This window comes from Pseudomonas sp. RA_15y_Pfl1_P11 (assembly GCF_963970975.1).
In the GTDB taxonomy this organism is placed as follows: Bacteria; Pseudomonadota; Gammaproteobacteria; order Pseudomonadales; family Pseudomonadaceae; genus Aquipseudomonas; species Aquipseudomonas tritici.
Window position 1 is genome coordinate 1 of record NZ_CAXAOY010000019.1, and the last position, 56,985, is coordinate 56,985.

Sequence of the window (56,985 nt, forward strand, 5' to 3'; positions counted from 1 at the left end):
TCGAGCTGGGTTTCAGAGATATCAAAAGCTCGATGCAGCAGAACGCAATGACCTTACGCAGCAAGAAGATCGACTTGGTGTATCAGGAGGTCTGGGGCTTGTTGCTTGCCTACAACGTGATTCGCCGAGAAGCGAGTCAAGCCGCAATGGCTTTTGGTCGAGCGCCGTCGGATATCCGGTTCAAGCCAGCCTGCCAATACATCGCCGTTCAGTTGATCGTGATGGCAGCGGCTAACCCAATTTCAGCAACGGGAAGACGATTGGCGGAGCTAAGGGCGGGTGTTGGAGGGATGTTTCTAAGCCACCGTCCAAGGCCTTCGAGACCCAGGACGGTGAAGATATCAAAGACCCGGTTTCCGGTGAATCGTAAGGCTGCTCCGCTTAAGTGAACAGCATTACCTACGAGAGGCGGCTTTTTCACACCGATCGAATCTTACAACTTAGGACCCGCAGCCTTGATCGCATCGCTCACTTCAAACTTCTTGAAGTTCTCGATGAACAACGCAGCCAGCGCCTTCGCCGCGTCATCATAAGCAGCCTTGTCAGCCCAGGTGTTACGTGGGTTCAACAGGCCAGTCTCAACGCCCGGTACGGCCAATGGCACGTCGAGGTTGATGGTGTCCAGGTGTTCGGTTTCAGCACCGATCAACGCGCCGCTCTGGATCGCTGCGATGACGCCGCGAGTAGTCGGGATGTTGAAGCGGTTGCCGACGCCGTAGCCGCCGCCGGTCCAGCCGGTGTTGACCAGGTAGACCTTGGAGCCGAAGCCGCGGATGCGTTTGATCAGCAACTCAGCATATTCGCCGGCCGGACGCGGGAAGAACGGCGCGCCGAAGCACGTGGAGAAGGTCGACTTGATGCCGCTGCCGGAACCCATTTCGGTCGAGCCCACCAGTGCGGTGTAGCCGGACAGGAAGTGGTAGGCCGCTTGTTCTTCGCTGAGGATCGACACGGGTGGCAGCACGCCAGTCAGGTCGCAGGTCAGGAAGATCACCGCGTTTGGCTCGCCGCCCAGGTTCTTCTCGGAACGCTTGGCAACGTGCTCCAGCGGGTAAGCGGCGCGGCTGTTCTGGGTCAGGCTGACGTTGGTGTAGTCGGCGTGCCTGGCATCGTCGATAACCACGTTTTCCAACACAGCGCCATGCTTGATGGCTTTCCAGATGACTGGCTCGTTCTTCTCGGAGAGGTCGATGCACTTGGCATAGCAACCGCCTTCGATGTTGAACACCACGCCTTCGCCCCAGCCGTGTTCGTCGTCACCGATCAGGTAACGGCTTTCGTCGGCCGACAGGGTGGTTTTACCGGTGCCCGACAGGCCGAAGAACAAGGTCACGTCGCCTGCTTCGCCAATGTTGGCGGCGCAGTGCATCGGCAGTACGTCGCAAGCCGGCAGCAGGAAGTTCTGTACCGAGAACATGGCTTTCTTCATTTCACCGGCGTAACGCATACCGGCGATCAGCACTTTCTTCTGGGCGAAGTTGAGGATCACGCAACCGTCGGAGTTAGTGCCGTCACGCTCAGGCACGCATTCAAAGTTGGCCACGTTGAGCACCTGCCACTCGTCACGACCGGCCGGGTTGTACTGGGCCGGGTTGATGAACAGGCAACGACCGAACAGGTTCTGCCAGGCAGTCTGGGTGGTCATCTTCACGGCCAGGTAGTGGTCTTCGGAAGCACCTACATGGACGTGGGAAACGAAATGTTCTTGCGCGTTGTTGAATGCCTCGACACGAGCCCACAGGGCATCGAACTTGTCGGCCGGGAACTTGCGGTTGATCGGGCCCCAGGCAATGGCGTCCTGGGTGGAAGGCTCTTCAACGATGAAACGGTCGACCGGCGAACGACCGGTACGGTGACCCGTTTCTACGACCAGTGCGCCAGTATCGGCAAGCACGCCTTCACCGCGCTGCAGGGCTTCTTTAACCAGATCATCAACACTCAGATCGGTGTATACGGCGTTGTTGGCTTGCGTCATGAGGTTCCCCGTCGGCCTATGGCCGAGTGCTCCAAACGTTTTGTAGTAGAAAGTTGCGCACTACTACCGCGAAAAAAGTGGGCCGGATTATGCCAGAAAAGCCCAAAAAAAGTAGGGCCCTCCCGTCAGAACAGCGCTAAACCGGCAATTGTCAGGTGATTCACCTGTGCTTAAACGTTTTAGTGGCGGGTGTTGGAAGGGGTATCGATGCCTGCGCCGGCGAACAATTGGGCGACATCGGCCGCATCGAACAGGTAGCGCTGGTTGCAGAACTGGCAGTCGATCTCGATGTTGCCACCGTGCTCGACCACCAGATCCTGGGCATCTTCCAGGCCCAGGCTGACCAAGGCATTGGCTGAGCGTTCACGGGAGCAGCTGCAACGGAAGCGCAGGCCCTGTGCGTCAAACAAGCGCACGGCCTCTTCGTGGTACAGGCGATGCAGGATGGTTTCGTTGTCCAAGCCCAGCAGCTCTTCAGCCGTCAGTGTACCGGCAAGGGCGGTCAGCTTGCGCCAGCTATCGGTGCGCTCATCGTCGTCCTTGATGCGGTCAGCCGGCAACTGTTGCAACAACAGGCCGCGAGCACGCTTGCCGTCGGCGTTGAGCCAGAACTTGGTGCCGACTTGCTGGGACATCACGAAGTAGTTGGTGAAGCAGTCCGACAGGGTTTCGCCGTCGAGGTCGACGATGCCTTGGTAGCGTTGGCCTTCGGTTGGGTCGACGGTGATCGCCAGCACGCCGTTGGCCATCAGGTCGGACAAAGTGGCGTCCGGGGCAATCTGGTCGGCGTCGTAACGGGCCAGGCCACGGATTTCGCGTTCGCTGGAACACTCGATCATCAGCATCGGGACCGGACCTTCAGACCGCGCCTGCAAAATAAGCAGACCGTCGAATTTCATCGTGCCCACCAGCAGCGAGGCGGCCGCCATCAGCTCGCCGAGCAGTTGCGCAACCGGCTCCGGATAAGGGTGCTTGGCAAGGACTTCAGCATAGCTGCGCTCCAGCGAGACCAGTTCGCCGCGGGCATCGTTCTCGTCGAAGATGAAGCGTTGGGTGAAGTCGGTATCCGGTAGATCAGTCATAGGTCTGGGTATCTGAATTGATGACAAATTGATTACAAAGTTTATAGAATTAAACGCTTTAGCACCGTTTTGGTGCTGTTTTCTAGAGCCGTGGGGGACAGTTTATGAACAATCCGAGTTTGTTCCAAGCCAAGTGGAGCCTCGGGGGGTGGGCCTGGTGCAATCTACTCGCGATCGGGCTGCTGTGTTTTTGGCTGTGGCCCACGGGCCAGATGCTGTGTGTGGTTTTCGACGAGTGGCTGTTTCATCTGCTCAATAAACCGCTCGCGAGCAACTCCACATGGCTGCACGTGTGGGCCGTGGCCAGTTTGCGACCGTTCGACGCAGTGGTCGGCGTGATTCTGCTGCTGTTGTTGATTCGCGGTGATTGGGTATTCAAGGCCGTGCAGGTGCGCCAGGCACTGTTCGGTTTTGTCGGAATTCTGCTGCTGTTGCTGTTTATTCGCATGCTGTTTTCCAAGTTCGCGGCACACATGGGCTGGCAACACAGTAGCCCGTCGATGGTCATCAGCGGGGCGATCCGGATGAGCGACTATTTCCCTGGGCTGGAAAAGACGTGGGAACTGAAGGACCGTTCGAGCCAGAGTTTCCCGGGGGATCACGCTTCGGTGCTGTTGATCTGGGGGATGTTCATGACGGTGTTCGCCAAGCGCACCGGCCAGGTGCTGGTGATTTGGGGCCTGGCACTGTTGTTCATGATGCCGCGCCTGGTGGCGGGGGCGCACTGGGGGCAGGACGACTACATCGGTGGTGTGTTGCTGGCACTGTTGGCGCTGGGGTGGGGGTATTACACACCGTTTGCGGCGAAGGTGTCGGGTGGGTTGTTGCGGGTGACGGCACCCGTCTTCCGGCTGTTTCAACGAGTGCCACTGATTAGTCGGCTAAGCGTCATACGCTTGTAGTGAGCAGGCTTGCCCCGCGCAGGGTCAGTCATCATTGCCACTGCCGCGAAACTTGAACAAGTCGCGGCGCTGCTTCTTGCTCGGCTTGCCATCGGTGGTCATGCCGATACCGCCGGCCTTTCGCATCGCCGCCGCATTTTCACGCTTAGCAATACTGGCTTCGGTCTCGGTGTACAGCGCCTGCGCTTCAGGCGCCCCACGGCGCACGATGGAAAGCGCCTGGACCACGACCGTTTTTTCATCAAACCCGGTACGAATCTGAAATTCATCCCCGACGCGCGGTTCCTTGCCTGGCTTGCAGCGCTCGCCACGATGATGCACCTTGCCACTCTCGATGGCAGCCTTCGCCAGGGCACGGGTTTTATAGAAGCGCGCAGCCCACAGCCACTTGTCCAGACGGACTTTTTCTTCCTCTTCCTGCTTTTGAGCCACTTGAATTCCTCGCTCTGAAAAATGTCGCAACTTTAACGTTGAAACCCTTCGACGCATAAACCCTAAGGCTCACCTAAGATACGCCAGGTAGCACTCTGTTTTCGCGAGGATACGCTGTGACCGACTTTCCCACTTCACTCACCTCGCCTGACCAGCGCTGCGTGGGCTGCCAGCAAAGCGAACCCTTGGGGTTCGATTTTGCGTTCGCCTATCAGCCTATCGTAGACCTTCGGGACCATTCGATCTTCGCCCACGAAGCCCTGGTCCGTGGTACGCAAGGCGAAGGGGCGCTGTCTGTGCTGGACCAGGTCGACGAAAGCAACCGCTACCGTTTCGACCAACGCTGCCGAACCCAAGCGATCGCCGGGGCGGCGGCCCTGGGTATGCAAACCCATCTCTCTATCAACTTTATGCCTAACGCCGTGTACCGCCCGGAGTTGTGTATCCGCAGCACCCTGGAGGCAGCCCGCGCGCATGATTTTCCGCTGGACCGGCTGATTTTCGAGACAATCGAAAGCGAGCACGTAGATAACAATCGCCATTTGACGAATATTCTGCGTGAATACCGCGAATTCGGCTTCAAGACCGCCATCGACGATTTCGGTGCGGGTTATTCAGGGCTGAGTTTGCTGGCCGATTTTCAACCTGACTTGATCAAACTCGACATGTCGCTGATTCGCGATGTCGATCAGGATCGTGTCCGACAGATCATCGTCCGGGGGATTGTCACAATCTGTGAGCAGTTAGGGGTTAGTGTCATCGCCGAAGGCATCGAAAGTGCTGGTGAGCGTAACTTCCTTTCCGACTGCGGAATATTCCTGATGCAGGGTTATTGGTTCGCCAAGCCTGCATTCAAAGCCCTGGCTGAGATTTCACCCCAGGCCTGGGCAAATCGATCGGTTACCCATATTGAAGACATTTGACCATTTGACCGTTGTGGGTCTGCGTGAGTGGGTGGCACTTCCCGACCTGGGAGTGGCAGGCCTGCGCGCGAAGATCGACACCGGTGCCAGTACCTCCAGCCTGCACGCCACCGATATCGAGCCTTTTGAGCGCGACGGCGAGAAATGGGTGCGCTTCACCGCGCATCTGGGCAGCATTGTGCAACTGCGCCACCGCCGCTGCGAGGCGCTGCTGGTGACGATGAAAACCATCAAAAGCTCCAACGGCCACGCGCAGGTGCGCTACGTAATCAGCACAACCCTCGCGCTGGGTGATCGGGTATGGCGGGTGGAATTCACCCTCGCGTGCCGCAAGGCCATGCGTTATCGCCTGTTACTGGGTTCCAAGGCGCTGATTGACGGCCAATTGGTGGTCAATCCAGGCGTCAAGTACGTTCAAGACAAGCCGGCGTTCCCGGTCTCTACTATTTCTGCCCCAGGTGCTGCATGAAGATTGCTGTGCTGTCGCGAAACCCGCGTCTGTATTCCACCCGCCGCCTGGTTGAGGCCGGCACTGAACGTGGCCACGAAATGGTGGTGATCGACACGTTGCGTGCCTATATGAACATTGCCAGCCATAAGCCGCAGATCCATTACCGGGGTAAACCGCTGGAGGGGTTTGATGCAGTGATCCCTCGCATCGGAGCTTCGGTGACGTTTTATGGCTGCGCGGTATTGCGCCAGTTTGAAATGATGGGGGTATCGCCCCTCAACGAATCGGTCGCCATTGCCCGCTCTCGGGACAAGTTGCGCTCGCTGCAGCTGCTTTCACGCCGGGGCATCGGCCTGCCAGTGACCGGTTTTGCCCACTCTCCCGACGACATTCCCGACCTGATCGAGATGGTCAATGGCGCGCCGCTGGTGATCAAGGTACTGGAAGGCACCCAGGGCATAGGTGTGGTGCTGTGTGAAACCGCGACGGCAGCGGAATCCGTGATCGAGGCATTCATGGGCCTCAAGCAGAACATCATGGTGCAGGAATACATCAAGGAAGCCGGCGGCGCCGATATCCGCTGCTTCGTGGTGGGCGACAAGGTGATTGCGGCGATGAAGCGTCAGGCCAAGCCGGGAGAGTTCCGCTCCAATTTGCACCGCGGTGGTAGTGCCAGCCTGATCAAGATCACCCCCGAGGAACGCATGACCGCGCTGCGGGCGGCGAAGGTGATGGGTTTGAGCGTGGCGGGTGTAGATATCTTGCGCTCCAACCATGGACCACTGGTGATGGAGGTGAATTCATCGCCGGGGCTGGAAGGGATCGAGACCACCACGGGCAAGGATGTGGCAGGGATCATCATTCAGCATTTGGAGAAGAGTGGCGGGGCGAATATGACTCGGACCAAGGGTAAAGGGTAAGAGCAGCGACAAGCTTCAAGCTAAAAGCTGCAAGAGAAGACAGATGCTTTTGCTCTTTCTTGCAGCTGATAGCTTGAAGCTTGTCGCTGCTCCTATACCGCATCTCTGGGCAACATCAAGCCCAGCGGCAAACGCACTCGCGCCTCTAACCCTCCCTCTTCGCGGTTACGCAACTCAACATTGCCGCCATGCATCGAGGCAATCCGCCGCACAATTGCCAACCCCAGACCAGTACCCTTACCACCCCGAGCACGGTCGCCGCGGGTGAAAGGGTTGAAGATACCCTCCAGCTCGTCCGGGTCGATGCCCGCGCCCCGGTCCATGACGCTCAGCACCACATAAGGCGCAGCACTGTCGCCGGATACATACGCAGCCACTTCCACATCGGAACCGGCGTGATGCAAAGCGTTACCGATCAGGTTGTTCAACAGGCGCTTCATCGAGACCCGCCGTAACGCAAAAGGCTGGATCGGCTCAAGGCGCATGCGCACTTGCTCACCGTTCTGGTTGTAGGGCGCGACCACCTCACGCACCAGGTCAGTCAGGTCGACCTCTTCCACCACCTCATCCCGGCCATCGCGGATGAACGCGAGGAACTGGTCGAGAATAGCGTCCATGTCCTCAATGTCACGGACCATGTCATCGGTCAGATCGCTATGGTTGCCCATCAACTCCAGAGACAGGCGCAGCCGCGTCAAGGGTGTGCGCAAGTCGTGGGAAACTCCCGCCAGCATCAACTCGCGTTCGCGCCCGGCCTGCTCGACGTCTTCCGCCATCTGGTTGAACGCGCCGTACACCTCAGTCATCTCGCTGGGCGTATCGCTGACCGGCAGGCGCACGCTGCGCCCCTGGCCCAATTGACGGGCAGCAAACACCAGACGTTTGAGTGGTTGGTTGAGCTGCCGGACAAAGATCCACGCCGAAGCCGTTGAAAGCAGCCCGATCGCCAGGAACCAGCCCAGCACGTTCCAGATCTTCTGCCCACGCAGCGGATGCGGGTACAGCGGCACTTTCAGCCAATCCTCACCCAGGCTTGGCGCGCGCACCCACAACGCCGGCGATACATGCATGCGCAGCCGCACCTCAGTGTCTTCACCGAGTTCAGCCTGCATCTGGCGCTGGTAAATTTCACTGTAGGGCCAATGTTGCTCACCCTCAGGCACCCCCGCGCCCGCGACACGGACCAGCGTGGCGGCCTTGGCAATTTTCTCGCGGTTCTCGGGGTCAGCCGCCCAATAGGCGCGCAGCGTCAAGGCGACACCGTGGCTGTATTGTCGATCCACCAGCACGTCCTCGTTCATCAACAGATAAACCAGCGTGAGTGCTTTGGAAAACAGAACGACGATCAGCACCAGCCAAAGGGTGCGAGAGAAGAAGCTTTGGGGGAACCACAGCGGGGTTTTCATAGAAGACAGCTAGATACCTTGCAGAAACGAGCGGCGCTCGCAGAATTGCAGACGCCGGACCTCCCGTCGACCCTCATGGAATCAAACGCCGGGAGGCCCGCCCTGCAAATCATCGGTCAACTGGTTTTATTGCCATCCGGCACAAACACATAACCCACACCCCACACCGTCTGGATATACCTAGGCTTGGAGGGGTCCGGCTCGATCATCCGGCGCAGACGGGAAATCTGCACGTCAATGGAGCGCTCCAGGGCGTCCCATTCCCGGCCACGGGCCAGGTTCATCAGTTTGTCGCGGGTCAGCGGCTGGCGAGCGTTCATCACCAGGGCCTTGAGCACGGCGAATTCGCCAGTGGTCAGCATGTGCACTTCATCGCCACGCTTGAGCTCACGGGTCGCCAGCGATAGTTCGTAGTCGCCAAAAGTGACGCTTTCGTCTTCGCTGCCGGGGGCGCCCGGTACCGGGGCTGCCTGGCGACGCAACACGGCCTTGACTCGAGCCATCAGCTCATCCGGGTTGAACGGCTTGGCCAAATAGTCATCCGCGCCCAGCTCCAGGCCCTTGATGCGGCTCAGCTCATCGCCCTTGGCGGTAAGCATGATGATTGGAATCTGGTTGTTCGCGCCGCGCAGGCGTTTGCAGGCGGTGAGGCCATCTTCGCCGGGCAGCATCAGGTCGAGCACGACCAAGTTGAACACTTCACGCCCCAACAGGCGGTCCATCTGCTCAGTGTTCGGCACCGCGCGGGCGCGGTAGCCCTTGGAGTTGAAGAAACGCTCCAGCAGGCTGCTCAGCCCCGGATCGTCGTCAACGATGAGAATTTTCTCGCCTTCAGCAGTTTGTGCAGTGCTGCTCATTAGATGCTCCTCTTATCTCGGCGCGCATTATGGCCTAGCTGCCGTTATACGCACCGTGTGCATTGTTAGCAGATTTTTCCTCTACTGCCAGCGAACCCGCGCCCTACAACCGTTGGCGCAATCCCCCCCAAGGGCAGAACGCTGGTTATAATGCGGCGCCGTCGTGCAGGGCAACGTCAGATAGTTACCGTTTGATGCCGAGGCTTTTTTCACCGCTTGTCGTGATTTTTTCGATTTCGAGGGTCAATAGGCTGCCTCTTGACCCAGGCAGCGGCGCCAGTCGGGCCGCTCAACCAGCCTCCCAACGCCTTGTTTTCCGGGCTTGCGAGCTGCTTTTAAGAATTTCAGGTGGTTTTATGGACAGCATCAACAGCCGCATCGCCGAGGAACTCGGTGTACGCCCACAACAGGTCGAAGCGGCCGTCGCTCTACTGGATGAAGGCTCCACGGTGCCCTTCATCGCCCGTTACCGTAAAGAAGTGACCGGCAGCCTCGACGACATCCAACTGCGTCACCTGGAAGAGCGCCTGCGCTACCTGCGAGAACTCGACGAACGGCGCATCAGCATCCTCGCCAGCATCGAGGAACAAGGCAAGTTGACCCCGCAACTTGAGCGAGACATCAAGCTCGCCGACACCAAGACCCGCCTCGAAGACCTTTACCTGCCCTACAAGCAAAAGCGCCGCACCAAGGGCCAGATCGCCCTGGAAGCGGGCCTGGGCGAGCTGGCCGACGGGTTGTTCAACGACCCGTCGCTGCCCCCGGAAACCGAAGCCGTACGCTTCATCGACGCCGAAAAGGGCGTCGCCGATGTCAAGGCCGCCCTCGAAGGCGCCAAGTACATCCTCATGGAGCGCTTCGCCGAAGACGCCAGCCTGCTGGAAAAACTGCGTACCTACCTTAAGCAGGAAGCCATCCTCAGTGCCCGCGTCATCGCCGGCAAGGAGGAAGAAGGCGCCAAGTTCCGCGATTACTTCGAACACGACGAGCCGCTCAAGAGCATGCCGTCCCACCGTGCACTCGCCATTTTCCGTGGCCGCAACGAAGGCATTCTCAGCTCCGCACTGAAGGTCGGCGACGAGTTGCCGGGCACCATGCACCCGTGCGAAGGCATGATCGGTCAACAATTCGGCATCCAGAATCAGAACCGTCCTGCGGACAAGTGGCTCGGTGAAGTGGTGCGCTGGACCTGGAAGGTCAAGCTCTACACCCACCTGGAAACCGACCTGCTGGGCGAACTGCGCGACGGCGCCGAAACCGAGGCGATCAACGTGTTCGCCCACAACCTGCACGACCTGCTACTGGCTGCCCCGGCCGGGCCACGTGCCACTTTGGGCCTCGACCCAGGCCTGCGCACTGGCTGCAAAGTGGCCGTGGTCGATTCCACCGGCAAGCTGCTGGACCACGCGACTGTGTATCCGCATGTACCGCACAACAAATGGGACCAGACCCTCGCGATCCTGGCCGCCTTGTGCGCCAAACACTCGGTCGACCTGATCGCCATCGGCAACGGCACTGCCAGCCGCGAGACCGACAAGCTGGCCGCCGAACTGATCAAGAAATACCCAGCCATGAAGATGACCAAAGTCATGGTCTCCGAGGCTGGCGCCTCGGTGTATTCGGCGTCGGAGTTGGCATCCAAGGAATTCCCGGACCTCGACGTGTCGATCCGTGGCGCGGTGTCGATTGCTCGTCGCCTGCAGGATCCACTGGCCGAACTGGTGAAAATCGACCCTAAATCCATCGGCGTGGGCCAGTATCAGCATGACGTGTCGCAGCTGAAACTGGCGCGTGGCCTGGATGCAGTGGTGGAAGATTGCGTAAACGCCGTTGGCGTAGACGTGAACACCGCTTCCGTCGCGCTGCTTGCACGTATTTCCGGCCTCAACGCCACGTTGGCGCAAAACATCGTGACTCACCGTGACGAAAACGGCGCGTTCAAAACCCGTGCAGCGCTGAAAAAAGTCGCACGCCTGGGTGAAAAAACCTTCGAACAGGCCGCCGGCTTCCTACGCGTAATGAACGGCGATAACCCGTTGGATTCTTCCGCGGTTCACCCGGAAGCCTACCCGCTGGTGCAACGCATCGCCGCCGAAACCGACCGCGACATCCGTTCGCTGATCGGTGACGCTGCATTCCTCAAGCGTCTGGATCCAAAGAAGTACACCGACGAAACATTCGGTGTGCCGACCATCACCGACATCCTGCAAGAGCTGGAAAAGCCGGGCCGCGACCCCCGCCCCGAGTTCAAGACCGCCGAGTTCCAGGACGGTGTCGAAGACCTCAAGGACCTGCAACTGGGCATGATCCTCGAAGGCGTCGTCACCAACGTGACCAACTTCGGTGCCTTTGTGGATATCGGCGTGCATCAGGACGGTTTGGTACATATCTCTGCGCTTTCGGAGAAATTCATCAAGGATCCACGCGAAGCGGTGAAAGCCGGTGACGTGGTCAAGGTCAAGGTCATGGAAATTGACATCCCGCGCAAACGTGTCGGCCTGTCGATGCGCATGAGCGACACCCCCGGTGAGAAAATCGACGGTGCCCGTGGCGCACGTCCAGGCTCCGCACCGCGCCAGTCGCAAAACAGCGCTCCGCGCAAGGACACCGCCACCGCAGCGCCGAGCAACAACGCCATGGCCTCGCTGTTCGCCAACGCTAAACAGTTGAAGAAGCGTTGATGGAAATTCCGGCCGGCTTGACCCAGAGCGCGTTCAGCGAACTGATCGGCTGCCGTCTGCAACGCCTTGAGGAAGGCGTTGCCGAGGTGGCCCTGACCCTGGAGCCGCACTTGCGCAACCGCGCGGGCAAGCTCCATGGCGGGGCGATTTTCAGCCTGGTGGACATTACGATGGGGCTGGCCTGTTCCAGCTCACATGGTTTCGACCAGCAGAGCGCGACCATCGAGTGCAAAATCAACTATATCCGTGCGGTGGAAGGCGGTGACGTGCTGTGCACCAGCCGGGTGATTCATGCCGGGCGCCGCACGCTGGTGGTCGAGGCGGATGTGTACCAAGACGAAAGACTTATCGCAAAAGCGCAGGGTACCTTCGCTGTCCTATAGCTCCCTACCCCCGATTTGAGTTAATTTCGGCGCTGCAATCACAGCGTCGGAATTTTCTTGCCGTGCTGTAGCCAAATTCATGGAGTGAAGTAGGCTTTTTCACAGCGGGTCAAATCGACTCTGAACCAGGCGATCACGCCAGTTTTAACTTCACCCTTGTAGACCGTCCTGCCCACCCCCATATTGGGGCGACTGACGCGTGAAGGAATCCAACTTGAGCGAACTTCTCAACCGCCGCCTGGCTTTGCTCGGCAAGCGCGAACACCTCTCCCTGCTAGAGCAGTGCTTGCACGGCATCGAGCGCGAATGCCTGCGCGTTACGGGTGATGGCCGCCTGGCACAAACGCCGCACCCCGAAGCCCTGGGCGCCGCGTTGACCAACGAACTGATCACCACTGACTACTCGGAATCGCTGCTTGAGTTCATCACTCCCGCCCTGCCCAACCCGGCCGATACCCTGAGCAGCCTGGACAAGATCCACCGGTTTGCCTACACCAAGCTCGGCAGCGAATACCTGTGGAGCCCCTCGATGCCGTGCCCGTTGCCGGCCGAGGAAGACATTCCGATTGCCTACTACGGCACGTCCAATATCGGACAGCTCAAGTACGTGTACCGCAAGGGGCTGGCCCTGCGTTACGGCAAGACCATGCAATGCATCGCGGGCATCCACTACAACTTTTCCCTGCCGGAACAGCTATGGCCGCTGCTCAAGGAAACTGAAGGATTTGTCGGCACTGACCGCGACTATCAGTCCAACGCCTATATCGCGCTGATCCGCAATTTCCGTCGCTACAGCTGGCTGCTGATGTACCTGTTCGGGGCTTCGCCGGCGCTGGACGCGGGCTTCCTGCGCGGTCGCTCGCACCAGTTGGAAGTGCTCGACGCTGACACCCTGTACCTGCCCTACGCCACCAGCCTGCGCATGAGCGACCTGGGTTACCAGAGCAACGCCCAGGCCGGCCTCACGCCGTGCTACAACGACCTGGTCAGCTACACCGACAGCCTGCGTGAAGCGGTGGCAACGCCCTACGCGCCGTACGTAGAAGTCGGCACGCACAAGGACGGTGAATGGGTACAGCTCAACACCAACATCCTGCAAATCGAAAACGAGTACTACTCCAACATCCGCCCCAAGCGTGTGACCTACACCGGCGAGCGGCCGATCCAGGCGCTGATGGCACGTGGCATCCAATACATCGAAGTGCGCTGCCTGGACATCAACCCGTTCCTGCCGATGGGCATCGACCTGCCGGAGTCGCGTTTCCTCGACGCATTCCTGCTGTATTGCGCGCTGAACGACAGCCCGCTGTTCGCCAACAACGAATGTGGCAACGCAACCTCCAACTTCCTCAGCGTGGTCAAGGAAGGTCGCCGTCCGGGCCTGCAATTACAACGTCAGGGGCAACCGGTGGACATGAAGGAATGGGCTGCCGAGCTGCTGGAGCAGATTGCACCGTTGGCCGCGTTGCTGGATGAGAGCCACGGCATCACCGAGCACAGCCAGGCGCTGGATGCTCAGTTGGCCAAGGTCAAGGACCCGTCCCTGACGCCGTCGGCCCAGGTGCTGGCGGCGATGGCCGAGCGTAAAGAGAGTTTTGCGCAGTTCTCCCTGCACCAGAGCCAGTTGCACGCTGAGCACTTTCGCAAGGAGCCGTTGCCGGCGGACGAGCAGGCGCGCTTTGAACAGCTGGCACGTACATCGCTGGCGCAACAGGCAGAGCTGGAGCAGAACGAAGTGGGCGACTTTGATGTGTTTGTCGGGTCGTACCAGGCGAGCATTCTGGCCATCAGCAACTAAATCCTTACGCGGCCCCCTGTGGAAGCGGGCTTGCTCGCGAAGGCGGAGTGTCAGTCGATACATGTTTGACTGATACACCGCCTTCGCGAGCAAGCCCGCTCCCACAATTTTACCGAGGCGTGTCCGGTTACTCAGCAGTAGATGGCTTTTCCCACAGGTTAATCCCACCTTCCTGCGCAAAACGATCGATCTCCGCCAGCTCCTGCGCACTGAAGCTCAAGTTCTTCAACGCACCGACGTTTTCAATGATCTGCTCCGGCCGGCTCGCACCGATCAGCGCGCTAGTCACCCGTGGATCACGCAACGTCCAAGCCAACGCCAATTGCGCAAGGCTCTGACCACGACGCTGGGCGATTTCATCAAGCGCCCGCACATGAGCGATGTTTTCTTCGGACAGGTGCTTGGCCTGCAACGAACCACCGCCCGGGCGATTGACCCGCGCATCGGCCGGCACGCCGTTGAGGTACTTGTCAGTCAGCAAACCCTGGGCCAACGGCGTGAACGCGATCACCCCGGCGCCGAGTTCTTCGGTGGTGTCCAGCAGGTCTTTTTCGACCCAGCGGTTAAGCAGGTTGTAGGCTGGCTGGTGGATCAGCAGCGGCACTTTCCACTCTTTGAGCAGGGCCGCCATTTCGCGGGTTTTTACCCCGGAGTAGGAGGAAATACCGATGTACAACGCCTTGCCTTGTTGCACGGCGGTGGCGAGGGCGCTGGCGGTTTCTTCCAATGGGGTGTCGGCGTCAAAACGGTGGGAGTAGAAGATATCCACGTAGTCGACGCCCAGACGTTGCAGGCTCTGGTCGAGGCTGGCCAGCACGTATTTGCGCGAACCGCCGCCCTGGCCGTAGGGGCCAGGCCACATGTCCCAGCCGGCTTTGCTGGAAATGATCAGTTCATCACGGTAGTGCTTAAAGTCTTCGCGCAGCAGACGGCCGAAGTTGATCTCGGCGCTGCCGTAGGGCGGGCCATAGTTGTTGGCCAGGTCGAAGTGGTTGATCCCCAGGTCGAACGCGGTGCGCAGCAGGGCGCGCTGGGTGTCGATCGGGGTGCTGTCGCCAAAGTTGTGCCACAGCCCCAGGGACAGTGCAGGCAGCACCAATCCACTGCGGCCTACGCGGCGGTACGGAATAGATTCATAGCGGTTTTCGGCAGCAATGTAAGTCATCGAATCCTCTCTTGGACGTAGGCAAATAAGGCCTGGGAATAACGATATTCCCAGGTCTTTTAACCAGCTGAATCGCTTAAGTCTGCCCTTTCGTTTTACAGCAAAGTCCTGTGAGAGGGGTACGTTCCAATGGCGTAAATGCGCGGTTTGTCGCCTCAGCGCACCAAATGCAGGAACTGCAGGTGCCGCTCGTACTGGTCAAGAATGTCGTTGATGATCTGCTCCTTGGTGTAGCCGACCAGATCGTAGTCCTGGCTGCCCTCGCTCAAGTGCACTTCCGCCCGGTAGTAGCGACGGTTGTTGAGCTGCTTGGAACCCATTCCACCGCGTGCAAATGACGGCGTGAAATAGCCACGCATCTGCACCTGATAAACGAACGGATGCTCATCGCCGTGGCCGATTTCCAGGCTGACGCTGTCGTTGGATGGATCAGGCTGGGTGACGATCCTGAGGCCTTTTTCGACGAACACCGCCGTCACCTCTTCAATCGCCGGGCGCACCGTGGTCTCAAGGAACCGGTACACCTCATCCCTTGACGGGAAATGCACGGCCTGACTCAAGCGCTGGCGCCAGCCGCCTGTGCCCTTGCGTGAACCCGACACCGGCGCCAACGAATGCAATTGGGCGATCTGCTTTTGCGACTCCAGGTAGAACGCCTTGTGCAGCCCCCACATCATCAGCAGCAGAATCATCGAGAACGGTAACGAGGTCAGCACCACCGCGGATTTAAGCGAGTCGATGCTGCCGGCAAACAGCAAGGCACTGGTGACCAGCCCGGTCATCACGCCCCAGAACACCCGCAGCCATTTCGGTCCGTCTTCGTCAGCGTTGCCGCCCTTGGACGACAGTGTGGACAGCACCACAGTGCCGGAGTCGGCCGAGGTGACGAAGAACACAAAGCTGATAAACACCGTGACCGCAATAACCGTTTTGCTCCACGGGTAGGTTTCCAGCAGCAGGTAGAGGCTCATCGACGGATCATCGATGGCCGACTGACCGAGCGCGGCCATGCCGTGGTTGAGCACCTGGTCAATGGCGCTGTTGCCAAAGATCGACATCCACGCCAGGGTGAACCCCAGCGGGATCAGCAGCACGCCGAATACGAACTCACGAATGGTCCGGCCACGGGAAATCCGCGCGATAAACAGGCCCACGAACGGCGACCATGCAATCCACCAAGCCCAGTAGAACACCGTCCAACCGCCCAGCCAGTCGCTGGGTTTGTCGTAGGCATACACGTCGAAACTCTTGCTCGGCAAGGCGCTCAAATAGTCACCGATGTTCTGGATCAAGGTATTGAGCAAATGCTGGGTGGGCCCGGCGAACAACACGAACAGCAGCAGCGCACAGGCCAGCAGCATGTTGATGTCGGACATCACTCGCACGCCCTTGTCGACGCCGGCTACGGCGACCAAGATCGCGGCACCCATCATCAGGGTGATCAAACCAACCTGGATCCACTGGGTATGGGCAAGGCCAAACAAGTAATCGAGCCCGGAATTGAGGTGCAACACCCCAAAGCCCATGTCAGCACCGAGACCAAACACCGTGGCGATGATGCCAAAACCATCCACCGCGTAACCGATAGGGCCGTTGATGCGCTTGCCTATCAGCGGATACAACGCCGAACGCAACGCCAGCGGCAAGTTATGCCGGTAGGCGAAATACGCCAAGGCCATACCAACAAAGGCGAACACGCCCCAGCCGTGCAGGCCCCAGTGCAGAAACAGCACCTGCATGGCCTGGCGCGCGGCATCGGCGCTCATCGGCTCGCCCTGGGGCGGTTGCACCAAGTGCGTCAGCGGCTCGGACACGCAGAAGAAAAACAACGTGATGCTGATCCCGGCGGCGAACAGCATGCCGGCCCAGGACAGGTAACTGAATTCGGGCTCGTCGTGGTCGGCACCGAGTTTTATCTTGCCGTAGCCCGATAATGCGGTGACCACCACGAATAGCAGATACAGGGTCATCGCCAGCATGTAGTACCAGCCGACCGTGTTGGCCGCCCAGTTTTGCGCGGCCAGCAGCCAAGCGCCGGCCTGTTGCGGGATAGCAATGACCGTGATGCCAAACAGCAGGATGAAGCTGGCGGCAAAGTAGAAGACCGGCGCATTCATGCGCACCAGGCCGCTTGCGGGGGTGGACGATGCACTCATGAACGATGCACCCCGACGATGAGCGATGTGGCTGTAAATAACGGACTCAGCAAAGGTAAGCCTCCTGTTGTGAGCGGGCAGCGAACCACCGGGTTTAACTTGAACGAGCATTCAAGTTAAACATGGATAGGCGGTCTGGGACTAATTGCAGGGCCGAGCGGCAGACAACTCCTACACTAGCTCAGGGAAAGGTATGACGGGCTGAGATGACAAAACGTTCAGCACATAGCCCGAGGAAAAAACAGAAAACTCCAAGCAATATGTGCCGCCTGTCAGCGCGCAAGCTCAACACAATCGAATGATTCCTGACGCCCCCGAAAGGTCATTCAACTATGCCTGCAACGCCGACAAGCCGATTACTGGCGATCACCGAACACACGCCGACCCATTTTGACCTCGTCAAACACCAACTGCCTGGTTGCGGTACAGGTGGTGGGCCAGACGATGGTGAATCACCGCCAGGATGCCGGGGTAGCACAGCAGCACTTCATCGACGCTGCGGGCGGCCGGGTAGACGTGGTAGGCGGCGAGCACATTAGTGTCCAACAGGCTGCGCAGGGACGGCAATTCGCCCCGCCATGTTTGCCACTCAAGCGGCCATTGCGGGTTCGCCACTGGTCACGGGCGCCGCGCAGTTGACTGACGATGGTCTGTAATTGCCAATGACTGGCGCGCTCGCTCAACGTCGTCACTCCTGAAAATGGGGAGGCGCAGTAACAAGCTTCAAGCGACAAGCTGCAAGTTGAGCGCGATCAACTTGCGGCTTGTCGCTGATGACTTGCCGCTCAAGGGGCCACCACGCTACGTCATGCGGAGCAGCCGCCTTAATAACCAATTATGCCGAGCAAATAACCAAACCGGTTGCCCGATGAAAAGTGCCTGCCTATAGTCGCCCCATACTCATCAACCGTGCGTAGCCATGATCAAACAACAGCTCGACCGTTTTAACCGCCTGGAATTGCTGGGCGGCGCCACTGCCCTGGAAAAACTCGAGCGGCTGTCGGCCTGGCTGGGCAGGGATGTGTACGTCAAGCGCGACGACACCACGCCGCTGGCCATGGGCGGCAACAAGCTGCGCAAACTTGAATACCTGGCCGCCGATGCCATCGCCCAAGGCGCCGATACCCTGGTGACCGCCGGCGCTATCCAGTCCAACCACGTACGCCAGACCGCTGCGCTGGCCGCCAAGCTGGGCCTGGGCTGCGTGGCCTTGCTGGAAAACCCTACCGGTACCGACGACCCCAACTACCTGGGCAACGGCAACCGCCTGCTGCTGGACCTGTTCGACACCAAAGTAGAGTTGGTGGAAAACCTCGACAACGTCGACGACCAGCTCAATGCCCTCGCCGACCGCCTGCGCAGCAGCGGCAAGAAGCCGTACCTGGTGCCTATCGGCGGCTCCAATGCCCTGGGCGCCCTGGGTTATGTACGCGCCGGGCTTGAGCTGGCCGCGCAGATCGAAGACAGCGGCATCGAATTTGCCGCCGTGGTGCTGGCCTCCGGCAGTGCGGGGACCCACAGCGGCCTCGCCCTGGCCTTGAGCGAAGTGCTGCCAGACCTGCCCGTAATTGGCGTCACCGTGTCGCGTACCGACGAAGCCCAGCGCCCGAAAGTGCAGGGCCTGGCCGAACGTACCGCGCAGTTGCTGGGTGTGGATATCCCGCAAGCGTTCAAGGTGATCCTGTGGGACGAATACTTCGGGCCGCGCTATGGCGAACCGAACGCCGGCACCCTTTCTGCGGTCAAGCTATTGGCGAGTCAGGAAGGCCTGTTGCTGGACCCGGTCTACACTGGCAAGGCCATGGCCGGTTTGCTGGATGGCATCGGGCGTCAGCGCTTTGAGGACGGGCCGATCATTTTCCTGCATACCGGCGGGGCACCGGCATTGTTCGCCTATGGTGGCGCATTTAATTGAATGCACACGGATCAAAATAGGGGAGCGGGCTTGCTCGCGAAAGCGGTGTGTCAGTCACCGGATTGGTGAAAGATAGGCCGCATTCGCGAACAAGCCCGCTCCCACATTGGATCTACGGCGTATTCGAAAAACGCATATAAAATTTAATTAATATTATTTTCAAGTCTTAAAAACCCGCTTTATAGTCGCGCCGTAGGCGAAGACGCGCTACGCGCTTTAAGGCAGGATACGACTACCGCGTCACCTGCTTCGCTCAACATAAAAACACAGGGGCTCTTCATGACTATTTCTGTATTCCGTCGCACGTTGCTGGTCGGCACTTTGGGCCTGGCACTCGGGGCTGGCCTGATGGGCCAGGCAATTGCCGGCGAGCAGTTGGACAACATCAAGAAAGCCGGCGTCATCAACGTCGGTCTGGAAGGCACTTACCCACCCTTCAGCTTTGTCGGGGAAGACGGCAAGCTCGCGGGTTTTGAAGTCGAGTTTTCCGAAGCGCTGGCCAAGGAGCTGGGCGTGAAGGTCAAACTGCAGGCCACCAAGTGGGACGGTATCCTGGCCGCACTGGAATCCAAGCGGCTGGACGCGGTGATCAACCAAGTCACCATTTCCGAAGAGCGCAAAAAGAAGTACGACTTTTCTGAGCCCTACACCGTTTCCGGGATTCAGGCGTTGGTACTGAAGAAGAACGAAGACAAACTCAATATCAAATCTGCTGCCGACCTGGCCGGTAAAAAGGTCGGGGTGGGCCTGGGCACCAACTACGAGGAGTGGGTGAAAGCCAACGTCAAGAACGCTGATATCCGCACCTACGAAGATGACCCAACCAAGTTCCAGGACCTGCGCATCGGCCGTATCGACGCCATCCTGATCGACCGCCTGGCGGCACTGGAATACGCCAAAAAAGCCCCGGACACCGCCGCTGCCGGTGACGCGTTTTCTCGTCAAGAAGCAGGCGTAGCCCTACGTAAAGGCGAGCCTGAGTTGCTGGCTGCGGTCAACAAGGCCATCGAAAAACTGCGCGCAGACGGCACGTTGAAAAAACTCTCCGAGAAGTACTTCAACGCTGACGTTACCCAATAATGGAAGAAAAGTTTCAATTGATCCTGAATTCCACGCCCTTCTTGATGCAGGGCGTGTACTTCACCGTGATCTTGAGCCTGGGCGGTTTGTTTTTCGGCTTTGTGCTGGGCTTCGGCCTGGCCTTGATGCGTTTGTCGCGCTTCAAGACGCTGAGTTGGATCGCCCGCATCTACGTGTCGTTCTTTCGCGGTACGCCGTTGCTGGTGCAGCTGTTCATGATGTATTACGGCTTGCCGCAAGTGGGTATCGAACTCGACCCGATTCCCGCCGCGCTGATCGGCCTCTCATTGAACATGGCAGCGTATATCTGTGAAACCTTGCGCGCCGCCATCAGCTCTATCGAGCGTGGCCAGTGGGAAGCCGCTGCCAGTATCGGCATGACCCGTGTGCAAACCCTGCGTCGGGCGATCCTGCCGCAGGCGATGCGTACGGCATTGCCACCGCTGGGTAACAGCTTTACATCGCTGGTGAAGGACACCTCGCTGGCAGCGACCATCCAAGTGCCCGAGCTGCTGCGCCAGGCGCAGTTGGTGTCCGCGCGCACGTTCGAGATTTTCGCGATGTACCTGTCGGCCGCCCTGATCTACTGGGTGCTGGTCAGCATCCTGGCGTATTTCCAAAATCGTCTGGAAGCCCGGGTCAACCGGCATGACCTGGAGTCCTGAAGCATGATCGTGGTTGAAAAACTGACCAAACAATTCAACAGTCAGGTGGTGCTCAACGGCATCGACCTTGAGGTCAAGGAAGGCGAAGTCATCGCCATTATCGGCCCCAGCGGTTCCGGCAAGACCACCTTCCTGCGCTGCCTGAACTTCCTCGAGCAGCCCACCAGTGGCCGCATCAAGGTAGGCGACATCGAAATCGACACCAGCAGGCCGATCAACCAGCAACAAAGCCTGGTGCGGCGCCTGCGCCAGCACGTGGGGTTTGTATTCCAGAGCTTCAACCTCTTCCCGCACCGCACTGCGCTGGAAAACGTCATCGAAGGCCCCACCGTGGTCAAGAAGATGCCGCGCGAAGCCGCTGACGCCCTGGGACGCAAACTGCTGGCCAAGGTGGGCCTGGCAGGTAAGGAAGATGTCTACCCACGGCGCTTGTCCGGTGGCCAGCAACAGCGCGTGGCGATTGCCCGTGCACTGGCCATGGAGCCGGAGGTGATTCTGTTTGACGAACCCACCTCGGCGCTGGACCCGGAGCTGGTGGGCGAAGTGCTGGCGACCATTCGCAGCCTTGCCGAAGAAAACCGCACCATGGTTATCGTCACCCACGAGATGAGCTTTGCCCGTGACGTGGCCAACCGGGTGATCTTCTTCGACAAGGGCGTGATCGTGGAACAAGGCGAATCCAAGGCACTGTTTGCCAACCCCAAGGAAGAACGCACCCGGCAGTTTTTGAGCAAATTCCTGGCTCACTGACCCACTTATGTGGGTGCTGGCTTGCCAGCTCCCACATAAGCGCGCTCCTACAGGAAATCGCCATTCCACGCCGTAAAACACCCCGCCACACGGGACTATAAATCCCCCTCCCAGTCAGACCCTTCTGAATATCACAAAACCCACCGTTTAGCCTTTTGCCGCCATTGACGCCCCTTGGCCAACCCTCTTATCTAGCGCTCAGAGGATTGGATCCTATCCCGGCTGTTTTCTGAATCGTTCATTTCGGTCATCCCGCGCACCCGCGCCAAAGGTCCGGAACGATTGCTGCTGGCTGTATCAAGGAGATTATTTATGACGCCCCCACTGCTCACTGCACCGACACTGCCCCAGGCCATCGGCAATGGCATCAATGCCCTCGCCGCCACACACCTGCAGGTCGACATTGCGCCGTATCCCGGCATGGATGAAGGCGACCTGATCGAGCTGTTCTGGAACAACTGCTTTGCCGCGTCACGGCGGGTGACCGCGTGCAAGGTCGGCGCATTCACCCACCTGCGGGTGCCGGAAAGTTTCGTGCTGGATGGACCGGCTCAGGTCCATTACCAGGTCATGCAGATCGGCCATGGCCCTGCGCGCTCCGCCGAAACGCGGGTGCGCGTAAAGACCCACTACCCTGGCGGCCAACCCTCGCCCCTGTACCACGACGAAAACCACAACCTCGCCCCCGTGGGCCTGCCCGAGACCATCCGCCGCTGCGGCGTCAACGCCAGCCAGGTGCGGCGCGGTATCCCCCTGACCATCGAGCCGTACCTGAACATGACCACCGGCGATGCCATCACCCTGCGCTGGGGCGATGTCCGCCTGGACCTGCCGAAGATCCAGGCCAGGGAAATCGGCCAGGCGGTGCAGGTGTGGGTGCCTTCGACGGTGATTGTCGAAGCCGGCGACGACTGCCGGCTGGAGGTGACCTATTGCATTCTGGATCGCGTCGGCAACAACTCACGCTGGGCACCCGCCCGCACTTTACGCATTGCCGCCGAGGCGCCAACCCACCCGGTCGGGACTGCGCTGATCTATCGTCCCCGCCCTCTCGGGTCGCCCTGCGAACCAGGGTGACAGACCTTCTATACATATTCCCAAACGTTAGTTTATTTAAATATTTAATGCGCTTAGGGTATATGCACCGGACCACCGGACATCTCTGAATTTTCTGTTTTTATTTCATTGAATGCGAGGTCGGTATGGTCAGGTTTACCCCGGTGCGCAACGTCAGGGCATTACGTGCAGCCAAGGAGCGGCGCTGATGTCTAACTTGGCTCTAACAACTCCCCAGAGTGATCTGGACGTAGCTCCCCTGCTGTTGCCGGCCGCTGTGCTGCGCAACGATGCAGAGGCGTTGAACGCTGCACAGGAGCTGGCTCAGGCTGCGCGCCCGCAAGCCGCCAAGCGCGACAGGCAACGCCAGCTGCCGTGGGCGCAGATTGAGCAGTTCACCCGCAGTGGGCTGGGCAGTATTTCCATTCCCCGTGAATACGGCGGCCCGCAGGTGTCTTTTGTCACCCTGGCCGACGTGTTCGCGATCATCAGCGCGGCAGACCCGGCCCTCGGGCAGATCCCGCAGAACCATTTCGGCATCCTGCACCTGTTACAGGGTGCGGCCACCGAGCGCCAGAAAAAGCAGCTGTTCCAAAGCGTTCTCGACGGTTGGCGCATCGGCAATGGCGGCCCGGAACGCGGGACCAAGAACACCCTGGAGCTCAAGACGCGCATCACCGCCAAGGGTGACGGTTACGTGATCAGCGGCCAGAAGTTCTATTCCACCGGCGCGCTGTTTGCGCATTGGGTTGCGGTCAAAGCGCTGAACGATGACGGCAAGCAGGTCATGGCGTTCGTGCGCCGTGGCACTGAAGGGCTGCGCATTGTCGATGACTGGTCGGGCTTCGGCCAACGCACTACCGCCAGTGGCACGGTGCTGCTGGACCAAGTGCCGGTGGACGCCGAACGGGTCGTGGAAAACTGGCGCATCGGCGAAACCCCGAATATCCAGGGCGCCGTCTCCCAACTGATTCAGGCCGCCATCGACGCCGGCATTGCGCGCGGCGCGCTTGAGGACACCATCGCCTTCGTTCGTGAACGCTCGCGTCCCTGGATCGATGCCAAGGTCGAACGCGCCAGTGATGACCTGTATGTGATCGCCGAGATCGGCAAGCTCAAGATCGAACTGCACGCCGCCGAAGCCCTGCTGCGCAAGGCCGGTCAGGTGCTGGACCAGGTCAGCGCGGCGCCGATCAATGCACAGTCTGCCGCGCGTGCGTCGATTGCCGTGGCCGAGGCGAAAGTGCTGACCACCGAAGTGTCGTTGCTGGTCAGCGAAAAGCTCTTCGAACTGGGCGGCAGCCGCGCCACCCTTGCCGAGTTCAATCTCGACCGCCACTGGCGCAACGCGCGGGTGCACACCCTGCACGACCCGGTGCGCTGGAAGTACCACGCGGTGGGCGCTTATCGACTGAACGGCACGTTGCCGGCTCGACATTCCTGGATCTGACTGACCAGAACACTTTTTTACGAGCGTCTGGAGAAACCCATGACTTTTCCCCCTAACGTCGCGGTCATTACCAGCGACGAACACGCCCTGATTGTCGCCAGCGACCTGGCTGAAGACTTGCGCCGCGACAGCGCCCAGCGCGACCGCGAGCGTCGCCTGCCCCTGCCCGAGCTGGACGTGTTTTCCCGCTCTGGCCTGTGGGGCATCAGCGTGCCGAAGGCATACGGCGGCGCAGGCGTGTCCAACGTCACCCTGGCCAAGGTCATTGCGCTGATCGCCCAGGCTGACGCCTCGCTGGGCCAGATCCCGCAGAACCATTTCTACGCACTGGAAGTGCTGCGCGTAAACGGCAGCCCTGCGCAGCAAAAGCGTCTGTACGCCGAAGTCCTTTCCGGTCAGCGCTTCGGCAACGCCCTGGCGGAACTGGGCACCAAGACCGCCCATGACCGCGTCACGGCCATCACCCGCGACGGCGACGGCTTGCGTATCAGCGGCCGCAAGTTCTATTCCACCGGTGCGATCTACGCCCAGCGCATCCCCACGTCAGTGGTGGATGAACAGGGCGTGCAGCAACTCGCCTTTGTCCCGCACGACAGCGACGGCCTGACGGTCACCGACGACTGGAGCGGCTTCGGCCAACGCACCACCGGCAGCGGTTCGGTGGTGTTCGACAAGGTGTGGGTTGCCGCGCATGACGTGATCCCGTTTCAAAGCGCCTTCGAACGCCCGACCACCGTCGGCCCGCTGGCGCAGATCCTCCATGCGGCCATCGACACCGGCATTGCCCGCGCAGCCTTTGAAGATGCGCTGCACTTCGTGCGCACCAAGACCCGCCCGTGGATCGACTCCGGCAGCGACAAGGCCACTGAAGACCCGCTGACCCTGAAAAGCTTCGGCCACCTGAGCATCCGCCTGCACGCCACCGAGGCGCTGTTGGAACGCGCAGGGGAATTTCTCGACCGCGCCCAGGCCGACGGCAACGCCGAGACCGTTGCTGCCGCCTCGATTGCCATCGCCGAAGTGCGTGCCTTGAGCACCGAAATTGCACTCGCCGCCGGCAGCACCCTGTTTGAACTGGCCGGCAGCCAGGCCACCCTGGCCGAGCACGGCCTTGACCGCCACTGGCGCAACGCCCGCGTGCACACCCTGCACGACCCGGTGCGCTGGAAGTACCACGCGGTGGGCAATTACTACCTCAACAATGAAAACCCGCCACTGCGGGGGACCCTTTGATGGCGAAGAAGAAAATCCTGCTCAATGCCTTCAACATGAACTGCATCGGGCACATCAACCACGGCCTGTGGACCCATCCACGGGACACGTCCACCCAATACAAAACCATCGAGTACTGGACCGACCTGGCGCAAACCCTGGAGCGTGGGCTGTTCGACGGCCTGTTCATTGCCGATATCGTCGGCGTGTACGACGTGTACCAGCACTCGATTGACGTGCCGCTCAAGGAGTCGATCCAACTGCCGGTGAATGACCCGTTGCTGCTGGTCTCGGCCATGGCCGCCGTCACAAAAAACCTCGGCTTCGGCCTCACCGCCAATCTCACCTATGAGCCGCCGTATCTGTTTGCGCGGCGCATGTCCACGCTCGACCACCTGAGCCGTGGCCGGGTCGGTTGGAACATCGTCACCGGCTACCTCGACAGCGCCGCCAAGGCCATGGGGCTTACCGAGCAGGTCGAGCATGACCGCCGTTATGACCAAGCCGATGAATACCTGGAGGTGCTCTACAAACTCTGGGAAGGCAGCTGGGAAGACGACGCAGTGATCAACGATCCACAAGCGCGGGTTTATGCGCAGCCGGGCAAGGTGCACAAGGTCGAGCATCACGGTGAGTTCTATCAGGTGGAGGGTTATCACCTGTGCGAACCGTCGCCGCAACGTACGCCGGTGCTGTTTCAGGCGGGCAGTTCGGAGCAGGGGCTGCTGTTCGCCGGGCGTCATGCCGAATGCGTGTTCATCAGCGGGCAGAACAAGACCGCGACCAAAATCCAGGTGGACAAGGTGCGCGCCAGCGCCGTGGAAGCCGGGCGCAACCCGGATGACATCAAGGTGTTCATGGGCCTCAACGTGATCGTTGGCGCCACTGAAGCGCTGGCCTGGGCCAAGCACGCCGAATACCTGAGCTACGCCAGCGCGGAGGCCGGCGTGGCGCATTTCTCGGCGTCCACCGCGATCGACTTCGCTCAGTACGAACTGGACGAGCCTATCCAGTACGTGAAGAGCAACGCGATCCAATCGGCCACCAAGAACCTGCAGAACAACGACTGGACCCGGCGCAAATTGCTCGAGCAACACGCCCTGGGCGGGCGCTATATCACGTTGGTGGGCTCGTCTGAGCAAGTTGCTGATGAGCTGGAGTCGTGGATCAGCGAGACCGGCCTGGATGGCTTCAACCTGACGCGCATTGTTACGCCGGAAAGCTATGTGGATTTCATTGATCTGGTGGTGCCGCAGTTGCAACGCCGTGGCTCGTACAAGACTGCTTATGACACCGGAACGCTGCGTGAAAAAGTCTTCCATGGCAGCGCCCGGTTACCCGAACAGCACACCGGCTCCACCTACCGACACTGAACCAAAACTGTGGGAGCTGGCTTGCCTGCGATAGCGGTAGGTCAGCGAATACAAATGTGGCTGAAAGACCGCCATCGCAGGCAAGCCAGCTCCCACAGTTGACCGAGTTGTTAATGAATACACCTGATGACTGGAAATCGACCATGAAAAAAATACTGCTCTCCCACCCAGTCAAAGCACTGGCCCTGGCCTTCGGTTTGTTCAGCTCTGCAGTGTTCGCTGCCGATGCGCCGTTGAAAATCGGCACCACCGCCGCCTTCGCCATTCCCCTGGAAGCCGCGGTCGCCGAAGCCGACAAGCAAGGCCTGAAGGTCAAGCTGGTGGAGTTCACCGACTGGATCGCGCCCAACGTCAGCCTGGCCGCCGGTGATATCGACGTGAACTACTTCCAGCACATCCCGTTCCTGGAAAACGCCAAGGCCGCCGCCGGCTTTGACCTCGCGCCGTACGCGCCGGGCATTATCAACAACGTCGGGCTGTATTCGAAAAAATACAAAAGCATCAACGACTTGCCCCAGGGCGCCAGCGTGGCGATTGCCAACGACCCGATCAACAGCGGTCGCGGCCTGCAATTGCTGGCCAAGGCTGGCCTGATCACCCTCAAGCCGGGCGTGGGCTACAAGGCCACCGAAGAAGACATTGTGACCAACCCAAAAAAGATCAAGATCCTGCAAGTCGAGGCCGTACAACTGGTGCGCGCTTATGACGACGCAGACTTGGTGCAGGGCTACCCGGCCTATATCCGCCTGTCCAAAACCTTCGATGCTGAGTCGGCGCTGCTGTTCGACGGCCTCGACCACCCGGAATACGTGATCCAGTTCGTGATCCAGCCGAAAAGCAAAGCCGACCCACGGGTGATCAAGTTCGTCGATATCTACCAGCACTCGCCCGTGGTGCGCGCTGCGTTGGATAAATCCCTCGGCAAGCTCTACCAAGTCGGCTGGGAAGATAAAAAATGACCGCCGCCGATGCGCAACTGCGCGACCTCAGCTCAGCGCCCAGGGACGCCGAACAGACAGAACTGCATCCGGACCTGAACCGCGCTCATGTGCGTTTTATCAACCTGGGCAAGACCTATGACGGCACTGTGCACGCCTTGCAAGGCATCGACCTGGCGATACAGCGTGGTGAAGTGTTCGGCATTATCGGCCGCAGCGGCGCCGGCAAGTCGTCGCTGATCCGCACTATCAACCGCCTGGAGCAACCGAGCAGCGGACGGGTGCTGATCGATCAGGTGGACATTGGCGAATTTGACGAAGACCGCCTGGTGGCGCTGCGTCGGCGTATTGGCATGATCTTCCAGCACTTCAATTTGATGTCGGCCAAGACCGTGTGGCAAAACGTCGAATTGCCACTGAAAGTCGCCGGAGTGCCCAAGCCCCAGCGTGAGCAGAAGGTGTGCGAGCTGTTGGAATTGGTCGGCTTGCAGGACAAGCACAAAGCCTACCCGGCGCAGCTTTCCGGCGGGCAAAAACAGCGCGTGGGCATCGCTCGTTCGCTGGTACACGACCCAGAGATTTTGCTCTGCGACGAAGCCACCTCGGCCCTCGACCCGGAGACCACCCAGTCGATCCTCGGCCTGCTGCGCGAGATCAATCGGCGCCTGGGCCTGACCATTGTGTTGATTACCCACGAGATGGCAGTGATCCGCGAAATCTGCGACCGCGTGGTGGTGCTGGAACACGGGCGCATCGTCGAACAAGGCCCGGTGTGGCAAGTGTTTGGCAACCCGCAACATGACGTCAGCACAACCCTGCTGGCACCGCTGCAACATGGGCTGCCGGACGAGTTGCAAAGCCGTTTGCAGGCCACACCGCAATCCACCGATGCCGCTGTGGTGCTGCGCTTGCAGTTTACCGGCAGCGATAGCGACGCGCCGGACCTAGCCGCGTTGTTCAGCGCGCTTGGCGCGCGTGTACGCCTGCTACAAGGCGGCGTGGAACGTATCCAGGGCCACGCCCTGGGGCAACTGCTGCTGGCGGTGAGTGGCTCGGCCCACAGTGCCGAAGAGCTGCGTAAACGCGCCGGGAATTGGGCACAACAGGTGGAGGTGCTGGGCTATGTGGTTTGAACGTTTAGTACAGGGTGCCATCGACACCTTGTTGATGGTCGGCGTGTCGTCGCTGATCGCGTTGCTGGTGGGAATTCCACTGGCGGTGTTCCTGGTCACCAGCGACAAAGGCGGCATTTACCAGGCGCCTGCGCTCAACCGCATGCTGGGGGCGTTCGTCAATCTGTTCCGCTCCATACCCTTTCTAATCCTGATGGTGGCGCTGATCCCATTCACCCGGCTGATCGTCGGCACCACCTATGGCGTCTGGGCGGCGGTCGTGCCATTGACCATCGCCGCCACGCCGTTTTTTGCACGGATTGCCGAGGTGAGCTTGCGCGAAGTCGACCACGGCTTGGTCGAAGCCGCGCAAGCCATGGGCTGCCGACGCTGGCACATCATCTGGCACGTGCTGTTGCCGGAAGCGTTGCCGGGGATTGTCGGCGGGTTCACCATCACCTTGGTGACCATGATCAACTCGTCCGCCATGGCCGGGGCGATTGGCGCCGGCGGTTTGGGTGACATCGCCTACCGCTACGGTTATCAGCGCTTTGATACGCAGATCATGCTGACGGTGATCGTGCTGCTGGTGATTCTGGTGGCAGTGATCCAGTTGGGTGGGGATCGGTTGGCGCGGGTGTTGAACAAGCGGTGAGGTATAGTCGGGCCCTCTCAGTACCCGGTATTCCCCGTCATGACCCTCAAGCCCGACGACCTCGACCAGATCACCGCCACCACCCTCGGCCACTACAACACAGTGGCCGAGGACTTCCGCGAAGGCACCCGCGATCACGATGTGAGCCAGAACATCGACGCGCTGCTGCGGCATATCCAGGGCTGCGCGCCGTTTACCGTGCTGGATTTCGGCTGTGGGCCGGGGCGCGATTTGCAGACGTTTACGCGCATGGGGCATATCGCCGTGGGGCTCGATGGTTCGGAGCGGTTTGCGCAGATGGCGCGCGAAGACAGTGGTTGTGAAGTGTTGCAGCAGGACTTCCTGAAACTGGACCTACCTGCCGAGCGCTTTGACGGGATTTTTGCCAATGCCGTGCTGTTTCATATTCCCAAGCAGGAATTGCCGCGTGTGCTGGAGCAGCTGCATGGGACGTTGAAACCAGGTGGCGTCTTGTTCAGCTCCAATCCACGCGGTGAGAACCTGGAAGGCTGGAATGGGCCGCGGTATGGGTCTTATCACGACCTGGCGGCGTGGCAGGCGCTGTTGGCGGGGGCGGGGTTTGTGGAGCTGGAGCATTACTACCGGCCTGCTGGTTTACCGAGGGAGCAGCAGCCTTGGTTGGCGAGTGTGTGGAGAAAGAACTAGGTCTGTGTTGCCTGCGCTGGCCTCATCGCAGGCAAGCCACACAGTTGGAATGCATTCCCCTGTGGGAGCCGGGCTTGCCCGCGATAGCGGTTTGGCAGGGTGAGCTAATCGACCTGATACACCACCGATTTCTCACCCACTACTCGCGCCGTCACGCTACGCCCCGGATATCCCTCTCTCGGTTCAGCAGCAAAATTCGCCACCAACCGCGTCCCATCGGCAAACGTGGTCTCCTGCACCAAACGATCCGCTGTCAGCCACCGAAACCCGGTCATTGCCTGGGTCGCCAGGCGCTGATGCAGCGGCCGGAAAAAACGATCCTGGCGCTGGATCAACGGCAATCGCTGGCTGACCGTCGAAGCGCTCAAGTGATACAGCGGCGGCACGTTGTAGAGCAGTTGGGTCAACTCATTCTCGGCCCGCACATTGCTCAGCTTCAGGCTGTCAAACAGCCAATGATGGGTGGTGATCACCGAGCCGTGGAACACCGCCTGGTACAGCGGCAGGCGCATGTCCGGCTCGAAATACACCGTGCGAAAGGGTTCTTTCAACGGCACCGATTTGAAAAACACTGTCGGTTGTTCCGGCGGGTACCAGTTGCCCACGTAGTAGGGCGATTGCTTGTCTTTGGTCATGGCCTGGTCGCCCCAACCGATCACAGGCGTCTGCATGCCATGGGCGAACAGGATGCCCTGGGCGGTGATGGCATTGCCGTCTTCAGAACCGGCGGGCAACTTGAGTGCAGTATTCAGCCAACGGGAGGCGTCGATGTTGCCTTGCGCGTTTTGCGCCTGGGTCATTGGAGCGCCGTCACGGTAGCTGTCGAAGACCATGCTGGTAGCGTAGGCATCGAGGAACCATGCGTTGAAGCCCGCCTTGGTTTGAACGGCCTTTACTCGTGCTTCCAATAAGGACCGCACGCAGCGCGGGTCGGTGTAGTGACCGGATTGCTGGAAGCCGGTCTTGAGCTTGCCGCCCTTCAACACAATTGCGCAGTCGCGATAGGCCTTGCTGCCCAGGTGGGCGGTGGTCCAATCGGGGTTTTCCGTGGCGGCCAGGGCCGTTTCATAGGAGTCATAGGGCGCCATCAGGTAGCCGGCGTCGACACCGGCGCGGATCGACTCAGGGTGCCACAGGCCGCCTTCCCAGCCTTCGCCCAGGGTCAGCAGCAAGCGTGGGAGCCCTGAGTCGCGCAGCGACTGGATCGCTGTGCTGCCCCAGGTTGCAGGGGTATCACTCAAGGCCCCGGCAAAGTCCACCGCCAACTCGCTGCGCAGCTCGCCGTAGCGCGCCGCGAGCCGTGTCATATCGGGCTCTGCAATCTGCCAACTCTGTCAGGCCTTTTTGTTGATCGCCGCGTTCAGCCCCCGAAGCAGCACTGTCTGCTCGTAACGATTCAACGCCGTGCCCTGGGCCAGGACCTTCGTGGCTTCCTTGTCCAACAAGCCCTTGAGTTCATGACCGCGCAAGCGCTTGAGCAACAAAGGCCAGTGGCGTACATCCTCCGGGGCCAGCAGATCGTTGCCCCACAGGTAGACGTGGCTGGCGCCCAGCAACTTGTCGGCCTCAGGCGTCTGCCGCAGTTTGTCCGCCAACGGCTCATACCGGCCCTGCTCCACCAGCCATTGGCGATAACGCTTGGCCCCGGCCAATGGGTCGTCAGCGCCTAGGTGCAACAGCAGGGTCATCGGCTTAGACGGCTCGAGCGAAGTGAATTCATGGGCCAATGAGAGGGCCATGCCTTCCTGCCAGCGCAGGCGGTTGTTATAGGGGTTGGTCAGCAACCAGTTGAGGGTAAACGTGCCGTGATCGACACCCCACAACGGCAGGCTCAGATCCTGGGTGGTGTTGATGACGCCCTGCTCGAGTAGAAAGGCCTTCCAAACGGCGTTGCCGGCAGGCACGTAATGCCCTTCGGCCAAGGGCCAGATCAGGCCTTGGCCAATCGCTTCGGCGGGTTGGTTCAGCAGCGCCAGCTCACCTGGTTCGCGAGCGGTGACGGTCAGGGTCAGGTCACGCTGTTCAAGGCGCGCAACCAGGCGATACGCACCGCCGTCCCATTGCCAGCTGGCTTGCTCAGCATTGCCCTGCACATCGCTGACGGTGTGCGCGGGAATGCCGCTGGAGCCCTGCACCGAGGTTTCACCCACCGGGGTGACGCGCAACGCCAGCGTGGCGGGGTCGATTTCGACCCGCCACAGGCTATTTTCCAGTACGGTGCCCGCAAGCGTCAGGGGCGAAAGCAGGAGGGTACAAACCAGCAGAAAACAGCGCATGACACAGACCGTCCAATCGAAACCAGGCCCGGAGAGTAATGCAATTACCGCCAGGCAAATGTCTCGAAAGTGTTTCCAGGAACCTTCCCACACCTATGCAGGAAGGCAACGAAAGTCAGCCGTTCTCCTGTTTCGGCTCGCGAATCTTGTACCAGGCCACATACAGCGCCGGCAGGAACAACAGCGTCAGCAACGTGGCGATGATAATCCCACCAATCATCGCGTACGCCATCGGCCCCCAGAATACTTCCCGCGCAATCGGGATCATGCCCAGGCTCGCCGCCGCCGCCGTGAGCAGGATCGGCCGACGCCGGTGCTCGGTGGCTTCCACTACCGCATCCCACGGCGTATAGCCGGCCACCTCGTATTCATGGATTTGCGTCACCAGGATCACCGAGTTGCGGATGATGATGCCGATCAGCGCCAAAATACCCAGGATTGCCACAAACCCCATGGGCGTGCCTGTGGGAATCAGCGCCAGCACCACGCCGATCAGCCCCAGCGGCGCAACACTCGCCACCAGAAACATCTTCTGCACACTGTGCAGCTGGATCATCAGGAAGGTCGCCATAAGGAACAACATCAGCGGCACCACGCTGGCAATCGGGCCCTGGGCCTTGCCGCTTTCCTCCACGGTGCCGCCGGTGGCGACCTTGTAACCCGCCGGCAAACCGGCGCTGAACGTGTCGATTTCCGGCTTGAGCTGCTTCACCAGGTCCGTCGGCTGCATCTCATCGCGCACCGAGGCCTTGATGGTGATGGTCGGCTTGCGGTCGCGACGCCACACCAGCGGCTGCTCCAACTCATAGCGCACGGTGGCAAAGGCGAGCAGCGGAATCGAGGTGCCGTTGGGCGTGACGATCTGCAGGTTCTGCAAGGTTTCCGGCGTGCCGCGCTCGGCGTCTTCGGCGCGGCCAACCACGTTGATCAGGTAGATATCATCGTGCACCTGGGTCACCGAGGCGCCGCTGACCACGCTGTTCATCAATTGCGCCACGTCTTCCGACGACAGCCCCAGTTGCCGCGCCTTGTCCTGGGCAATGTCGATGCGCAGCACTTTGCCCGGCTCGTTCCAGTCGTAGATGATCTCGCCCAGATGGGTGTTCTTATCCAACAACGTCGCCAGTTCGATGGCGTGTTTGCGCACTTGGTCGGTGTCTTTGCCCGACACACGATACTGAATCGGGCGCCCCACCGGCGGGCCCATTTCCAGCGGCTGCACATAGCTGCCAATGCCGACAAAGTCATCGCGCAGGCGCTTTTGCAGACGCTGGATCAACTCGCCGCGCTCCTCCAGGCCCTTACTCACGATGACCAATTGCGCGTAGTAGGGGTTCTCCAACTGCTGGTCGAGCGGCAGGTAGAACCGGATCGCGCCTTGGCCGATGTAGGTGCTCCAGCGCGAAATGTCCGGATCGTCCTTGATGATCGCTTCCAGACGGTCGACGGTTTTACGCGTCTCGTTGATCGAGGCGTTCTGCGGCAGGTTGAGGTCGACGAGGATTTCCGGGCGGTCCGACGAGGGGAAGAACTGGTTCTGCACAAACTGCATGGAGAACACCGACGCTACAAACAGCGCCACGGTGATGCCGATCGCCCACCAGCGGTTACGCATGGCCCACAGCATGCCGCCATTGAAAGCGCGGCCAATCCGCCCCGGCTCGCCGTTGTGCGGCTTCACGTTGGCGCTGAGGATATGCACGCCGATCACCGGCGCAAACAGCACCGCCACCACCCACGACACCAGCATCGCCACGGCAATGACCGCGAACAGGGTGAAGGTGTACTCGCCCGCCGAGCTGGCGTTAAGGCCAATTGGCACGAAGCCGGCGACCGTCACCAAAGTACCGGTGAGCATCGGAAACGCCGTCGAGGTGTAGGCGTAGGTCGCCGCCTGCTCCTTGGTTTCGCCTTTTTCCAGGCGCGTGATCATCATCTCGACGGTGATCATCGCGTCATCCACCAACAGGCCTAAGGCGATAATCAACGCGCCCAGCGAGACCCGCTGCATGGTGATGCCGCTGTACTCCATGAACACGAACACCAGCGCCAGCACTAACGGAATCGAGCACGCCACCACCAGCCCGGCGCGCATGCCCAGGCTGATAAAACTCACCACCAGCACGATGATCACCGCTTCAAACAGGGCGCTGGTAAAGCCGCCGACGGCTTCCTCCACCACTTCCGCCTGGTCGGAGACCTTGTGCACGCCGACGCCCACCGGCAGGTCGGCGGTCAATTCGTCCATGCGTTCATGCAAGGCCTTGCCGAACGACTGGATATTGCCGCCCTTCTGCATGGCGATGGCCAAGCCAATCGCCGCCCTCCCGTTGAAACGGAACATCGGCCGCGCCGGGTCGACGTAGCCACGCGTGATTTCTGCGATATCTGCCAGGCGGTAGAAGCGGTCATTGAGCCGCAGGTTGACGTTGGCCAGGTCTTTCTCCGAGGAAAATTGCCCCGACGTGCGCACGGAAATCCGCTCTGGCCCGGCCTCGATCACCCCGGCCGGCGTCACCGCATTTTGCGATTGCAGGCTCTGCACGACCTGGCGCTGATCAATCCCCAGGGCCGCCAGCTTGCGCGTGGAAAAATTCAGGTAAATCACTTCGTCCTGCTGGCCGATCATCTCGACCTTGCCCAACCCCGGCACCGAACGAATCTCAGCGCGCACCTGTTCCACGTAGTCGCGCAACTGGCGCATCGAAAGGCCATCGCCGGTAAAGGCGTACACCGAGCCGAACACATCACCGAACTCATCGTTGAATGACGGCCCCTGCAAACCTTGAGGGAAGTTGCCGCGAATATCGTCGATCTTCTTGCGGACCTGGTACCAGATGCCCGGGATGTCCTTGGCGCTGGTGGTGTCCTTGAGGAACACGAACACCGTGGACTCGCCCGGCCGCGTGTAGCTTTTCACGTAGTCGAGTGAGTCCAGTTCTTCGAGTTTTTTCTCGATGCGGTCAGTGACCTGCTTAAGGGTTTCTTCCTGGGTCGCGCCCGGCCAGCGGGTCTGGATCACCATGGTCTTGATGGTGAACGAGGGGTCTTCCTCGCGGCCCAGGTTCATGTAGGAGAACACACCCATCAGCAGCGCGACGAACATCAAGTACCAGACGAAAGACTGATGCTTAAGGGCCCAGTCGGATAAGTTGAAACTCCCTTTCATCGCGGGCTGTCCTCGTCGATTTTGACCTTCTGCCCAGGCTTCAGGCTGTTCACGCCAGCGGTGACAATGCGCTCGCCGGGTTTGACGCCGCCATTGAGCAAGGCGCTGTTGGCATCACGGCTGATCACGTTGATGTCGCGCGGTTGCACGGTCTGGCTTTGGGTGTCGAGCAGCCAGATGCGGGTCTTGCCGTCGACATCCTGCAGGGCGCTCAGGGGCACTTCGATGCGCGGCTCGATGGCGGTGCTCAGCGTCACGCTGATCGCCGTGCCGAGGCGGAATGCCGGTGGTGTTTCGGCCAGCGTCAGCCGCGCGCGACGGGTGCGTGTGGCGCTTTGCGCCTGGGGCTCAACCTGGCGCACGATGGCCGTGGTGTTGACGCTCGGGTCGAGTTGCCCGGCGACCAGGAACACCACGTCCTGCGGCAGGCGCTCGGCCAGGCCGGCGGGCAGGTCGATCACTGCTTCCTTGATATCCGGACGGGCCAGGGTCACCACTTGCTGGCCAGCGCTGACCACCTGGCCGGCCTCGGCATTCCAGGCGGTGACGATGCCGGCGTGGTCAGTGCGCAGTTCGGCGTAGTTAAGTTGGTCTTTGGCTTGATTGACTGAGGCCTGCGCTTGGTCGAGGGAAGCCTGGGTGGTTTTCAGGTCGGTCTGGGCGATATCCAGTTGCGCCTGGGCACCGACGCCACGGTTGAACAACGCCTGCTGACGGCGGGCGTTGGCCTGGGCGTTGATGAATTGCGCCTGTACGCGCGCCAGATCGCCCTGGGCAGAACGCAATTGGTTCTGTTGGTCAGTGGGGTCGAGTACGGCGAGCAAGGCGCCCTTCTCCACTTCGGCCCCCACATCCACGGCGCGCCGGGCAATACGGCCAGGCACGCGGAAGCCCAGGTTAGTTTCGTAACGGGCCTGGATGGTGCCGGCGAAACGACCGAGGTTTTCCTGATCTTCCGATTTTACTTCCATGGACAGCACCGGCCGCAGGGGCTCCGGCGGCGGCTCTTCTTTCGAACAGGCAACCAGCAACAGGCTGGCGGCGAGTATCCCCGTCAGGCGCTTCATGGCTGCACTCCTTGCTGGGCGATCTCGACCAGCATGCCGGGGTGCAGCAATTGCCCACCGGCCACCACCACTTTTTCGCCGCCTTTGAGGCCGTCGCCAATGATGACTTTGCCAGTGAGGTAACGCGCCACGGTGACTTTATGCAATTGCGCCTTGCCGTCGCCGTCGATCAACCAAACGGCGGGTTCGCTGAGATCTTTGGTCAGCGCGGACCAGGGTAGTTCGATACTGGCCTTGGCCGGGCCATTGGTGGTAGCGCTCACCACCGAGCCCAGTTGCATGCCTTTGGGCAGGGCTTGCAAGGCGATTTTCACCTGCACGGTGCCGGTATTGGCCGCCACGGCGGGTGTGACTTCACGGACCTTGCCCACGGCCTTGATGCTCGGGTTATCCAACAGGCTGACGGTGATCGGCGCATCTGGCGGCGGCTCTACCAGCAGCGACTCGTACACATTGAATACGGCATCACGCTCGCCATCGCGGGCCAGGCTGAAAATCGGCACAGTGGCCTGTACCACCTGGCCGACCTCGGCCTGACGCGCCGTAATCACACCCGGCGCTTCGGCGATCAGCGCGGTATAACTGAGTTGTTCGCGGGCATTGGCCAACTGGGCTTGGGCGGCCGCCAGTGCGCTTTGGCTGCTGCGCAGCGCGGCCTGGGCGGAATCGTATTCGCTGCGGCTGGTGTAACCCTTGGGCAAGAGTTTTTCCTGGCGGACAAAGGCGGCGGCGGTTTGCTTGACCCGCGCCTGCTCGGCCACGACTTGGGCCTGGGCGGAATCGACGTTGGTCTGCAAATCCTTCGGGTCGAGCTTGGCCAGCACTTGCTTGGCGGTTACGCGGTCACCCACATCCACCATGCGCTGGATGATCTTGCCGCCGACGCGGAACGACAGGTCGGTTTGCACACGGGCCTGAATGTCGCCGGTCAGCGTGACAGCCGCGGCGAAGCCCGCCGACTGTACGGTCTGCACAAACACCCGTGAATGCGGCTTGGGTTCAGCCTTATCCTCGCCACAGCCGCTCAACAGCGTCAGTAGGCAGAGACCAAAAATACAGGTGGAAACGCGAGCGCCCATGCAGGCTCCTTTTGCGTGATGCCGACTTGCCAGTGTGTATGCGACTGTGAGCTTAGATCAGGGTTCCTTATCTGCATGGAGGCTCTCATACTCCGAGGGTTCCCAAGCCGACTGAATGCCCATGCTCAAGACCCTCGCGGTGGCCAATTACCGCTCGATCAACACATTGGTGGTGCCCCTGGACCGCCTGAACCTGGTCACCGGGCCCAATGGCAGCGGCAAGTCCAACTTGTACCGCGCCCTGCGCCTGCTGGCGGAAACCGCCCAAGGCGGGGTGATCAATGCGCTGGCCCGTGAAGGCGGTTTGGACTCCACATTCTGGGCCGGGCCGGAAACCATCAGCCGGCGCATGCGCAACGGTGAGGTGCCGATTGAGTCCACCGTGCGCCAGGGCGTCAAACGCTTGCGCCTGGGCTTTGCCGGGGACGACTTCAGCTACGCGATTTCCCTGGGGCTGCCGGAAAAGACTCTGTCGTACTTCTCCCTGGACCCGGAAGTAAAGAAGGAATGCATCTGGGCCGGCCACCTCTACCGCCCGGCCAGCCTGCTGGTGCAACGGTCCGGGCCCATGGTGCGCGCACGCGACGGTCGAAACTGGGATGTCCTCGCCCAGCACACACCCAACTACCACAGTTTGTTTGACCAGGTCGGCAGCCTGCGCGGCTCGCCGGAGGTGTTGTTGCTAAGGGAAAACATCCGTGGCTGGCGCTTTTATGATCACTTTCGCAGCGATGTGGATGCACCGGTACGCCAACCGCAACTGGGTACGCGCACACCGGTTTTGCACCACGATGGGCGCGATCTGGCGGCGGCGTTGCAGACGATTCGCGAGATCGGTGACCCCGAGGCTTTGCAGCGGGCGGTAAGCGATGCGTTCCCCGGTGCGCGCTTGAATATCGAGCCGCTGCAGGGCGGGCGTTTTGCGATTGAGTTTTATCAGGAAGGGTTGCTGCGGCCACTGTCGGCGGCAGAGTTATCCGACGGCACCTTGCGATACTTGCTGCTGATCGCGGCGCTGCTGACACCTAGGCCACCGACCATGATGGTGCTGAACGAGCCGGAGACCAGCCTGCACCCGGATTTGTTACCGGCGTTGGCGCGCTTGATTATCCAGGCTTCGCAGCATTGCCAGGTGTGGGTGGTGTCCCATGCCAGCCGCTTGATTGCGGCGTTGCAGCAGGATGAGGGGTGTAATTCGATTGTGCTGGAGAAGGTGTTGGGGGAGACGCGGATAGTTGGGCAGGGGATCCTGGATGCGCCGGCTTGGCATTGGCCGGAATAGGGGGTGTCTGTACTGGCCTCATCGCGGGCAAGCCCGCTCACACATTTTGATTTGTGAATACCTTCAAATGTGGGAGCTGGCTGCCGGTGGTCACGATGGTGGTGCGGGTGGCCAGGTCATCCAGGCTTTTCACGGCGCTGTTGTTCGGCACCAGGGCCTGTACCGCGACTTTCAGGTTGGGGTTGGTGAAGTCCACCGCCTCCTTGCGCTCCGGGGTCACCGTCATGTTGGCAGGATCAGATCGACCTTGTCGCTTTGCACGCTCAGGCCAAAGAAAATCGGCAGGCCGAAAAACAGCAGGTACAACCACACCAGCACCGGGATCGCACGGAACAGCCCCAGGTAAACCCGCAGCACGCCATGCAGCACGCCTCCGACGGTGCTGAAGGCGATGCTCAAGAATGAAATCGACAGGGTTTGCGCAGCGCCCTTGCTCAGTTGCGGCAACGCCCCGCACAACAACTCAAGCCCCTAACTGGCCATGCTGGAGCCTCCTTTCCAGACGGCTGAGCAGCAGCGACAGCACGGCGAGCATCTCGTAAGTCTTGTAGTACAGGACGATGTAGCTCTTGGGGGTGTAGAGAATCTCCGGCACCGCCACGGCGGAGACCACCGGGGTTTCCTTGAGCAGGAAGATGAAATTGGCGAACAGCGCCGGCAGGGTGCTGAGGATAAAAGCGGAACCGAAGGTCATTTTCAGTCCATGACTGCAGCGAGCGCCATACGATCCTTCGTGGGTAACGCCGGGTAGCGCGAACTTTAAAGGTATAAAAGCAAAAATTTAAATACCCGGACGGCACATTGATATCGATCAAGAAGATAACTGACGGATTCGCGGGTTTGCCGGGTGACGGCTATGGTTGGGGGGTCTGAGACTCGAGGGACTGAACAATGAACGAAGGGAAACCGATTGACCCGCAGGAGTTGGTGAAATGGTTGATGGCGTTGCGCAGGGCGATCAATAGCCAGGCACTGTGACAAAAAACAGCCTCACCATGGTGAGGCTGTTTTTCAGACTTTTAACCTTGCGTCGACGGCCGCCAATCAGCCCCCCCTGCCATGGCTTTGGTGGCACTTTTTTGCTGCTCTTCCGTTTCAAAATTGACGTAGTTGTCCGGGAACTTGAAGTGCGAATCCACCAGGTTCCAATATTCCTTATTCTGTGGTTTTGCCATGTCCCATATACGTTCAGCTGAGGATGCGGCGTCGTTGCGTATCAGGTCCGGTCGCCCCTTGGCCTCTTGTATCACCCTGTCGACATGCCCGCGTAATGCGTTGGGCCCGGTGGTTTCGATCGTGCTTTTGTTCGGGCGGCTGAAATAACGGTCGCCGGCGTACTCATTACCTTTCATCGAGCGGTATTTATCCCCGATGTCATCAATCATGGTCGTCAGCATCGCGCTCTGGGGATGGCTGGCGAACAACGCGTTGGCAAAATAAGGTGTGGCGTTGCCACTCGCTTCACTCTTGCCTGCCGCCATGCCGACCAGCATCAGGTCCGGATGGGCATTCAATGCGCCATCAAGCGGGCGTACGCTTTCCAGATCGATGTCTGTGTAGGTGCCGCCATGTCGATTGACGATTTCATAACGGGCGACGTCAGAGGCTGCGGCATAACCGCCATTGCGCCCGATGATTTCATGTTGATAAACGTCCTGGTTTTTCAAACGTATATCGGCCGGATTGCTCAAATCACGTATCTGTACGTTTTTCAGGTCTGCGAATCGCTCTTGCAAAGCAGCTAGCGCAGTCGTATCACGGGGCGGGTTGCTGACATAGCGGTCCCACGACTTGGTGGTCTGGTCGAGAATGGTGGCTTCTGCTTGATTAAACTTATCATCGGTACGTGAAGCATGACGCGCAAATGCACTTAGCACTTGCGAAGCATTCTCCGGCGTCACTTTCCCACCCTCAGGCAGCAGAGAAGCCCTCAATGCTTTGTTACCTGAGGACGACAGTTCTTTATTAAGTTCTGAGATCACCTGTTTTTGCTCAACCTTATTACGCTGCTCGTTCCCTGGGCTGCTCATCACCGCTTTAAGTTGACTGAACACGCCACGAACAGGCCTTTCCGACTGATAGTTTGGATAGATACTTTCAGCTTTAGCCTGTGCAGTTTTATTCGTTGTATAAGCATCGAATTGAGTAGCGTCCACCCACAACATAATTTTATGGTTGGGGTTCATCTTGGCCCACTGGCGTAAGTAGGCGTCCTGGTTTGAGCCGGGCTTGGAGCCGACCCAGACCATGTGGATATTATTGGGCACCGGCTTGCACTGGTCTTTGGGGTATTGGGTTTCGAAGCTGGCAGCACTTTCTGGCGGGTGAACTCCAATGGCAGGAGCTGCCATAAAGGTCGGCACATGATTGGGGGAAATGGCTTTCAACATAATAATAACGGCTCCAAAAAATTATATAACTCACTGGCGCCTCCATGCGATGACTCCTACAACCTGTGCAAGGTTGCTCTCACACATTCAATCGGGCAAAACTAAAACTGTAAGATAATTTATAAACACACGCAGAATTAATTATTCAAATTAATAAATGAACCAAACAATTCGGTTAAGCCAATAAAGTAGTTGATACGCCTATATTTTCTAACCCTGTTTTCTCAAAAAGACCGCATAAAAAAACGCCGACGCTGTACAAGCCGTCGGCGTTGAAACCTTGAAGGGGGTTTTGGCTTACATCAGAACGCGGGCACGACCGCGCCGTTGTACTTCTTCTCAATGAAGGCTTTGACTTCCGGGCTGGTCAGGGCCTTGGACAGTTTCTGGATAGCGTCGCTGTCCTTGTTGTCCGGGCGCGCCACCAGGAAGTTCACGTAGGGCGACTTGGCGTCTTCGATGATCAGCGCGTCTTTCGCTGGGTTGAGGCCAGCTTCCAGGGCGTAGTTGGTGTTGATGACGTCGAGGTCAACCTGATCCAGCACGCGTGGCAGCAGGGCCGATTCCAGCTCCTTGAATTTCAGGTGCTTGGGGTTGTCCTTGATGTCTTTCGGCGTGGACAGGGCATTGGTCGGGTCTTTCAGCGTGATCAGACCGTTCTTTTGCAGCAGCAACAGGGCACGGCCGCTGTTGGAGCCTTCGTTCGGGATGGCAACGGTCGCGCCATCTTTGAGTTCAGAAATGTTCTTGATCTTTTTCGAGTAACCGCCGATCGGTTCAACGTGTACACCGACGACGGTGACGAGGTTGGTGCCCTTGCCCTTGTTGAAGTTTTCCAGGTACGGCAGGGTCTGGAAGTAGTTGGCATCCAAGCGTTTCTCGGCAACCTGCGTGTTGGGTTGCACGTAGTCGGTGAAGACTTTGATTTCCAGGTCCACGCCTTCTTTGGCCAGGGTCGGCTTGATCAGCTCGAGGATCTCAGCGTGCGGGATCGGAGTGGCAGCAACCACCAGCTTCTCGTTGGCCTGGGCCAAGCTTGCAGTCAGGGCAGCCGCCAGTGCGGTAAACAACAGAACCTTTTTCATGCAGTGTCCTTATCGAAATTCCGGGGCGTCTCTGACGACCGTTCTTATATGGGGTGCCGGCGACGTGCTATCGAGGCATGGGATGGACAATACCTAGATTTTTTATTCCCGAACAATATCTTTTATTCACGTTGATATTCCATTTTGTTCATACAGGAATTTGCGCAGCGTTTCCTGCTCGGCAAGGCTGGCACTGTTGAAAATTCGCTGTACTTGCTCCAGCGGCGAGCCCGCCACTGGCAGGTTCAAATGCTCGGGCAAAATCTCGTCGCCGCTGCTGACCAGCAACGCAAAGTGAATAACGTTTTCCAGCTCACGGGTGTTTCCAGGCCAGCTGTGGTGTTCCAGCACACGCTGGGCGGCATCACTGATCAGCGGCGCCGGCAGGTCCAGGCGCTGACTGTAGATCCCGAGGAAGTACTCGGCCAGGGACAGGATATCGCCGACGCGCTCGCGCAACGCCGGCAAGTCCAACCGGCCTTCGCTCAAGTAATGGAACAAGCGCTCATGGAACTTGCCGGCAGCCACGGCCTGGGCCAGGTCGATGCTGGTGGCGGCGACCAGGCGCACATCCACCGGGCTAGGCTGATGGGCACCGACGCGGGTGACTTCGTGGTTTTCCAGGGCGGCCAGCAGTTTCACCTGGATCGGCAGCGGCAAGTCGCCGATCTCATCCAAATACAACGTGCCGCCATTCGCCGATCCAAACCAACCGGCACGGCTGCTGGCCGCGCCACTGTGGGCTCCAGCGGCATAGCCGAACAATTCGGCATCGGCGTAAGTCGGGCTGATGGCGCCGCAGTTGACGCAGACAAACAAGCCGGTGCGGTCGCTGCCACGGTGGATATGCCGCGCCAGCAGCTCTTTACCGCTACCGGTCTCGCCGCGGATCAACACGGGCAAGGCGCGGGGTGCGAGGCTTTCCAGCGCTTCGCGCAGTTGCCGCGAACGGGGATCAACAAACACCAACGCCTTGGCGCGGATACTCAGCGGGCTTTTCTCGGCATCGGGAAAGGTCAGCAAAGGCTGGCCGTAGGTTTCATGCAGACTCATGGCAGGCTCCCGCCACCAATCCACTCAGGGACGGGACGTTGAAATATGTTCAGGCGGTACGCCGGGCGTGTTGCTCTAGGCGGCTCTGCAGGCGATAGAGGTAAGCGAAACCCTGCTCCCAGCGTTGGTGGCCGGATTTCACATTGATATGCCCGGCACCGGACAAGATCCCGGCTTCGGCCCCCCAGTTACGCGCGAGCGCCAAGGCTCGTGGAGCACTGACGGCACTGTCGTTATCGGAACTGACCACCTGGCTGGGAAACGGCAGCAGGTGGGTGGGGATCGGCGCAAAGTTGCGCAAGGCAGGCGAGCAGGCAGGACGTTCGACATCGGCCGGGGCCACCAGCAAGGCGCCGCGCACGTGCCGTAGAAACTGCACAGGGGCCGTGGCCGCCCAATGCGCTACGGTGATGCAGCCCAGGCTATGCGCGATCAGGATCACCGGCGTGCTGTCGGCGGCGATGGCTTCGGCCAGCGCGGCTACCCAGTCTTCGCGACGCGGGGTGAGCCAATCGGCCTGTTCCACCCGTGCACTGTTGGGCAGGTGGGTCTGCCAGTGACTTTGCCAATGATCTACTGGCGATCCTTGCCAGCCCGGCACGATCAGATAACGAGTCGACTCGCTGTGCATGGGTGTGCCCTCCTGCGGCGTTTAACGTTGCTGAACAGTATAGGGACGGTGGTTATATCCGTTAAGGAATAAGAAGCTATTTATTAATAACCAAAATCTCAAACCCACAAATCAAAATGTGGGAGCTTGCTCGCGAAGGCGGTGGGTCAGTGTCGTGGCCGGCCCCAGGTGGCGACCGAAAAGACCACCAGCGGCCAGATCACCACGCTTTCAATGGATTCAAGTGACGGCTGGAGAAACGCTTTGGCGTTTTCTGCGTTCGCAGGTGCCCAACGGCGCGCGGTGCGGCCGGCCAAGGGCGACCAAATCGCCAGCCGGTGCCTGGCGCCCTTGCGCCTCGTGTGCACTGGCGGCGGTCTGGACATTGCCCATTGATTCACTCCCTACGGTCTTGAACAAAAACCGACGGGCCTGCATGGAAGGCCGTCGATGGCTGAATCATCGGGGCCAGACGCTTATCTCTTAACGTTATAAATAGATCAAAAAATGAATAAGCGAAGCACCCAGAAACTGGATATCCACGTCCTGCGCGGGCTGGCGTCGAGTCGCTGCTTTTCAATGCATTTGAGGCATAAAAATATTCAGCAAAGGCATCGGTCAGGCAGGGTTGTTCATGCACAAATCAAGCAATTGGCGCTGCAAGCTCTGCCCTGCCGCACCCAGGCCAGCGCGCCCATACAGCGCAAGCCGAACGCCCTGCACCCTGGGCAAACCGCTGTCTGCGCCCAGTACGACATGCCCGGCCTCCACCACTCGACGGGGCAACAAACTGATCCCCAACCCCGCCACGACCGCAGAACACACGCTGGCCAGGCTCGCGCTGGAATAGCCAATACGCCAGCGCCAGCCGCCCACTTCCAGGTGTTGCAGCATTTCATTGCGGTACAGGCCGCCCACCGGGAATGCCACCAACGGCAGGGGATCGCGACCCAGTGACGGAGTGTGACGACTGTCCACCCAGCACAAAGGCTCTGGCCATGAGGCCAGGCAGTCGTCGCTGTCGCCCATCTGCTTGACCAACAACACATCGAACTCACCGCCGCGGTACTGACGCTGCAATTCGGGGCCGAGGCCACTGGTGACCTCCAGACGCACTCGAGGATAGGCCTGCACAAAGGCCGAGAGCAGAGGCATAAGGCGTTCGGCGGCAAAGTCTTCAGGTACACCGAGGCGGAGCACGCCGTCGCTTTGCTGGCTGATCAATACGTCAGCGGCTTCCTCATTCAGCGCGAGGATGCGCCGCGCATAAGCGAGCAGGCGTTCCCCCTCCGCCGTCGCCACCACACGGCGTTGGTCACGATCCAGCAACTGGCACGCCACCCCCTCTTCCAGGCGGCGGATCTGCTGGCTCACGGTGGATTGGGTCAGGTGCAGGCGCTCGGCGGCGCGGGTGAAATTGCCGCAATCCACCACGGCGACAAAGCTGCGCAATAACACGGGATCAAACATGGCGCTCACCATTCCATTTGCCACTGGTTGGCATGGTTATATTTAATTTCAGAATACCCGTGGTGCTGCCCATACTCACGCTTCATTTTTGACCCTTCGGACGCCTGCTGCATGACGCTCAACCCTTCACCTGCCGGCAAATTCGCCGGCTGGGGCCTATTGGTCGTCCTGGGTCTCAATCTGCGACCCATCCTCAGTTCCATCAGCCCTTTGCTCGGCGAAATACGCCTGGCCACCGGCTTGAGTTTCCAGAGCAGCGCCTTGCTCACCAGCCTACCGGTGGTGTGCATGGGCCTGGTGGCGCTGGTGGGCGTGCGCGTTGAAGCGCAGTTGGGTGAGCGGCGCGGCATTGCCCTGGGCCTGATGATGATCCTGCTGGCGTGCCTGGCCCGTTGGCTGATGGGCCAGGGTTCGGCGCTGCTGGTCACGGCCTTGCTCGGCGGTGCCGGTGTGGCGCTGATCCAGGCGTTGGTGCCGGCGATGATCAAGCGTGAATTTCATCACCGTGTGCCGGTGGCGATGGGCGTGTATTCGGCGTCGCTGATGGCCGGTGGCGGCCTGGCAGCGCTGCTTAGCCCGGTGGTGGCCAGCTACTTCCAGCACTGGCAGGCCGGGCTTGGCGTGTGGCTGTTGCCCGCATTGGCGGCGCTGCTGCTGTGGGCCTGGTTGCCGCTCGGCACAGCCAAAAACCCACAGGCAACGCCTGCATTCCAGGGCCTGCGCAACCGTCGCGCGTGGCTGCTGGCGCTGTATTTCGGCTTGGTGAACTGCGGTTACATGAGCATGGTGGCTTGGCTGCCCGCCTATTATCAGCAACTGGGCTGGGGCGTGTTGCCCAGTGGTTCGCTGCTGGCATTCATGACCATCTTCCAGGTGATCGCCGCGCTGTTGATGCCGGTGCTGGCGCAACGCGGGATAGACCGTCGGCCACTGCTGTGGGTCAGCCTGCTGGCCCAGACCATCGGCTACCTCGGCCTGTTGCTCGCGCCGCTGCAATGTCCCCACCTGTGGGTTGCCTTGTGCGGTTTCGGCCTGGGCGCGTGTTTTGCCCTGAGCCTGTTGCTGACCCTCGACCACCACCGCGACCCGCGACAGGCCGGTCAACTGGCTGCCTTCGTGCAGGGCGTGGGCTTTTTGATCAATGCGATTTCGCCATGGCTGACCGGCTGGCTGCGCGAACTCACCGGCAGCTTTGTCAGCGCCTGGGCGGTGCTGACCGTAACGGCCGTGGCAATGCTGGTGGTGACCCGCGTGTTCAGCCCCGCCACCTACCGAACGGCACCCGCTCTATAGCTATGCCTTTAAGGTCTATATAAAAAAAACATGCTTCATTGACGGAATAATCAGCCCCATGCCCTGGACAGCCTGAACAACCGTAGCGGGGTGATCAGCCGCGCTGGGGTTCGCTTGTCGCCTGTGGCGAAGGTGCTGATCGAAACCCTGCAGGCGGTGGAAAACCAAGCCGATTGGCCCGCGCAAACGTCCCGAAATCATTGAAGCGCACACCCATTTGAGCCATGACCTCGTGCGCCACCTTCGCGGTCATCTGGCGGATGTAAAACGGCTCTTTCACCACAAAATGGTGGATGCCGTGGGTGCTGCCGAAGTTGAAGCAGAACGCCTGCAACGGCCACATCCACCAAGGGTTCAACACCTGGGTTTGCTGGATCACATTGCCCAGTTCCACATCACCGTAGTAGTGCATGTTGGAGCTGACAAAGTGCAGGCAAAAGGTACGCAGTACGTTGGGGCCAATGATCACCACGGCGGCGATGTCGATCACCTGCATCACCTGCAAGGTGCCGGCAGACCATTCGATGGGTGCGCCCACCAGGCTGGCGAGGCCGTTGGCGGCATGGAAACCCAGGAACACGTACCACGCGCCCCAATGCAGCAGCGCCAGCGGTGCGTACACCAGCAGCGAGCGCTTTAGGATCGACAGTTTGTGCTTCCAGGTCTTGGCCCGCAGCATGCGGATAAACGCCGACATGACGTTATCACCGACCATCAGCAACCGCGCAAAACCCCAAGGCTCGCCGTTGGTGATGGCGCGCTCTTCCATATCGGTCTCAGTACCGGAGACCTTGTGATGGTTGAGGTGCAAGTGGCGGCGTATCCACGGGTTGATCGTGCTCGGACGCGCCAGCCACACCAGGCCCATCATCAGGTTGTGGGGCAGGCGCTGCTTGCGAAAATACATGCTGTGGATCAGGTCGTGTTCCAGCTCATGGGTCAATGAAGCGAGGAAGGCGTTGAGCAGCAGGCACACCCACCAGGCTATATACCCGGCGACGTAGAGCGCTGCCGAGCCAAGCATGCCGACCAGCGCAAACGCCAGAATGCCCGCGCCCAATGCGTCTTGATGCAGCAACCAGGGGTGCTGCCGGCGCAAGCGCACGCCTGCGGCCAGCACCACGTCACGGATATGCGCCGCGCGCTGTTGTGCATTCATCTGCTGGGGGCTTGCAGAAGTACCGTCCATGATCACATCCTCTGGTTATCGATGCGTTCATCCTGCCCCACGCGATCTGGCAGGACGCTAGCCCTGGACGCCAACCTGTTGACCGCAAGCGCCAATCGTCATGACCGAGCCCACCTCCCTCGCCAGTTGGACCCGCGCCCTGCGCAAGCAGCTCGATGCCTTGGGCCTGGACAGCGCCACGCTTTGCCTGAAGGCCGGGCTCGACCCGCAGCAGATGGACGATCCCAATGCGCGTTATCCGCTGTCAGCCACGACGCGGTTATGGGAGTTGGCGGTGCAAGCCAGCGGTGATCCGGCGATTGGCTTGCGGGTGTCGCGGTTTGTCAGCCCCACTACCTTCCATGCGCTGGGGTATGCGCTGGTGGCCAGCGGCAGCCTGCGGGAGGTGTTCGAGCGCATCGTGCGTTATCACCAGGTGGTCAGTGATGCGCTGACGCTGGCGCTTAGCAGAGACGGCGAGCGCTACCGCTTTCGCCTGCTGCAACCCCCGGGCAGCCCGGCGCCGGCATTCGAGGCCATTGATGCGTTTGCGGCGATTTATGTGCGCACCTGCCGCAATCGCCTGGGCCGTGCGTATGCACCGCTGGCGGTGCACCTGCGACGGCCAGAGCCTGCCGATCCCAATCCGTGGCACACCGTGTTTCGTGCGCCCGTGTTCTTCGGCGCCGAAGAAGACTGCCTGGAGTTTGCCGCCCACGACTTCGACAGCCACTTGGACGACGCCAACCCTGAACTGGCCGAGCACAACGAAACCGTGCTCAAGCGCACTCTCGCCCAGCTGCAACCGCTGACCTGGGAACGTAAGGTGCGTGCGGCTATTGAAGCGCAATTGCCGGACGGCGAGCCAAGTGCTGAGCGCATTGCCCAGGCCCTGCACCTGAGCTTGCGCAGTTTGCAGCGGCACCTGGCGGATGAAGGGTGTCGGTTTGATGCGTTGCTCAATGAATGCCGGGAGAATTTGGCGTTGCTGCATCTACGGGATCCGCAGTGCTCATTGGCAGAGATCAGCCATTTGCTGGGGTTTGCCGATACCAGCAGCTTCAACCGGGCGTTCAAGCGCTGGACGGGGATGACGCCGGGGCAGTTCAGGGACGGCTTGCAGTAGGTGAGTGTGTTATGTTTTTGAAGGCCTCTTCGCGATGGCTCAGGCGCTAGACATGCCGGATCAATCAACGCCCGCGATCACGCCGCAACAGCTTCTTCACCCGCGCCACCAAAGCCTTGGCCTCAAACGGCTTGAGCAAGTAATCATCCTCATGCAGCTCCAACCCGCGCAGGCGGTCCTCAATCCCTTCCGGGGTCGTCAAGAACAACACCGGCGTCTCGCCCTTCTTGCGAATCGCCTGCTGCAACTTCCAGGCATTCAAACCCGGCAACATCACATCCAGGATCACCAAGTCATATTCAGCGCTTTCCACGAACCGCTGAGCCGCCATGCCATTGGCGGCGACTTCCACTGCGAAGCCGGCCTCACTCAAGCCCTGGGCCATGAGTTGGGCTAATTTCGGCTGGTCTTCCACTAACAATACCTGCATGCCTACCTCTTGGTTCATTACAAACCTGTAATCGAATTGTTCGGCTTTTGACCGAGATCACTGGCTAAGGTAGCGGCCTGCTTTCTGGAGCCGTTCCCATGTATCGCAATGCCTTGTTCTTGAGCTTCGCCATCAGCGCCACCGCCCTGGCAGCACCACCGCTGCCGCGCCACGCCGACCTGGATTTGCACACCGCACGCCAACTGGCAGACGCCGGCCTGGCGCAGTGCACGGCGGCACTTACCGTACTCGACCGGGGCGGCAATCCATTGCTCAGCCTGCGGGCCGACGGCGTAGGTCCGCACAACAGCATCGCCAGCCAACGCAAAGCGTACACGGCGCTGTCGACGAAAACCCCCACCCGCCTGTTTGCCGAGCGTGCGCGCAACAACCCCGAGGCCGCCAACCTTAACAGCTTGCCCGAATTGCTGTTGCTCGGGGGCGGCATCCCGCTGTTTGCCGACGCTGAACTGGTGGGCGCGTTGGGCATTGCCGGTGCCGGCGGTGCCGAGCAGGACGAAGCGTGCGCGGTAAAGGCAGCCACTCAACTTGGCCTGACAATCACCCCTTGAGGAAACCTCGATGAAAACCCTGACTAAGACCCTCGCCGCCCTCAGCCTGAGCGGCCTGAGCAGCCTGGCCCTGGCGGCCGGCAACCCCCTGAGCGTGCATGTCCTGAACCTGGAAAACGGCCTGCCGTCTGCCGGTGTCAGCGTCACCCTGGAGCAGCACGTAGGCGATCACTGGCAATCGCTGTCCGAAGGTGTCACCAACCAGCAGGGGCGCATCGCCGAACTGTTCCCGGCCAACCAAGCCATGAAACCGGGCGAGTATCGCGTGGTATTCAAGACCGGCGACTACTACAAGAAAGCCAATCGCGAGACGTTTTTCCCGCAAGTCCCGGTGATATTCGAGGTCAAGCAGGCCGACCAGCACTACCACATCCCGCTGCTGCTGAGCCCTTACGGCTTTTCGACGTATCGCGGTTCCTAGTCGGCCCCAGCGGCCTGCCGCAAGCGCGGCAGGTCGAGGACTTCAATCGCGCCGTAACTCAGCTTGATGATCCCTTGCTGCTCTAAGGCCTTGAGCAAACTGTTGGTGGTCTGGCGCGACAGGCTCAACATCGCGGCCAAATCTTCCTGAGGCAGCTGCAAGACGCGACGGGAGTGCTCTATCTCGCCGTACCCGCCGGCAATCATCAGCAGCCGGTGAGCGATCCGCGTCGACGCCGGCATCAGGCTCATCTGTTCGATATTGATCAGCGACAGGCGCAACTTCTGGCTCATCAACAACGCCATGTCGCGCCAGTACGTCGGGTTTTGGTCAAGCATCTCGAGCATCGCCGATTGCGGCACCTGCAACAGCGTGCACGGCCCAACCGACAAGGCGTCGTGGGTACGCGGCAAACCGTCGAACAGGCAGATCTCGCCAAACCAGAAAGGTGTTTCAATCAGGCTCAACACCGCTTCCTTGCCCTGTGCATTGACCGCACTGACACGCACGGCCCCCTCCAATACCGCATACACCCCACAGGGCGGATCACCGCGCCTGAACAGGTATTGCCCCGCCGTCAGCTGACGCAGCCGAGCCGCCGCCAGCACACTATCCTGTAGCTGCACAGGCAGGTGGCTGAACCACTGACCGGTGGCCAATCGGGCATGCCAGGTTGCCGCAATCATGAGAACTCCAGAGATTGTCGCCCAGTTGACAGTCAGTCGCCGGCTGACGGGAGATGATCAAACATCCTACAGGAGGAATAACAATGAAAAGCCTCGTCGACCACCTCAGTCAATACGCTGCCTACCACCGCGACCCGCGCAATATCGCCAGCCACTTTATCGGCATTCCACTGATTGTCGTCGCGGTGGCCGTGCTGCTGTCACGCCCGGAATGGGCGATCGGTGGGGTGTGGATTTCGCCGGCAGTGATCGTCGCACTGCTGTCAGCGTGGTTTTACCTGCGCCTGGAACTGGCGCTGGGTGTGTTGATGACGCTGCTGATGGGCCTGTCGGTGTGGGCCGGGCATGTGCTGGCGGCACAGAGCACGATGGTGTGGCTCAGCGGCGGCATCGGGATGTTTGTGGTGGGCTGGGTGATTCAGTTCGTCGGGCATTACTACGAAGGCAAGAAGCCGGCGTTTGTGGATGATGTGTCGGGGCTGATCGTGGGGCCGTTGTTTGTGGTGGCGGAGTTGGCGTTTTTGCTGGGGTTGCGAGATGACCTCAAGCAACAGATAGAGCAGCGCTCGGGGCCGGTCCTGCTGCGCACGGTCTAAATGTGTGAGCGGGCTTGCTCGCGAAGGCGCAGTGTCAGTCAATACATCATCAACTGACAGACTGCATTCGCGAGCAAGCCCGCTCACACATTGGTATTGCGGTGTTGTCAGGCTTTTTGCCAGACCTTGGGTTTGAAGAAAAGCGTCTCACCCCGCGCCAGCCCGGTCAGGCTGTCGTGGTCTTTCACCACTTCTGCCTCAATCAGTTCGCTCTGGCCTTCGACCTTCAGGGTTACCCGCGTGGTGGCGCCCAATGGACGAATGTCGCGCACTTGAGCCGCATGGTGATCTTCCAGCTCATGCCGCGACAGCGACACTTCGTGAGGGCGGAACAGCACGTGCTTGTCTTCACCCAGGTGCAGACGGTTGGAATCCCCGAGGAAGTGATAGACGAAATCGCTGGCCGGGTTTTCGTAGACTTCCCCCGGTGAACCGATCTGCTCGATCACACCCTTGTTCATCACTACGATGCGGTCGGCGACTTCCATGGCCTCCTCCTGGTCGTGGGTCACAAACACGGACGTCAAGTTGATGTCTTCGTGCAGGCGCGCCAGCCAGCGGCGCAGCTCTTTACGCACTTTGGCGTCGAGGGCGCCGAAGGGTTCGTCGAGCAACAGCACTTTGGGTTCGACCGCCAGGGCGCGGGCCAGGGCGATACGCTGGCGTTGGCCGCCGGAGAGCTGTTCCGGGTAGCGATCCGATAGCCAGTCCAGCTGCACCATGTTCAGCAGTTCATGCACCTTGACCGCGATCTGGCTTTCATTCGGGCGCTGGTTCTTTGGCTTCATGCGCAGGCCGAAAGCCACGTTGTCGAACACGGTCATGTGGCGGAACAGCGCGTAGTGCTGGAACACAAAGCCGACGTTGCGATCGCGTACGTCGTGGCCGGACACGTCTTCACCGTGGAACACAATGCTGCCGTCATCCGGTGTTTCGAGCCCTGCGATGATGCGCAGCAAGGTGGTCTTGCCGCAGCCGGACGGGCCGAGCAACGCCACCAGCTCGCCACTCTGGATGTCCAGATTGATGCGGCTCAGGGCCTTGAAGGCGTTGAAGTTCTTGCTGACATTACGGACTTCGATCGACATGACTTATTCCTCACCGGCGCTGTTGCGCAGGCGGTTGATACGGTTCTCGCTCCACTGCTTGAGCAGCAGGATGAAGAGCGCCAGGATCAGCAACAGGCTCGCGACGGCAAACGCGGCGACATGGTTGTATTCGTTGTAGAGGATCTCGACATGCAATGGCAGGGTGCTGGTAACGCCGCGAATGTGGCCGGACACCACCGACACCGCGCCGAACTCACCCATGGCCCGCGCAGTACACAGCACCACGCCGTAGATCAGGCCCCATTTGATGTTTGGCACGGTCACATGCCAGAACATCTGCCAGCCATTGGCGCCCAGCAGGCGCGCGGCCTCTTCTTCCTGGGTGCCCTGCTCCTGCATCAGCGGGATCAGTTCACGGGCCACGAAGGGTACGGTGACAAAGATGGTTGCCAGCACGATGCCGGGCAAGGCGAACACGATCTGGATGTCATGCTCTTGCAGCCACGGGCCAAAGAAACCCTGCGCGCCGAACATCAGCACGTAGACCAGACCCGCGATCACTGGCGACACCGAGAACGGTAAGTCGATCAGCGTGACCAGGATGCTCTTGCCACGGAACGAGTATTTGCTCACGCACCACGCCGCGCTGACGCCGAACACCAGGTTGAGCGGCACCGAGATCGCCACGGCGATCACCGTGAGCTTCAGTGCCGACAGCGCGTCTGGCTCAAGGATCGCGGTGAAAAACGCACCGAGGCCGTTCTTCAAACCCTGGGTCACCACGATCAACAGCGGCAACAACAGGAACAACACGAATACCAGCCAGCCAAGGCCGATCAAGATACGTCGCGACGTTGCGCTGCCACGGCGGGCTGCATTGGCCGAGGACGCCGCGGAAATAGACGATTGGGACATGTTCGGCGCCTCCTTATGGACGTTCGATGCGCCGCTGCAACAAGTTGATCAGCAGCAGCAATACAAAGGAAACCACCAGCATCAGCACGCCGATGGACGTGGCGCCGCGGTAGTCATATTGGTCGAGCTTGACCATGATCAGCAGCGGCAGGATCTCGGTTTTCATCGGCATGTTGCCAGCGATGAAAATCACCGAACCGTACTCACCCACGCCACGCGCGAACGCCAGGGCAAAACCGGTCAGCCAGGCCGGCAGCAATGCCGGCACGAGGATGTAGCGGAACACCTGCAACGGTTTGGCGCCCAGGCAGGCGGCGGCCTCTTCGATTTCCCGGGGGATATCGGCGAGCACCGGCTGCACCGTGCGTACTACGAACGGCAAGGTGACAAAGGTCAGCGCCAGGGTGATGCCCAACGGGGTATAGGCGATCTTGAAGCCCAGGTCGGCGGCGAACTGGCCGACGAAGCCGTTCGGCGTGTACAACGCGGTCAGCGCGATACCGGCTACAGCGGTGGGCAAGGCGAACGGCAGGTCGATCATCGCATCGATGATCTTGCGGCCCGGGAAGGTGTAGCGCACCAGCACCCAGGCCAGCAGCGTGCCGATCACGCCATTGATCAGCGCAGCGTAGAGCGCGGTGCTGAAGCTCAGCTGCAACGCCGCCAGCACGCGCGGTGCGGAGATGATGGCCCAGAACTGATCCCAGGTGAGTTGTGCAGCGTGTACAAACATCGCCCCGAGGGGAATGAGTACGATCAGGCTGAGGTACACCACGGTGTAGCCCAGCGTCAGCCCGAAGCCGGGTATGACGGGGGAGATACGACGCGACATAAGAGTCCTTGGTTAACGAGTAGTATCGAGCAGAAAGCGAGCTTATGTGGGAGCCGGGCTTGCCCGCGATGCAGGCACCTCGGTGTGTCAGTGACGCCGCAGTGACGCTATCGCAGCGGTCCTACAAGCCAGCGCCCACACAAGATCGCTTCTACATGACTTGTTTACTGCGCCGTGTAGATCTGGTCGAACACGCCACCGTCGTTAAAGAATTTCGGTTGGGCAGTTTTCCAGCCACCGAAGTCTTTGTCGATCGTCACCAGGTCCAGTTTCGGGAACTGCTGGGCGTATTTGGCGGCCACTTTTGCATCGCGTGGGCGGTAGAAGTTCTTGGCTGCAATCTCCTGGCCAGCCGGGCTGTACAGGTGTTTGAGGTATTCAGTGGCGATTTCGGTGTTGCCCTTTTTCTCGGTGTTCTTGTCAACCACGGCCACTGGCGGCTCCGCGAGAATCGACAGCGAAGGCACGACGATATCGAACGTGTCAGCGCCGCCGGTTTCTTTAAGGGCCAGGAACGCCTCGTTTTCCCAGGCCAGCAACACGTCACCCTGACCGTTGTTGACGAAGGTGATGGTCGAACCACGCGCGCCGGTGTCCAGCACAGGCACGTGTTTGAACAGCTCTTTCACGTACTCCTGGGCCTTGGCTTCGCTGCCGCCGGTTTTCAGACCGTAGGCCCAGGCGGCGAGGAAGTTCCAGCGTGCGCCGCCGGAGGTTTTCGGGTTTGGGGTGATCACGGACACCTCTTTCTTGATCAGGTCGCCCCAATCCTTGATGCCTTTAGGGTTGCCCTTGCGCACCAGGAACACGATGGTCGAGGTGTACGGGGTGCTGGCGTCCGGCAGGCGGGTCTGCCAGTTTTCCGGGAGGCTCTTGCCCAGTTTTGCGATTTCGTCGATGTCACCGGCCAGGGCCAGGGTCACTACGTCGGCGCGCAGGCCGTCGATCACGGCACGCCCTTGTTTGCCCGAACCACCGTGGGATTGCTGGATCTTGACGTTGTCGCCGGGGTGGGACTGTTTCCAGAAACGGGTGAACTCAGCGTTGTAGTCCTGGTACAGCTCACGGGTAGGGTCGTACGAGACGTTGAGCAACTCGTAGTCCTTGGCAACCGCGGAACCTGCAAACACGGCACTGGCCAGGGCGGCCAGGACATGACGGCGAATCGACGACATAGAAGCTCCTGAAATTCTGGGGTGTTGGCTTTTTCTTATAATTGCGGGTCTATCGCCGTTCTTGCTTAGCTCGGTTTGTTACCCGGATTCTGCAGACGGAATTTTTCTTTGCGTTCGATCTGTACCACTTGCGCGTTGTGCACAGTGATTTCCACCGCGCCAAACCGCAGATCGCGCAGGGCGCTCTGGATCTCACGCAAAATGGCTGCTTCGTCCTGGCCGTCGACGCTACGTAGAGATGCGCTCATGGTCTCGCTCCTGAAATGAATAGTGCCTCGCAGTGGCGGCACTGCTTGCGGCATGAGGGCGATAGTAGATAAGCGCGGATATTCTTAAAAATACTATTTGAGAATGTTTATATAACCAGAAATAATTTTCTGGTGGGGCGTGGGGTTGCGCGTTGATTTCATTGATCAACGCCGAAATCAAGTCGCAAGCAGAGTCAAATATGGGAGCGAGCAAGTCGAATCGTCGCACCGCCGCTCCCACCTTTTGACCGTACTTCAAGCACGGATGGTGGGTGCTTTCGACCAATCAATTTCCTGCGCCGGCATCGGCCTGCCAAACCAATACCCCTGCCCCAGATCGCATTCCTGCTCCAACAAAAACCGCGCCTGCTCCACCTGCTCGATCCCTTCGGCCTGCACCTGCATGCCCATGCTTTTCGCCAGCGCAATCACCACCCGCACAATCGCTGCATCGTCCTCATCCCACGGCAACCCAGCGACAAACCCTTGGTCGATCTTGAGCTTCTGCACAGGCAGGCGCTTGAGCCGCAGAAGCGACGAGTAACCGGTACCAAAATCATCGATGGCCAGGCGCAAGCCCAGTTCGCGCAGGCGGTGTAGTTGTTCCAGGGCGACTTCGGGGTCGTCCATCACTGCGCTTTCGGTCACTTCAAGCTCAAGGAAACCGGGGTCGAGGCCCGTGTCGTGCAGCACTTGGGCGACCTGCTCGTACAGTTCGCGCCGCGCAAACAACCGGCTGGAAACGTTGACGGCGATAAAGCTCAACGGCACCCCATCGGCCAGCCATTGGCACATCTGCCGGCAAGCCTGGTCCATGACCCAAGCGTCGATATCGGCAATCAACCCGGTGCGCTCGGCAATCGGGATAAATTCCCCCGGCGGCACCAGGCCACGCTCCGGGTGCTGCCAGCGCACCAGTGCCTCGACGCCTATCAGGCGACTACCGTGCAGCTCATGCACCGGCTGGTAATAAACGCGCAACTCTTGCTG

50 protein-coding genes and 6 pseudogenes (1 of these 56 only partly in view) are annotated in these 56,985 nt (G+C 60.1%); 26 read left to right on the forward strand and 30 right to left on the reverse strand.

The genetic code is table 11. From position 1 onward, the window contains the following. Nucleotides 1-389: pseudogene (locus AACY44_RS21725) on the forward strand (IS4 family transposase); the annotation flags it as partial. A 44-nt stretch (nt 390-433) separates the two neighbouring features. Here the strand turns inward: AACY44_RS21725 and AACY44_RS21730 are convergent. Both AACY44_RS21730 and hslO read right to left on the reverse strand, forming a co-directional pair. Further along, nucleotides 434-1,975, reverse strand: coding sequence for a phosphoenolpyruvate carboxykinase (locus AACY44_RS21730; RefSeq protein WP_339419932.1), 1,542 nt, complete (start codon nt 1,973-1,975; stop codon nt 434-436). Nucleotides 1,976-2,154: 179 nt separating this feature from the next. Then, nucleotides 2,155-3,057 (reverse strand): Hsp33 family molecular chaperone HslO, encoded by a 903-nt coding sequence (gene hslO, locus AACY44_RS21735; RefSeq protein ID WP_339419930.1) that lies wholly within the window; start codon nt 3,055-3,057, stop codon nt 2,155-2,157. A 104-nt stretch (nt 3,058-3,161) separates the two neighbouring features. Here hslO and AACY44_RS21740 point away from each other — a divergent pair, with 104 nt between their 5' ends. Next, nucleotides 3,162-3,959, forward strand: coding sequence for a phosphatase PAP2 family protein (locus AACY44_RS21740; RefSeq protein ID WP_339531010.1), 798 nt, complete (start codon nt 3,162-3,164; stop codon nt 3,957-3,959). Nucleotides 3,960-3,983: 24 nt separating this feature from the next. Here AACY44_RS21740 and AACY44_RS21745 read toward each other — a convergent pair whose 3' ends face one another. Beyond that, complete coding sequence (locus AACY44_RS21745) at nt 3,984-4,391, reverse strand: RNA-binding S4 domain-containing protein (RefSeq protein ID WP_065875839.1); 408 nt, start codon at nt 4,389-4,391, stop codon at nt 3,984-3,986. Between the two features lie 116 nt (nt 4,392-4,507). Between AACY44_RS21745 and rimA the strand changes: the two genes are divergently transcribed. The 3 genes from rimA to rimK are packed head-to-tail and all read left to right on the forward strand — an operon-like array spanning nt 4,508 to nt 6,685. Next, complete coding sequence (rimA, locus tag AACY44_RS21750) at nt 4,508-5,314, forward strand: S6 modification regulatory phosphodiesterase RimA (protein WP_339419927.1); 807 nt, start codon at nt 4,508-4,510, stop codon at nt 5,312-5,314. Beyond that, nucleotides 5,301-5,783: a retropepsin-like aspartic endopeptidase RimB gene (gene rimB, locus AACY44_RS21755; RefSeq protein ID WP_445261132.1), complete on the forward strand. Its 483-nt coding sequence runs from the start codon at nt 5,301-5,303 to the stop codon at nt 5,781-5,783. The genes rimA and rimB overlap by 14 nt, the downstream gene beginning before the upstream one ends. Then, nucleotides 5,780-6,685 (forward strand): 30S ribosomal protein S6--L-glutamate ligase, encoded by a 906-nt coding sequence (rimK, locus tag AACY44_RS21760; RefSeq protein WP_049710586.1) that lies wholly within the window; start codon nt 5,780-5,782, stop codon nt 6,683-6,685. The genes rimB and rimK overlap by 4 nt, the downstream gene beginning before the upstream one ends. A 92-nt stretch (nt 6,686-6,777) precedes the next feature. On the opposite strand, the gene AACY44_RS21765 is transcribed toward rimK, so the two are convergent. Together AACY44_RS21765 and ompR are read right to left on the reverse strand one after the other, a co-directional pair. Then, entirely contained in the window at nt 6,778-8,091 is a 1,314-nt protein-coding gene (locus AACY44_RS21765) for an ATP-binding protein (RefSeq protein ID WP_016979042.1), read from the reverse strand. Between the two features lie 116 nt (nt 8,092-8,207). After that, nucleotides 8,208-8,948: an osmolarity response regulator transcription factor OmpR gene (gene ompR, locus AACY44_RS21770; RefSeq protein ID WP_010214095.1), complete on the reverse strand. Its 741-nt coding sequence runs from the start codon at nt 8,946-8,948 to the stop codon at nt 8,208-8,210. Between the two features lie 356 nt (nt 8,949-9,304). On the opposite strand from ompR, the gene AACY44_RS21775 reads away from it, so the two are divergent. The 3 genes from AACY44_RS21775 to gshA all read left to right on the forward strand — a co-directional run bounded on the left by AACY44_RS21775 (nt 9,305) and on the right by gshA (nt 13,810). Next, complete coding sequence (locus tag AACY44_RS21775; protein WP_339419925.1) at nt 9,305-11,629, forward strand: Tex family protein; 2,325 nt, start codon at nt 9,305-9,307, stop codon at nt 11,627-11,629. Beyond that, a complete protein-coding gene (locus AACY44_RS21780; RefSeq protein ID WP_339419924.1) occupies nt 11,629-12,012 on the forward strand; it encodes a PaaI family thioesterase in 384 nt (127 codons plus the stop codon). The genes AACY44_RS21775 and AACY44_RS21780 overlap by 1 nt, the downstream gene beginning before the upstream one ends. Before the next feature lie 214 nt (nt 12,013-12,226). After that, on the forward strand, nt 12,227-13,810 hold the full coding sequence (gene gshA / locus AACY44_RS21785) for a glutamate--cysteine ligase (RefSeq protein ID WP_339427357.1): 1,584 nt from the start codon (nt 12,227-12,229) through the stop codon (nt 13,808-13,810). Between the two features lie 127 nt (nt 13,811-13,937). Here gshA and mgrA read toward each other — a convergent pair whose 3' ends face one another. From mgrA to AACY44_RS21800, 3 genes and pseudogenes are all read right to left on the reverse strand, one after another. Then, nucleotides 13,938-14,975: an L-glyceraldehyde 3-phosphate reductase gene (mgrA, locus tag AACY44_RS21790; RefSeq protein WP_339531012.1), complete on the reverse strand. Its 1,038-nt coding sequence runs from the start codon at nt 14,973-14,975 to the stop codon at nt 13,938-13,940. 155 nt (nt 14,976-15,130) lie between these two features. Then, a complete protein-coding gene (gene betT, locus AACY44_RS21795; protein ID WP_339531075.1) occupies nt 15,131-17,092 on the reverse strand; it encodes a choline transporter BetT in 1,962 nt (653 codons plus the stop codon). 459 nt (nt 17,093-17,551) lie between these two features. Continuing rightward, a pseudogene (locus AACY44_RS21800) lies at nt 17,552-17,814 on the reverse strand (hypothetical protein); the annotation flags it as partial. A 236-nt stretch (nt 17,815-18,050) separates the two neighbouring features. On the opposite strand from AACY44_RS21800, the gene AACY44_RS21805 reads away from it, so the two are divergent. The 12 genes from AACY44_RS21805 (at nt 18,051) to AACY44_RS21860 (ending at nt 30,003) form a co-directional block, all read left to right on the forward strand. Then, the gene (locus AACY44_RS21805; RefSeq protein WP_339419920.1) at nt 18,051-19,046 is read left to right on the forward strand and encodes a D-cysteine desulfhydrase; all 996 of its coding nucleotides are present in this window, start codon (nt 18,051-18,053) and stop codon (nt 19,044-19,046) included. Between the two features lie 279 nt (nt 19,047-19,325). After that, nucleotides 19,326-20,126 (forward strand): cystine ABC transporter substrate-binding protein, encoded by an 801-nt coding sequence (tcyJ, locus tag AACY44_RS21810; RefSeq protein WP_339419918.1) that lies wholly within the window; start codon nt 19,326-19,328, stop codon nt 20,124-20,126. After that, entirely contained in the window at nt 20,126-20,791 is a 666-nt protein-coding gene (gene tcyL / locus AACY44_RS21815) for a cystine ABC transporter permease (RefSeq protein WP_339419916.1), read from the forward strand. The genes tcyJ and tcyL overlap by 1 nt, the downstream gene beginning before the upstream one ends. A gap of 3 nt (nt 20,792-20,794) precedes the next feature. After that, nucleotides 20,795-21,541, forward strand: a complete 747-nt coding sequence (tcyN, locus tag AACY44_RS21820; RefSeq protein ID WP_339419914.1) for an L-cystine ABC transporter ATP-binding protein TcyN — start codon at nt 20,795-20,797, stop codon at nt 21,539-21,541. A 312-nt stretch (nt 21,542-21,853) separates the two neighbouring features. Next, nucleotides 21,854-22,618, forward strand: coding sequence for a hypothetical protein (locus AACY44_RS21825; protein ID WP_339438769.1), 765 nt, complete (start codon nt 21,854-21,856; stop codon nt 22,616-22,618). 187 nt (nt 22,619-22,805) lie between these two features. Further along, nucleotides 22,806-24,047 (forward strand): SfnB family sulfur acquisition oxidoreductase, encoded by a 1,242-nt coding sequence (locus tag AACY44_RS21830; protein WP_339435719.1) that lies wholly within the window; start codon nt 22,806-22,808, stop codon nt 24,045-24,047. Between the two features lie 39 nt (nt 24,048-24,086). Further along, entirely contained in the window at nt 24,087-25,280 is a 1,194-nt protein-coding gene (locus tag AACY44_RS21835; protein ID WP_339531015.1) for an SfnB family sulfur acquisition oxidoreductase, read from the forward strand. Continuing rightward, nucleotides 25,280-26,632: an LLM class flavin-dependent oxidoreductase gene (locus tag AACY44_RS21840; RefSeq protein ID WP_339438771.1), complete on the forward strand. Its 1,353-nt coding sequence runs from the start codon at nt 25,280-25,282 to the stop codon at nt 26,630-26,632. Before AACY44_RS21835 ends, AACY44_RS21840 begins: the two co-directional genes overlap by 1 nt. A gap of 143 nt (nt 26,633-26,775) precedes the next feature. Continuing rightward, a complete protein-coding gene (locus AACY44_RS21845; RefSeq protein WP_339456707.1) occupies nt 26,776-27,591 on the forward strand; it encodes a MetQ/NlpA family ABC transporter substrate-binding protein in 816 nt (271 codons plus the stop codon). Beyond that, a complete protein-coding gene (locus AACY44_RS21850) occupies nt 27,588-28,703 on the forward strand; it encodes a methionine ABC transporter ATP-binding protein (protein WP_339531018.1) in 1,116 nt (371 codons plus the stop codon). Before AACY44_RS21845 ends, AACY44_RS21850 begins: the two co-directional genes overlap by 4 nt. Then, entirely contained in the window at nt 28,693-29,337 is a 645-nt protein-coding gene (locus AACY44_RS21855) for a methionine ABC transporter permease (RefSeq protein WP_339419905.1), read from the forward strand. The genes AACY44_RS21850 and AACY44_RS21855 overlap by 11 nt, the downstream gene beginning before the upstream one ends. Before the next feature lie 39 nt (nt 29,338-29,376). Beyond that, on the forward strand, nt 29,377-30,003 hold the full coding sequence (locus AACY44_RS21860; protein WP_339419903.1) for a class I SAM-dependent methyltransferase: 627 nt from the start codon (nt 29,377-29,379) through the stop codon (nt 30,001-30,003). Nucleotides 30,004-30,107: 104 nt separating this feature from the next. Here the strand turns inward: AACY44_RS21860 and AACY44_RS21865 are convergent. From AACY44_RS21865 to AACY44_RS21880, 4 genes and pseudogenes are all read right to left on the reverse strand, one after another. After that, nucleotides 30,108-32,279: pseudogene (locus AACY44_RS21865) on the reverse strand (glycoside hydrolase). Nucleotides 32,280-32,394: 115 nt separating this feature from the next. After that, nucleotides 32,395-35,448, reverse strand: a complete 3,054-nt coding sequence (locus AACY44_RS21870) for an efflux RND transporter permease subunit (protein WP_339419901.1) — start codon at nt 35,446-35,448, stop codon at nt 32,395-32,397. Continuing rightward, nucleotides 35,445-36,515, reverse strand: a complete 1,071-nt coding sequence (locus tag AACY44_RS21875) for an efflux RND transporter periplasmic adaptor subunit (protein WP_339419899.1) — start codon at nt 36,513-36,515, stop codon at nt 35,445-35,447. The genes AACY44_RS21870 and AACY44_RS21875 overlap by 4 nt, the downstream gene beginning before the upstream one ends. After that, nucleotides 36,512-37,594, reverse strand: a complete 1,083-nt coding sequence (locus AACY44_RS21880) for an efflux RND transporter periplasmic adaptor subunit (RefSeq protein WP_339419898.1) — start codon at nt 37,592-37,594, stop codon at nt 36,512-36,514. Before AACY44_RS21880 ends, AACY44_RS21875 begins: the two co-directional genes overlap by 4 nt. 121 nt (nt 37,595-37,715) lie before the next feature. On the opposite strand from AACY44_RS21880, the gene AACY44_RS21885 reads away from it, so the two are divergent. Continuing rightward, nucleotides 37,716-38,876, forward strand: a complete 1,161-nt coding sequence (locus AACY44_RS21885) for an AAA family ATPase (protein WP_339419896.1) — start codon at nt 37,716-37,718, stop codon at nt 38,874-38,876. 37 nt (nt 38,877-38,913) lie between these two features. On the opposite strand, the gene AACY44_RS27810 is transcribed toward AACY44_RS21885, so the two are convergent. The 9 genes and pseudogenes from AACY44_RS27810 to AACY44_RS21925 form a co-directional block, all read right to left on the reverse strand. Continuing rightward, nucleotides 38,914-39,102 (reverse strand): hypothetical protein, encoded by a 189-nt coding sequence (locus AACY44_RS27810; RefSeq protein ID WP_445261131.1) that lies wholly within the window; start codon nt 39,100-39,102, stop codon nt 38,914-38,916. Between the two features lie 26 nt (nt 39,103-39,128). After that, nucleotides 39,129-39,338: pseudogene (locus tag AACY44_RS27815) on the reverse strand (amino acid ABC transporter permease); the annotation flags it as partial. Nucleotide 39,339: 1 nt separating this feature from the next. Continuing rightward, nucleotides 39,340-39,540, reverse strand: a pseudogene (locus AACY44_RS21895) (amino acid ABC transporter permease); the annotation flags it as partial. Between the two features lie 355 nt (nt 39,541-39,895). Beyond that, entirely contained in the window at nt 39,896-41,266 is a 1,371-nt protein-coding gene (locus AACY44_RS21900) for a TcdA/TcdB catalytic glycosyltransferase domain-containing protein (RefSeq protein ID WP_339419894.1), read from the reverse strand. A 302-nt stretch (nt 41,267-41,568) separates the two neighbouring features. Continuing rightward, nucleotides 41,569-42,351, reverse strand: coding sequence for a MetQ/NlpA family ABC transporter substrate-binding protein (locus AACY44_RS21905; protein WP_339419893.1), 783 nt, complete (start codon nt 42,349-42,351; stop codon nt 41,569-41,571). 126 nt (nt 42,352-42,477) lie between these two features. Then, complete coding sequence (locus AACY44_RS21910) at nt 42,478-43,404, reverse strand: sigma 54-interacting transcriptional regulator (RefSeq protein WP_339419891.1); 927 nt, start codon at nt 43,402-43,404, stop codon at nt 42,478-42,480. Nucleotides 43,405-43,453: 49 nt separating this feature from the next. Beyond that, nucleotides 43,454-44,035 (reverse strand): alpha/beta hydrolase, encoded by a 582-nt coding sequence (locus tag AACY44_RS21915; protein WP_339419889.1) that lies wholly within the window; start codon nt 44,033-44,035, stop codon nt 43,454-43,456. A gap of 226 nt (nt 44,036-44,261) precedes the next feature. Then, nucleotides 44,262-44,407 (reverse strand): annotated as a pseudogene (locus AACY44_RS21920) (energy transducer TonB); the annotation flags it as partial. A gap of 225 nt (nt 44,408-44,632) precedes the next feature. After that, entirely contained in the window at nt 44,633-45,484 is an 852-nt protein-coding gene (locus AACY44_RS21925; RefSeq protein WP_339419887.1) for a LysR family transcriptional regulator, read from the reverse strand. A gap of 111 nt (nt 45,485-45,595) precedes the next feature. Here AACY44_RS21925 and AACY44_RS21930 point away from each other — a divergent pair, with 111 nt between their 5' ends. Then, the gene (locus tag AACY44_RS21930) at nt 45,596-46,777 is read left to right on the forward strand and encodes a CynX/NimT family MFS transporter (protein WP_339531021.1); all 1,182 of its coding nucleotides are present in this window, start codon (nt 45,596-45,598) and stop codon (nt 46,775-46,777) included. Nucleotides 46,778-46,871: 94 nt separating this feature from the next. Here AACY44_RS21930 and AACY44_RS21935 read toward each other — a convergent pair whose 3' ends face one another. After that, nucleotides 46,872-47,966: a fatty acid desaturase gene (locus tag AACY44_RS21935; protein ID WP_339531023.1), complete on the reverse strand. Its 1,095-nt coding sequence runs from the start codon at nt 47,964-47,966 to the stop codon at nt 46,872-46,874. A 100-nt stretch (nt 47,967-48,066) separates the two neighbouring features. On the opposite strand from AACY44_RS21935, the gene AACY44_RS21940 reads away from it, so the two are divergent. Beyond that, entirely contained in the window at nt 48,067-49,071 is a 1,005-nt protein-coding gene (locus AACY44_RS21940) for an AraC family transcriptional regulator (RefSeq protein WP_339419884.1), read from the forward strand. Between the two features lie 64 nt (nt 49,072-49,135). On the opposite strand, the gene AACY44_RS21945 is transcribed toward AACY44_RS21940, so the two are convergent. Then, a complete protein-coding gene (locus AACY44_RS21945) occupies nt 49,136-49,501 on the reverse strand; it encodes a response regulator (protein ID WP_339419883.1) in 366 nt (121 codons plus the stop codon). Nucleotides 49,502-49,599: 98 nt separating this feature from the next. Here AACY44_RS21945 and AACY44_RS21950 point away from each other — a divergent pair, with 98 nt between their 5' ends. Next, nucleotides 49,600-50,073, forward strand: coding sequence for a GlcG/HbpS family heme-binding protein (locus AACY44_RS21950; RefSeq protein ID WP_339419882.1), 474 nt, complete (start codon nt 49,600-49,602; stop codon nt 50,071-50,073). A gap of 10 nt (nt 50,074-50,083) precedes the next feature. Continuing rightward, a complete protein-coding gene (gene uraH / locus AACY44_RS21955; RefSeq protein ID WP_339419881.1) occupies nt 50,084-50,494 on the forward strand; it encodes a hydroxyisourate hydrolase in 411 nt (136 codons plus the stop codon). Here uraH and AACY44_RS21960 read toward each other — a convergent pair. Next, nucleotides 50,491-51,180 carry a Crp/Fnr family transcriptional regulator gene (locus AACY44_RS21960; protein WP_339419879.1) on the reverse strand — a complete coding sequence of 230 codons (690 nt, stop codon included), beginning with the start codon at nt 51,178-51,180 and terminating at the stop codon, nt 50,491-50,493. The genes uraH and AACY44_RS21960 overlap by 4 nt on opposite strands. Nucleotides 51,181-51,263: 83 nt before the next feature. On the opposite strand from AACY44_RS21960, the gene AACY44_RS21965 reads away from it, so the two are divergent. Continuing rightward, nucleotides 51,264-51,776: an Mpo1 family 2-hydroxy fatty acid dioxygenase gene (locus tag AACY44_RS21965; RefSeq protein ID WP_339419877.1), complete on the forward strand. Its 513-nt coding sequence runs from the start codon at nt 51,264-51,266 to the stop codon at nt 51,774-51,776. Between the two features lie 107 nt (nt 51,777-51,883). Here AACY44_RS21965 and AACY44_RS21970 read toward each other — a convergent pair whose 3' ends face one another. From AACY44_RS21970 to dibA, 6 genes are all read right to left on the reverse strand, one after another. Then, complete coding sequence (locus AACY44_RS21970; protein WP_339419875.1) at nt 51,884-52,864, reverse strand: sulfate/molybdate ABC transporter ATP-binding protein; 981 nt, start codon at nt 52,862-52,864, stop codon at nt 51,884-51,886. 3 nt (nt 52,865-52,867) lie between these two features. Beyond that, nucleotides 52,868-53,740, reverse strand: a complete 873-nt coding sequence (cysW, locus tag AACY44_RS21975; RefSeq protein ID WP_339531026.1) for a sulfate ABC transporter permease subunit CysW — start codon at nt 53,738-53,740, stop codon at nt 52,868-52,870. A gap of 13 nt (nt 53,741-53,753) precedes the next feature. After that, nucleotides 53,754-54,572 (reverse strand): sulfate ABC transporter permease subunit CysT, encoded by an 819-nt coding sequence (gene cysT / locus AACY44_RS21980; RefSeq protein ID WP_339419870.1) that lies wholly within the window; start codon nt 54,570-54,572, stop codon nt 53,754-53,756. Between the two features lie 164 nt (nt 54,573-54,736). Next, nucleotides 54,737-55,747, reverse strand: coding sequence for a sulfate ABC transporter substrate-binding protein (locus AACY44_RS21985; RefSeq protein WP_339531028.1), 1,011 nt, complete (start codon nt 55,745-55,747; stop codon nt 54,737-54,739). A 65-nt stretch (nt 55,748-55,812) separates the two neighbouring features. After that, a complete protein-coding gene (oscA, locus tag AACY44_RS21990; RefSeq protein WP_003170956.1) occupies nt 55,813-55,995 on the reverse strand; it encodes a sulfur starvation response protein OscA in 183 nt (60 codons plus the stop codon). A 255-nt stretch (nt 55,996-56,250) separates the two neighbouring features. Next, nucleotides 56,251-56,985: the final stretch of a phosphodiesterase DibA gene (gene dibA / locus AACY44_RS21995; RefSeq protein ID WP_339427366.1), read on the reverse strand. The gene runs 1,179 nt beyond the window's last position; only the last 735 of its 1,914 coding nucleotides appear in the window; its start codon lies beyond the right edge, outside the window; it ends in the stop codon at nt 56,251-56,253.

Bases quoted from the DNA above. Each gene is read 5' to 3' on its own strand.
- AACY44_RS21730 (WP_339419932.1), bottom strand. From the start codon at position 1,975: ATGACGCAAGCCAACAACGCCGTATACACCGATCTGAGTGTTGATGAT.
- hslO (WP_339419930.1), bottom strand. From the start codon at position 3,057: ATGACTGATCTACCGGATACCGACTTCACCCAACGCTTCATCTTCGAC.
- AACY44_RS21740 (WP_339531010.1), top strand. From the start codon at position 3,162: ATGAACAATCCGAGTTTGTTCCAAGCCAAGTGGAGCCTCGGGGGGTGG.
- rimK (WP_049710586.1), top strand. From the start codon at position 5,780: ATGAAGATTGCTGTGCTGTCGCGAAACCCGCGTCTGTATTCCACCCGC.
- AACY44_RS21765 (WP_016979042.1), bottom strand. From the start codon at position 8,091: ATGAAAACCCCGCTGTGGTTCCCCCAAAGCTTCTTCTCTCGCACCCTT.
- ompR (WP_010214095.1), bottom strand. From the start codon at position 8,948: ATGAGCAGCACTGCACAAACTGCTGAAGGCGAGAAAATTCTCATCGTT.
- AACY44_RS21775 (WP_339419925.1), top strand. From the start codon at position 9,305: ATGGACAGCATCAACAGCCGCATCGCCGAGGAACTCGGTGTACGCCCA.
- AACY44_RS21780 (WP_339419924.1), top strand. From the start codon at position 11,629: ATGGAAATTCCGGCCGGCTTGACCCAGAGCGCGTTCAGCGAACTGATC.
- mgrA (WP_339531012.1), bottom strand. From the start codon at position 14,975: ATGACTTACATTGCTGCCGAAAACCGCTATGAATCTATTCCGTACCGC.
- betT (WP_339531075.1), bottom strand. From the start codon at position 17,092: ATGAATGCGCCGGTCTTCTACTTTGCCGCCAGCTTCATCCTGCTGTTT.
- AACY44_RS21805 (WP_339419920.1), top strand. From the start codon at position 18,051: ATGATCAAACAACAGCTCGACCGTTTTAACCGCCTGGAATTGCTGGGC.
- tcyJ (WP_339419918.1), top strand. From the start codon at position 19,326: ATGACTATTTCTGTATTCCGTCGCACGTTGCTGGTCGGCACTTTGGGC.
- tcyL (WP_339419916.1), top strand. From the start codon at position 20,126: ATGGAAGAAAAGTTTCAATTGATCCTGAATTCCACGCCCTTCTTGATG.
- tcyN (WP_339419914.1), top strand. From the start codon at position 20,795: ATGATCGTGGTTGAAAAACTGACCAAACAATTCAACAGTCAGGTGGTG.
- AACY44_RS21825 (WP_339438769.1), top strand. From the start codon at position 21,854: ATGACGCCCCCACTGCTCACTGCACCGACACTGCCCCAGGCCATCGGC.
- AACY44_RS21830 (WP_339435719.1), top strand. From the start codon at position 22,806: ATGTCTAACTTGGCTCTAACAACTCCCCAGAGTGATCTGGACGTAGCT.
- AACY44_RS21835 (WP_339531015.1), top strand. From the start codon at position 24,087: ATGACTTTTCCCCCTAACGTCGCGGTCATTACCAGCGACGAACACGCC.
- AACY44_RS21840 (WP_339438771.1), top strand. From the start codon at position 25,280: ATGGCGAAGAAGAAAATCCTGCTCAATGCCTTCAACATGAACTGCATC.
- AACY44_RS21845 (WP_339456707.1), top strand. From the start codon at position 26,776: ATGAAAAAAATACTGCTCTCCCACCCAGTCAAAGCACTGGCCCTGGCC.
- AACY44_RS21850 (WP_339531018.1), top strand. From the start codon at position 27,588: ATGACCGCCGCCGATGCGCAACTGCGCGACCTCAGCTCAGCGCCCAGG.
- AACY44_RS21855 (WP_339419905.1), top strand. From the start codon at position 28,693: ATGTGGTTTGAACGTTTAGTACAGGGTGCCATCGACACCTTGTTGATG.
- AACY44_RS21860 (WP_339419903.1), top strand. From the start codon at position 29,377: ATGACCCTCAAGCCCGACGACCTCGACCAGATCACCGCCACCACCCTC.
- AACY44_RS21870 (WP_339419901.1), bottom strand. From the start codon at position 35,448: ATGAAAGGGAGTTTCAACTTATCCGACTGGGCCCTTAAGCATCAGTCT.
- AACY44_RS21875 (WP_339419899.1), bottom strand. From the start codon at position 36,515: ATGAAGCGCCTGACGGGGATACTCGCCGCCAGCCTGTTGCTGGTTGCC.
- AACY44_RS21880 (WP_339419898.1), bottom strand. From the start codon at position 37,594: ATGGGCGCTCGCGTTTCCACCTGTATTTTTGGTCTCTGCCTACTGACG.
- AACY44_RS21885 (WP_339419896.1), top strand. From the start codon at position 37,716: ATGCTCAAGACCCTCGCGGTGGCCAATTACCGCTCGATCAACACATTG.
- AACY44_RS27810 (WP_445261131.1), bottom strand. From the start codon at position 39,102: ATGACGGTGACCCCGGAGCGCAAGGAGGCGGTGGACTTCACCAACCCC.
- AACY44_RS21900 (WP_339419894.1), bottom strand. From the start codon at position 41,266: ATGTTGAAAGCCATTTCCCCCAATCATGTGCCGACCTTTATGGCAGCT.
- AACY44_RS21905 (WP_339419893.1), bottom strand. From the start codon at position 42,351: ATGAAAAAGGTTCTGTTGTTTACCGCACTGGCGGCTGCCCTGACTGCA.
- AACY44_RS21910 (WP_339419891.1), bottom strand. From the start codon at position 43,404: ATGAGTCTGCATGAAACCTACGGCCAGCCTTTGCTGACCTTTCCCGAT.
- AACY44_RS21915 (WP_339419889.1), bottom strand. From the start codon at position 44,035: ATGCACAGCGAGTCGACTCGTTATCTGATCGTGCCGGGCTGGCAAGGA.
- AACY44_RS21925 (WP_339419887.1), bottom strand. From the start codon at position 45,484: ATGTTTGATCCCGTGTTATTGCGCAGCTTTGTCGCCGTGGTGGATTGC.
- AACY44_RS21930 (WP_339531021.1), top strand. From the start codon at position 45,596: ATGACGCTCAACCCTTCACCTGCCGGCAAATTCGCCGGCTGGGGCCTA.
- AACY44_RS21935 (WP_339531023.1), bottom strand. From the start codon at position 47,966: ATGGACGGTACTTCTGCAAGCCCCCAGCAGATGAATGCACAACAGCGC.
- AACY44_RS21940 (WP_339419884.1), top strand. From the start codon at position 48,067: ATGACCGAGCCCACCTCCCTCGCCAGTTGGACCCGCGCCCTGCGCAAG.
- AACY44_RS21945 (WP_339419883.1), bottom strand. From the start codon at position 49,501: ATGCAGGTATTGTTAGTGGAAGACCAGCCGAAATTAGCCCAACTCATG.
- AACY44_RS21950 (WP_339419882.1), top strand. From the start codon at position 49,600: ATGTATCGCAATGCCTTGTTCTTGAGCTTCGCCATCAGCGCCACCGCC.
- uraH (WP_339419881.1), top strand. From the start codon at position 50,084: ATGAAAACCCTGACTAAGACCCTCGCCGCCCTCAGCCTGAGCGGCCTG.
- AACY44_RS21960 (WP_339419879.1), bottom strand. From the start codon at position 51,180: ATGATTGCGGCAACCTGGCATGCCCGATTGGCCACCGGTCAGTGGTTC.
- AACY44_RS21965 (WP_339419877.1), top strand. From the start codon at position 51,264: ATGAAAAGCCTCGTCGACCACCTCAGTCAATACGCTGCCTACCACCGC.
- AACY44_RS21970 (WP_339419875.1), bottom strand. From the start codon at position 52,864: ATGTCGATCGAAGTCCGTAATGTCAGCAAGAACTTCAACGCCTTCAAG.
- cysW (WP_339531026.1), bottom strand. From the start codon at position 53,740: ATGTCCCAATCGTCTATTTCCGCGGCGTCCTCGGCCAATGCAGCCCGC.
- cysT (WP_339419870.1), bottom strand. From the start codon at position 54,572: ATGTCGCGTCGTATCTCCCCCGTCATACCCGGCTTCGGGCTGACGCTG.
- AACY44_RS21985 (WP_339531028.1), bottom strand. From the start codon at position 55,747: ATGTCGTCGATTCGCCGTCATGTCCTGGCCGCCCTGGCCAGTGCCGTG.
- oscA (WP_003170956.1), bottom strand. From the start codon at position 55,995: ATGAGCGCATCTCTACGTAGCGTCGACGGCCAGGACGAAGCAGCCATT.